The sequence below is a fragment of the Larsenimonas rhizosphaerae genome (assembly GCF_023700005.1).
GTDB lineage: Bacteria > Pseudomonadota > Gammaproteobacteria > Pseudomonadales > Halomonadaceae > Larsenimonas > Larsenimonas rhizosphaerae.
Genome location: NZ_JAMLJK010000001.1, coordinates 2033867 through 2089567, shown reverse-complemented (window position 1 = coordinate 2089567; position 55701 = coordinate 2033867). Strand labels below are relative to the sequence as shown.

The 55701-nt window shown below is 58.2% G+C and carries 58 protein-coding genes and 1 other RNA gene (2 of these 59 only partly in view); 31 read left to right on the top strand and 28 right to left on the bottom strand.

Features of this window, described 5'->3' with window-relative positions:
* The 4 genes in view from NAT21_RS09575 to NAT21_RS09560 are tightly spaced (at most 51 nt apart) and all read left to right on the top strand, a layout consistent with a single transcriptional unit that may run on beyond the window.
* A protein-coding gene (locus NAT21_RS09575) for an ABC transporter permease (RefSeq protein WP_250937742.1) crosses the window boundary here: on the top strand, positions 1–735 show its 3' portion. It extends 81 nt beyond the left edge of the window; 735 of the gene's 816 nt are visible here — the last part of the coding sequence; its start codon lies off the left edge, out of view; it ends in the stop codon at positions 733–735.
* A 40-nt stretch (positions 736–775) separates the two neighbouring features.
* The gene (locus NAT21_RS09570; RefSeq protein WP_250937740.1) at positions 776–1846 is read left to right on the top strand and encodes an ABC transporter substrate-binding protein; all 1071 of its coding nucleotides are present in this window, start codon (positions 776–778) and stop codon (positions 1844–1846) included.
* A 51-nt stretch (positions 1847–1897) separates the two neighbouring features.
* Positions 1898–3268, top strand: coding sequence for a glutamine synthetase family protein (locus NAT21_RS09565; RefSeq protein ID WP_250937737.1), 1371 nt, complete (start codon positions 1898–1900; stop codon positions 3266–3268).
* Between the two features lie 44 nt (positions 3269–3312).
* Complete coding sequence (locus NAT21_RS09560) at positions 3313–4392, top strand: ABC transporter substrate-binding protein (RefSeq protein WP_250937734.1); 1080 nt, start codon at positions 3313–3315, stop codon at positions 4390–4392.
* 65 nt (positions 4393–4457) lie between these two features.
* On the opposite strand, the gene NAT21_RS09555 is transcribed toward NAT21_RS09560, so the two are convergent.
* From NAT21_RS09555 to gatC, 10 genes are all read right to left on the bottom strand, one after another.
* Positions 4458–5741: a TRAP transporter large permease gene (locus NAT21_RS09555; RefSeq protein WP_250937731.1), complete on the bottom strand. Its 1284-nt coding sequence runs from the start codon at positions 5739–5741 to the stop codon at positions 4458–4460.
* Positions 5738–6382 (bottom strand): TRAP transporter small permease, encoded by a 645-nt coding sequence (locus tag NAT21_RS09550; RefSeq protein ID WP_250937728.1) that lies wholly within the window; start codon positions 6380–6382, stop codon positions 5738–5740. Before NAT21_RS09550 ends, NAT21_RS09555 begins: the two co-directional genes overlap by 4 nt.
* 47 nt (positions 6383–6429) lie before the next feature.
* Positions 6430–7428, bottom strand: coding sequence for a TRAP transporter substrate-binding protein (locus NAT21_RS09545; protein ID WP_250937726.1), 999 nt, complete (start codon positions 7426–7428; stop codon positions 6430–6432).
* 130 nt (positions 7429–7558) lie between these two features.
* Entirely contained in the window at positions 7559–8698 is a 1140-nt protein-coding gene (locus NAT21_RS09540; RefSeq protein WP_250937724.1) for a lycopene cyclase family protein, read from the bottom strand.
* The gene (locus NAT21_RS09535) at positions 8695–9618 is read right to left on the bottom strand and encodes a phytoene/squalene synthase family protein (protein ID WP_250937721.1); all 924 of its coding nucleotides are present in this window, start codon (positions 9616–9618) and stop codon (positions 8695–8697) included. Before NAT21_RS09535 ends, NAT21_RS09540 begins: the two co-directional genes overlap by 4 nt.
* Positions 9615–11084, bottom strand: coding sequence for a phytoene desaturase family protein (gene crtI, locus NAT21_RS09530; RefSeq protein WP_250937719.1), 1470 nt, complete (start codon positions 11082–11084; stop codon positions 9615–9617). Before crtI ends, NAT21_RS09535 begins: the two co-directional genes overlap by 4 nt.
* Positions 11081–11983 (bottom strand): polyprenyl synthetase family protein, encoded by a 903-nt coding sequence (locus tag NAT21_RS09525; RefSeq protein ID WP_250937716.1) that lies wholly within the window; start codon positions 11981–11983, stop codon positions 11081–11083. The genes crtI and NAT21_RS09525 overlap by 4 nt, the downstream gene beginning before the upstream one ends.
* A 101-nt stretch (positions 11984–12084) precedes the next feature.
* Positions 12085–13539, bottom strand: coding sequence for an Asp-tRNA(Asn)/Glu-tRNA(Gln) amidotransferase subunit GatB (gene gatB / locus NAT21_RS09520; protein WP_250937715.1), 1455 nt, complete (start codon positions 13537–13539; stop codon positions 12085–12087).
* Between the two features lie 19 nt (positions 13540–13558).
* A complete protein-coding gene (gene gatA / locus NAT21_RS09515) occupies positions 13559–15016 on the bottom strand; it encodes an Asp-tRNA(Asn)/Glu-tRNA(Gln) amidotransferase subunit GatA (protein WP_250937714.1) in 1458 nt (485 codons plus the stop codon).
* Positions 15017–15091: 75 nt separating this feature from the next.
* Positions 15092–15379: an Asp-tRNA(Asn)/Glu-tRNA(Gln) amidotransferase subunit GatC gene (gene gatC / locus NAT21_RS09510; protein ID WP_250937713.1), complete on the bottom strand. Its 288-nt coding sequence runs from the start codon at positions 15377–15379 to the stop codon at positions 15092–15094.
* 194 nt (positions 15380–15573) lie between these two features.
* Here gatC and NAT21_RS09505 point away from each other — a divergent pair, with 194 nt between their 5' ends.
* Genes NAT21_RS09505 through tldD form a run of 7 tightly spaced genes read left to right on the top strand, consistent with a single transcriptional unit; the run spans position 15574 to position 25514 of the window.
* Positions 15574–16611 carry a rod shape-determining protein gene (locus NAT21_RS09505; RefSeq protein ID WP_250937712.1) on the top strand — a complete coding sequence of 346 codons (1038 nt, stop codon included), beginning with the start codon at positions 15574–15576 and terminating at the stop codon, positions 16609–16611.
* 37 nt (positions 16612–16648) lie between these two features.
* Positions 16649–17593 (top strand): rod shape-determining protein MreC, encoded by a 945-nt coding sequence (gene mreC / locus NAT21_RS09500; protein WP_284732759.1) that lies wholly within the window; start codon positions 16649–16651, stop codon positions 17591–17593.
* A complete protein-coding gene (mreD, locus tag NAT21_RS09495; RefSeq protein WP_250937710.1) occupies positions 17583–18056 on the top strand; it encodes a rod shape-determining protein MreD in 474 nt (157 codons plus the stop codon). Before mreC ends, mreD begins: the two co-directional genes overlap by 11 nt.
* A gap of 9 nt (positions 18057–18065) precedes the next feature.
* Positions 18066–18671 (top strand): Maf family protein, encoded by a 606-nt coding sequence (locus NAT21_RS09490; RefSeq protein ID WP_250937709.1) that lies wholly within the window; start codon positions 18066–18068, stop codon positions 18669–18671.
* A 51-nt stretch (positions 18672–18722) separates the two neighbouring features.
* On the top strand, positions 18723–20198 hold the full coding sequence (rng, locus tag NAT21_RS09485) for a ribonuclease G (protein ID WP_250937708.1): 1476 nt from the start codon (positions 18723–18725) through the stop codon (positions 20196–20198).
* 13 nt (positions 20199–20211) lie between these two features.
* Positions 20212–24069, top strand: coding sequence for a YhdP family phospholipid transporter (locus NAT21_RS09480; protein WP_250937707.1), 3858 nt, complete (start codon positions 20212–20214; stop codon positions 24067–24069).
* Positions 24066–25514, top strand: a complete 1449-nt coding sequence (tldD, locus tag NAT21_RS09475; RefSeq protein ID WP_250937706.1) for a metalloprotease TldD — start codon at positions 24066–24068, stop codon at positions 25512–25514. The genes NAT21_RS09480 and tldD overlap by 4 nt, the downstream gene beginning before the upstream one ends.
* 11 nt (positions 25515–25525) lie before the next feature.
* Here tldD and yjgA read toward each other — a convergent pair whose 3' ends face one another.
* Complete coding sequence (yjgA, locus tag NAT21_RS09470) at positions 25526–26032, bottom strand: ribosome biogenesis factor YjgA (protein WP_250937704.1); 507 nt, start codon at positions 26030–26032, stop codon at positions 25526–25528.
* 69 nt (positions 26033–26101) lie between these two features.
* Between yjgA and pmbA the strand changes: the two genes are divergently transcribed.
* Entirely contained in the window at positions 26102–27439 is a 1338-nt protein-coding gene (gene pmbA, locus NAT21_RS09465) for a metalloprotease PmbA (RefSeq protein ID WP_250937703.1), read from the top strand.
* Between the two features lie 70 nt (positions 27440–27509).
* Here the strand turns inward: pmbA and mgtE are convergent, their stop codons facing one another.
* The 11 genes from mgtE to NAT21_RS09410 form a co-directional block, all read right to left on the bottom strand.
* Positions 27510–28865, bottom strand: a complete 1356-nt coding sequence (gene mgtE / locus NAT21_RS09460) for a magnesium transporter (RefSeq protein ID WP_250937702.1) — start codon at positions 28863–28865, stop codon at positions 27510–27512.
* A 31-nt stretch (positions 28866–28896) separates the two neighbouring features.
* Positions 28897–29166: an HPr family phosphocarrier protein gene (locus NAT21_RS09455; RefSeq protein ID WP_250937699.1), complete on the bottom strand. Its 270-nt coding sequence runs from the start codon at positions 29164–29166 to the stop codon at positions 28897–28899.
* Complete coding sequence (gene rapZ, locus NAT21_RS09450; RefSeq protein ID WP_250937698.1) at positions 29153–30046, bottom strand: RNase adapter RapZ; 894 nt, start codon at positions 30044–30046, stop codon at positions 29153–29155. The genes NAT21_RS09455 and rapZ overlap by 14 nt, the downstream gene beginning before the upstream one ends.
* Before the next feature lie 10 nt (positions 30047–30056).
* Entirely contained in the window at positions 30057–30524 is a 468-nt protein-coding gene (gene ptsN, locus NAT21_RS09445; protein WP_250937697.1) for a PTS IIA-like nitrogen regulatory protein PtsN, read from the bottom strand.
* 12 nt (positions 30525–30536) lie between these two features.
* Entirely contained in the window at positions 30537–30839 is a 303-nt protein-coding gene (gene hpf / locus NAT21_RS09440; RefSeq protein ID WP_250937696.1) for a ribosome hibernation-promoting factor, HPF/YfiA family, read from the bottom strand.
* A gap of 81 nt (positions 30840–30920) precedes the next feature.
* Complete coding sequence (locus NAT21_RS09435; protein WP_250937683.1) at positions 30921–32354, bottom strand: RNA polymerase factor sigma-54; 1434 nt, start codon at positions 32352–32354, stop codon at positions 30921–30923.
* 121 nt (positions 32355–32475) lie between these two features.
* Positions 32476–33201: an LPS export ABC transporter ATP-binding protein gene (lptB, locus tag NAT21_RS09430; protein WP_250937681.1), complete on the bottom strand. Its 726-nt coding sequence runs from the start codon at positions 33199–33201 to the stop codon at positions 32476–32478.
* 6 nt (positions 33202–33207) lie between these two features.
* Positions 33208–33744, bottom strand: a complete 537-nt coding sequence (gene lptA, locus NAT21_RS09425; RefSeq protein WP_250937675.1) for a lipopolysaccharide transport periplasmic protein LptA — start codon at positions 33742–33744, stop codon at positions 33208–33210.
* Positions 33745–33768: 24 nt separating this feature from the next.
* On the bottom strand, positions 33769–34344 hold the full coding sequence (gene lptC, locus NAT21_RS09420) for an LPS export ABC transporter periplasmic protein LptC (RefSeq protein ID WP_250937672.1): 576 nt from the start codon (positions 34342–34344) through the stop codon (positions 33769–33771).
* A 2-nt stretch (positions 34345–34346) separates the two neighbouring features.
* Positions 34347–34940, bottom strand: coding sequence for a KdsC family phosphatase (locus NAT21_RS09415; protein ID WP_250937671.1), 594 nt, complete (start codon positions 34938–34940; stop codon positions 34347–34349).
* A 67-nt stretch (positions 34941–35007) separates the two neighbouring features.
* A complete protein-coding gene (locus tag NAT21_RS09410) occupies positions 35008–35988 on the bottom strand; it encodes a KpsF/GutQ family sugar-phosphate isomerase (protein ID WP_250937670.1) in 981 nt (326 codons plus the stop codon).
* A 493-nt stretch (positions 35989–36481) separates the two neighbouring features.
* Between NAT21_RS09410 and NAT21_RS09405 the strand changes: the two genes are divergently transcribed.
* The 11 genes from NAT21_RS09405 (at position 36482) to hisD (ending at position 44792) form a co-directional block, all read left to right on the top strand.
* A complete protein-coding gene (locus NAT21_RS09405; RefSeq protein WP_250937669.1) occupies positions 36482–37357 on the top strand; it encodes a mechanosensitive ion channel family protein in 876 nt (291 codons plus the stop codon).
* Positions 37358–37390: 33 nt separating this feature from the next.
* Positions 37391–37858: a putative molybdenum carrier protein gene (locus tag NAT21_RS09400; protein WP_250937668.1), complete on the top strand. Its 468-nt coding sequence runs from the start codon at positions 37391–37393 to the stop codon at positions 37856–37858.
* 169 nt (positions 37859–38027) lie between these two features.
* The gene (locus tag NAT21_RS09395) at positions 38028–38858 is read left to right on the top strand and encodes an ABC transporter ATP-binding protein (RefSeq protein ID WP_250937667.1); all 831 of its coding nucleotides are present in this window, start codon (positions 38028–38030) and stop codon (positions 38856–38858) included.
* Positions 38855–39631, top strand: coding sequence for a lipid asymmetry maintenance ABC transporter permease subunit MlaE (gene mlaE, locus NAT21_RS09390; RefSeq protein ID WP_250937665.1), 777 nt, complete (start codon positions 38855–38857; stop codon positions 39629–39631). The genes NAT21_RS09395 and mlaE overlap by 4 nt, the downstream gene beginning before the upstream one ends.
* Positions 39631–40095 carry an outer membrane lipid asymmetry maintenance protein MlaD gene (gene mlaD, locus NAT21_RS09385; protein WP_250937663.1) on the top strand — a complete coding sequence of 155 codons (465 nt, stop codon included), beginning with the start codon at positions 39631–39633 and terminating at the stop codon, positions 40093–40095. Before mlaE ends, mlaD begins: the two co-directional genes overlap by 1 nt.
* Positions 40096–40144: 49 nt before the next feature.
* Complete coding sequence (locus tag NAT21_RS09380; RefSeq protein WP_250937661.1) at positions 40145–40798, top strand: MlaC/ttg2D family ABC transporter substrate-binding protein; 654 nt, start codon at positions 40145–40147, stop codon at positions 40796–40798.
* On the top strand, positions 40791–41117 hold the full coding sequence (locus NAT21_RS09375; protein WP_250937658.1) for an STAS domain-containing protein: 327 nt from the start codon (positions 40791–40793) through the stop codon (positions 41115–41117). The genes NAT21_RS09380 and NAT21_RS09375 overlap by 8 nt, the downstream gene beginning before the upstream one ends.
* A gap of 106 nt (positions 41118–41223) precedes the next feature.
* Entirely contained in the window at positions 41224–41469 is a 246-nt protein-coding gene (locus tag NAT21_RS09370) for a BolA family protein (RefSeq protein ID WP_250937652.1), read from the top strand.
* Between the two features lie 30 nt (positions 41470–41499).
* Complete coding sequence (gene murA / locus NAT21_RS09365; protein ID WP_250937650.1) at positions 41500–42759, top strand: UDP-N-acetylglucosamine 1-carboxyvinyltransferase; 1260 nt, start codon at positions 41500–41502, stop codon at positions 42757–42759.
* 42 nt (positions 42760–42801) lie between these two features.
* The gene (gene hisG, locus NAT21_RS09360; RefSeq protein WP_250937649.1) at positions 42802–43467 is read left to right on the top strand and encodes an ATP phosphoribosyltransferase; all 666 of its coding nucleotides are present in this window, start codon (positions 42802–42804) and stop codon (positions 43465–43467) included.
* Positions 43464–44792: a histidinol dehydrogenase gene (gene hisD, locus NAT21_RS09355; protein ID WP_250937648.1), complete on the top strand. Its 1329-nt coding sequence runs from the start codon at positions 43464–43466 to the stop codon at positions 44790–44792. Before hisG ends, hisD begins: the two co-directional genes overlap by 4 nt.
* 67 nt (positions 44793–44859) lie before the next feature.
* Here the strand turns inward: hisD and NAT21_RS09350 are convergent, their stop codons facing one another.
* Entirely contained in the window at positions 44860–46107 is a 1248-nt protein-coding gene (locus NAT21_RS09350) for a S1C family serine protease (protein ID WP_250937646.1), read from the bottom strand.
* 93 nt (positions 46108–46200) lie between these two features.
* Here NAT21_RS09350 and NAT21_RS09345 point away from each other — a divergent pair, with 93 nt between their 5' ends.
* Positions 46201–46959: a Nif3-like dinuclear metal center hexameric protein gene (locus NAT21_RS09345; RefSeq protein WP_284732677.1), complete on the top strand. Its 759-nt coding sequence runs from the start codon at positions 46201–46203 to the stop codon at positions 46957–46959.
* A 47-nt stretch (positions 46960–47006) separates the two neighbouring features.
* Here the strand turns inward: NAT21_RS09345 and NAT21_RS09340 are convergent, their stop codons facing one another.
* Positions 47007–47453 carry a Z-ring associated ZapG family protein gene (locus tag NAT21_RS09340; RefSeq protein WP_250937644.1) on the bottom strand — a complete coding sequence of 149 codons (447 nt, stop codon included), beginning with the start codon at positions 47451–47453 and terminating at the stop codon, positions 47007–47009.
* A 170-nt stretch (positions 47454–47623) separates the two neighbouring features.
* Between NAT21_RS09340 and zapE the strand changes: the two genes are divergently transcribed.
* The 5 genes from zapE to NAT21_RS09315 all read left to right on the top strand — a co-directional run bounded on the left by zapE (position 47624) and on the right by NAT21_RS09315 (position 51080).
* Positions 47624–48778: a cell division protein ZapE gene (gene zapE, locus NAT21_RS09335; RefSeq protein WP_250937641.1), complete on the top strand. Its 1155-nt coding sequence runs from the start codon at positions 47624–47626 to the stop codon at positions 48776–48778.
* A 144-nt stretch (positions 48779–48922) separates the two neighbouring features.
* A complete protein-coding gene (rplM, locus tag NAT21_RS09330) occupies positions 48923–49351 on the top strand; it encodes a 50S ribosomal protein L13 (RefSeq protein WP_250937640.1) in 429 nt (142 codons plus the stop codon).
* 13 nt (positions 49352–49364) lie between these two features.
* Complete coding sequence (gene rpsI, locus NAT21_RS09325) at positions 49365–49754, top strand: 30S ribosomal protein S9 (protein ID WP_250937638.1); 390 nt, start codon at positions 49365–49367, stop codon at positions 49752–49754.
* 149 nt (positions 49755–49903) lie between these two features.
* Positions 49904–50536 carry a glutathione S-transferase N-terminal domain-containing protein gene (locus NAT21_RS09320; protein ID WP_250937637.1) on the top strand — a complete coding sequence of 211 codons (633 nt, stop codon included), beginning with the start codon at positions 49904–49906 and terminating at the stop codon, positions 50534–50536.
* Between the two features lie 43 nt (positions 50537–50579).
* On the top strand, positions 50580–51080 hold the full coding sequence (locus NAT21_RS09315; RefSeq protein WP_250937636.1) for a ClpXP protease specificity-enhancing factor: 501 nt from the start codon (positions 50580–50582) through the stop codon (positions 51078–51080).
* Positions 51081–51171: 91 nt separating this feature from the next.
* Here NAT21_RS09315 and NAT21_RS09310 read toward each other — a convergent pair whose 3' ends face one another.
* The 4 genes from NAT21_RS09310 to NAT21_RS09295 all read right to left on the bottom strand — a co-directional run bounded on the left by NAT21_RS09310 (position 51172) and on the right by NAT21_RS09295 (position 54562).
* A complete protein-coding gene (locus tag NAT21_RS09310; RefSeq protein ID WP_250937634.1) occupies positions 51172–51738 on the bottom strand; it encodes a BON domain-containing protein in 567 nt (188 codons plus the stop codon).
* Between the two features lie 7 nt (positions 51739–51745).
* Complete coding sequence (locus tag NAT21_RS09305; RefSeq protein ID WP_250937631.1) at positions 51746–52339, bottom strand: phosphoheptose isomerase; 594 nt, start codon at positions 52337–52339, stop codon at positions 51746–51748.
* A 104-nt stretch (positions 52340–52443) separates the two neighbouring features.
* Positions 52444–52812 (bottom strand): YraN family protein, encoded by a 369-nt coding sequence (locus tag NAT21_RS09300; protein ID WP_284732676.1) that lies wholly within the window; start codon positions 52810–52812, stop codon positions 52444–52446.
* Positions 52793–54562: a penicillin-binding protein activator gene (locus NAT21_RS09295; RefSeq protein WP_250937626.1), complete on the bottom strand. Its 1770-nt coding sequence runs from the start codon at positions 54560–54562 to the stop codon at positions 52793–52795. The genes NAT21_RS09300 and NAT21_RS09295 overlap by 20 nt, the downstream gene beginning before the upstream one ends.
* A gap of 108 nt (positions 54563–54670) precedes the next feature.
* Here NAT21_RS09295 and rsmI point away from each other — a divergent pair, with 108 nt between their 5' ends.
* Together rsmI and rnpB are read left to right on the top strand one after the other, a co-directional pair.
* Positions 54671–55531 carry a 16S rRNA (cytidine(1402)-2'-O)-methyltransferase gene (gene rsmI / locus NAT21_RS09290; RefSeq protein ID WP_250937623.1) on the top strand — a complete coding sequence of 287 codons (861 nt, stop codon included), beginning with the start codon at positions 54671–54673 and terminating at the stop codon, positions 55529–55531.
* Between the two features lie 77 nt (positions 55532–55608).
* An RNA gene (gene rnpB / locus NAT21_RS09285) (RNase P RNA component class A) lies at positions 55609–55701 on the top strand; it runs 260 nt beyond the window's last position.

Genomic DNA, 55701 nt, shown 5'->3' with positions numbered 1-55701 from the left:
GTCGTTCTGTTTTCCTTCAACTCGATCAATAGCGCGGCCATTTTCGAGTCCTTTTCGCTGCGCTGGTATTACCGGCTTCTGGCCAATGACCAGATCATGAGCGCGCTGTGGCACAGTATCGTGCTGGCCATGAGTTCCTCGGTGATCGCGGTGCTGCTGGGTACCCTTATCGGCTATGGCCTTTATCGGCATCGTCGCCGCGGGCTGGGCTGGTTGATTGTCCTGATCTATCTGCCGATCGTGATGCCCGACATCGTATTCGGCATCGCTGACATGACGTTCTTTGTACGCATCAACGCATTGACCGGCTGGCTGGCGCCGGGCCTTGGTCCGATGATCCTGTCGCATGTGACCTTTGAAATTCCCTTTGTGGCCCTGATCGTCTATTCCCGTTTTGTAGGCCTTGATCCCACCCTGTTCGATGCCGCCAAGGATCTTTATGCCTCACCGGTAAAACGGGCATGGCACTTTATTGTGCCTGCCATCAAGCCTGCGTTGATCTCGGCCTTTTTCCTGTCGTTCACTCTCTCGATCGATGATTTCGTGATCAGCTTTTTTACTTCGGGACCGGAGAGTTCCACGCTGCCGATCTACATCTGGGGTGCCATTCGAAAAGGGGTAACACCGGAAATCAATGCTATCGCTACCCTGATGATTGCCGCTGTTATTGTCGCAGCCATCATCAGTCTGCTGGTGACGCGTCGCCGGCCTCAAACTCCCCCGGAAGGACGCTGAATCAAGGATCCGGGGCTTTAATGATCAGGGAAACCATATAATGACCAAAAAACAGAAAAAGGGGTTGCTGGCCGCCGCTGCCGGTGCACTGCTACTGTCCCAGACGGCTTATGGTGCCGAACAGAAGCTTTATCTGTTCAACTGGACCGAGTACATGGACCCGGCGATCATTACGGCATTTGAAAAGCAGTTCAACGTCGATGTGGTCGAGAGCTATTTTGGCTCACTCGATGAGATGTACGCCAAGCTGCAGGCCGGAGGCACCTCCCAGTACGATGTGGTAGTACCAAGTAACTACTACGTGCCTCGCCTGATCCATGCCGGTCTGGTACAGCCGCTGGACAAGTCACAGTTGCCGAACCTGCCCAATGTCATGGAAAAGTTCAGAAACACCGCCTACGACCCGGGCGAGAAGTACACTGTGCCTTATCAGTGGGGCACGACCGGTATTATCTATAATGAAAAGGTGTTTCCCAACGCTGCTGAAAGCTGGTCTCTGCTGTTTGATCCCGAGGTCAACAAGGGACAGCCCTTTTCGATGATGACCGATGGTCAGGTCATGTTCGGCGCTGCCTGCGCCTACCAGGGCAAGGGGTATGGCTGCAAGGGGCAGGACGCGTGGGTTGATGCAGCCAAACTGGTGCTGAAGACCAAGCATCGCAGTAATTTTACAGGCTTTGTCGACGGTACGCCGGTGCTGCCTCAGGTCGCCAGGGGGGTCACTCAGCTCGGGTTGACCTATAACGGCGATTACCTGCTCGACAAGTCCGAAAACCCGGAAGGCTACAAGCATCTGAACTTCATGCTGCCGAAAGAGGGCTCGGAGCTTTGGGTGGACACCATGATGATTCCGAGCAAGGCACCTCATCCGAAACTGGCACACCAGTTCATCAACTTCATTCTGGATGCCAAAATCGGGGCGCAGCTGTCCAATTATAACTTTTACTCCACTCCCAATCAGGCTGCAGTGCAGTACCTTGAGCCCGAATTGCAGCAACCGCCGGCCCTGCCGACCGACGAGCAGATGAAGCACCTTTTCTTCACGCCCAGTCTGGATGGACAGGAGCTGCAGATGTTCCAGCAGATCTGGAGTGATGTTAAATCCCGGTAACGGTTCCTGCGGGGCCTTCAGGCCCCGCCTTGAAGGCAAGGCAGAAACGGTATGTCAACAGAACAACACAAGACAGACTTGAGCGAATGGTTTGCCCGGCATGGCATTACGGAGGTGGAGTGTCTGGTCAGTGACATGACCGGTGTGCTCAAGGGCAAGATCATGCCGGCAGGCAAGTACCTCAATGGCGGGTTGCCCCGGCTGCCTGACTCCATCTTCATTCAGACGGTAACCGGGGGGTACCCCGATGATGATGAGTTGAGGTACTGGAACGCGGCCGAGCTGGATATGCAATTGATTGCCGATCCCGGGGCTGTCTTTCTGGTCCCGTGGGCCAGTGACCCTACCGCCCAGATCATTCATGACTGCTATTACCTGAACGGTGAGCCTGTCGAGATTGCGCCGCGTCATGTGCTGAAGCGCGTGCTGTCACTGTATCGGGCCCGGGGCTGGAAACCTGTCGTGGCACCGGAGGTCGAGTTTTATCTGGTCAAGACCAATACGGATTCCGATTACCCGCTTGAACCGCCTGTCGGTAGATCCGGTCGCCAGGAAACCGGACGGCAGTCCTACAGCATTGACGCCGTCAATGAATTCGATCCGCTGTTTGAGGACATGTACGACTTCTGCGAAGCGGAAGGACTGGATATCGACACGCTGATCCATGAGGAAGGGGCCGGCCAGATGGAGGTCAACTTTCAGCATGGTGACCCGTTGAAACTGGCCGACCAGGTGGTCATCTTCAAGCGCACCCTGCGCGAAACGGCGCTGCGGCACGGCATGTATGCCACCTTCATGGCCAAGCCGATGGCCAATGAGCCTGGTAGTGCGATGCACCTGCATCAGAGCCTGTGGGATCTGGAAGGGCGCAGAAACCTGTTTTCGGATGAGCATGGCGAGCCCAGCAAGCTGTTTTTGAACCACATCGGCGGCCTGCAGCAGTACCTGCCACATGGGCTTGCCCTGCTGGCACCCAACATCAATTCCTATCGGCGCTTCACGCCTGGCGCAACCAGCGGCTCTGCGCCAACCAATGTGGAGTGGGGCCTCGATAATCGTACAGCCGGGTTGCGTGTTCCCGTGGGGGGGCCAAGCAGCATGCGGGTGGAGAACCGGCTGCCCGGTGCCGATGCCAACCCCTACTTGGCCATGGCGGCATCACTGGCCTGCGGGTATCTGGGGATGATGACCCAGCTGGACCCGCGTCCGCCGCTGAGTGGCTCCGGCTGGGGCAGCAGCTCGGTCGGCCTGCCCAACGACATTGGTCCGGCGCTTGAAATGCTGGAAGCATGCGATGTGCTGTCGGAAGTGCTGGGTGACCGGTTCGTCAAGAACTACCTGGCAGTCAAGCGGGCTGAACATCAGGCGTATTTCCGGGTGATCAGCTCCTGGGAACGTGAACACTTGTTACTCAGGGTCTAGGATCGAGACCAGGATTGCCACAATAAACAGGCAGGGAAACAGTAATGACACGACCAATGATTGCGGCCATGTTCGGCATGGCCGTCATGGGCTCGGCGCTGGGCAGCATGTCGGTTGCCGCCGCAGATGAGTCTACCCTCACCATTTTCAACTGGGCAGATTATCTGCCTCAGGATGTAGTGGATGAGTTCGAGGCAAAACATCACGTTCGGGTAGTGCAGAACTACTACAACTCCAATGCGGAAATGCTGGCCAAGCTTCAGTCGGGTGGTGATCACCAGTACGACCTGGCGTTCCCGTCGGATTACTTCGTTCCGCGGCTGATCAAGGCCGGGCTGGTACAGCCTCTGGATGGAGCAAGGCTGACCAACCGGTCTCATCTGCTGGCTGATTTCAGAAATCCTTCCTACGACCCGGACGAATCCTACAGCGTGCCCTATCAGTGGGGGGCGACTGGTATTGCCTATAATGCCGACGCCTTGCCGGACCTGCCGCCGGACTGGCATGCATTGTTCGATCCGAAAGCCAACCCGACACATCCCTTTGCGCTGCTCAAGGGCGATGGTCAGTTTACCCTCTCTACCGCCTGTGCCTATCTGGACAAGGGATATGACTGTATCGGCCGTGAAGACTGGCTGGCCGCAGCCAAGGTCGTTGGGCCGACCCTGAAGCGCGCCAACTATGTGGGCTTTGTCGGTGCGACTGCCGCACTGGATCAACTGGCGCGGGGGGTTATCGATGTCGGTGTGGTTTACAACGGGGATTTTGCACGCAAACAGGTCGAAGATCCGGAAAGTTTCAGAAATATTCGGTTCTTTATCCCGCGTGAGGGGAGTCAGCGCTGGGTAGATGCCATGGTGATACCGGCGCATGCGCCGCATCCCGAGCTGGCCGCGGCCTTCATGAATTACTTGCTGACCCCGGAAGTGGCCGCTCGCGTCAGTAATGCCAATTTCTACAGTACACCGGTGGCTGATGCCGTGCCGCTGTTAAAGCCTGCGTTGCGTGATTCGGTGGCCACTCCAGACGAGCAGCAACGCAAACGACTGGCCTACACACCGTCACTGGACGGCCAGCAACTTCAATTCGTGCAGCAGCTGTGGACGGAGTTGCGGTCTCGTTGATAAACGGATCAGTGTGAATGAAAAACGCCGGGCAGATGCCCGGCGTTTTTCATTACGATTCCCCGCTAGGGCATGCCCATTAAATTGGGTAATCCGAGCGAAATGAAGGGGACATACGTAATCAGCAACAGGAAGCCGATCAGCAGAATCAACCAGGGGCTGGAAGCCCGAATGACCTGAGTCAGCGGTTGCCCGGTGACGGCAGAGGCCACGAAGAGGTTGAGACCGGTGGGTGGCGTCAACATACCGATTTCCATGTTTACAACCATGATGACCCCCAGATGAACCGGGTCAATGCCGAGTTGCATGGCAATCGGGAACAGGATCGGAGCCAGAATCAGGATGATCGCCGAGGGCTCCATGAAGCTGCCGGCTACCAGCAGGATAACGTTCACAACCAGCAGGAAGGTCACCGGCGAGAAGCCCTGTGCGACAACCCAGGCAGTGATGGCCTGCGGAATCTGCTCGGTGGTCAGTACGTGCGCAAACAACATGGCATTGGCAATGATGAACATCAGCACAATGGTCAGTTTCGCGGCGTCAAGGATCACCCGCGGGCATTCACGCCAGCTGATATCGCGATAGACAACCAGTGCAATGAACGCCGCATATACGGCCGCTACCGCTGCTGCTTCGGTTGGGGTGAACATCCCGGAATAGATGCCGCCCAGAATGATGACGATCAGCATCAGCCCCCAGAAGGACTTGCGTCCCAGCCGCAATGCTTCCCGGAAAGGAACCCTGGGCATGGCCGGCATGTTCTTGATGCGAGCAATGACATAGATGGCCACCATCAACAGCAGACCGAGCATCAGGCCCGGTACCACCCCTGCCATGAACAGTTTGCCTACCGAGGTTTCCGTCGCCGCGCCATACACCACCATGACGATGGAGGGCGGAATCAGAATGCCCAGCGTACCGGCGTTGCAGACAATGCCGGTAGCAAAGGACTTGGTGTAGCCCGAACGCACCATCCCGGCAATAACCACGGATCCCACGGCGGCCACTGTGGCCGGTGACGAGCCGGACAGCGCTGCAAACAGCACGCAGGCCATGACGGAGGCAATCGGCAGACCCCCCCGGAAGTGGCCAACACAGGCATTGGCAAAGTCAATCAGACGCTTGGCCACGCCACCACTGGTCATGAAGGCGCCGGACAGCAGAAAGAAGGGAATGGCCAGCAGGGTATAGTGTTCCGAGGTTTCAAACAGCTTGATGGCCAGAGAGCGAACGGAGTCCTCACTGAACAGCAGGATGGTCAGGGCGCCGGACAGCCCGAGGGAGATGGCGATGGGCATGCCCAGAAACAGCAGGGCAAACAGCGCCACGAACAAGAAGGCGATTGTCATGGGCGATTCTCCTCGGCGGCATCATCCTTGTTCATCAGTTTCATGGCATCGGCGGCCTCGTCTCCCATCTCGAGCCCGATCTGGCGTCCGCGGGCCACATTGATCAGGGCTTCCACCAGGCGAAGCAGCACCAGTCCAAAGCCCACGGGAACAATCAGGGCGATATGCCATTGCATGACATGAAATTCATCCAGATCCTCGGCACCGAGCTGTGCATTGAACAGTGCCATGACCCAGTCGTAGCTGGATATCATGAACAGCAATGCGTACCCCATGGCGATCAGAATAACGAGAATGCCGCACAGTTTACGAAGCGGCATCGGAAAGGTTCGAGTCAGCAGGTCGACGCCGATATGGGCCCCGACACGTACGCCATAGGAAATACCCAGGAAGATAAGCCAGCCAAACATGGCCTTGGTGAGCGCCGAACTCCAGGTCATTTCCTGTGCCATTTCCAGCAGGTAGTCACCAATGGCGAACCAGAAATCCTCCATGGAGGGCATGGCATCTGCTGCGGCATAAAAGACCGCATAGAGGTTATTGGCCATGACATAGGTGAACGTGACCAGCGTCATGGCCGCCAGAAGGAAAGCCACCAGACCTTCCTCCAGATTGTTCCAGAGTCGGACAAGTCCGCGCATCGGCTTACTCCTTGGTATCAAAAAAACCGGGCCGTAGCCCGGTAATTTCAGCTTTGGTTGGACTTGTCAGCGGCATCGATCAGATCCTTGCCGATATCACCTTCAAACTCCTTCCAGACCGGCTTCATGGCTTCGCGCCATTCATTGCGCTGCTCTGGTGTCAGCTGGATGACCGTCGTGGTGCCGGCATCAATGATCTTCTGACGATCGCTGTCATTGATCTGCTTGGCCTCTTCGTTTACTGCCGTGGTGACTTCTTCAACGATGTCATCAAGTTCGGACCGTACATCGTCCGGCAGGCCGTTCCAGAACTTGGCATTGGTAATCAGCATGTAGTCCAGGAGACCATGATTGGATTCGGTGATGTAATCCTGTACCTCATAGAACTTCTGGCTGTAGATATTGGACCAGGGGTTTTCTGCCCCGTTGACCACGCCGGTCTGGAGGCCCTGGTATACTTCCGAGAAACTCATCTTGCGTGGGATGGCCCTGACAGCCTTGAACTGTTCCTCAAGCACATTGGACGACTGGACACGGAACTTCAGGCCGCGGGCATCGCGCGGATCCTGCAGTTTCTTGTTGGCTGACAGCTGTTTCATGCCGTTATGCCAGTAGCCCAGCCCCAGAACGCCCTTGTCCTGCATGGAGGTCAGCAGCTGCTTGCCTTCCGGGCTGTGCTGAAAGCGGTCAACGGCATTAATATCCTTGAACAGGAATGGCAGGTCATAAATCTGCAGCTGCTTGTTGTACTTGTCGAACTTGGCCAGCGAAGGGGCCAGCATCTGTACATCGCCCAGCAGCAGCGCTTCCATTTCCTTGCCATCGCCATACAGGGAGGAGTTGGGATAGACCTCAACCCTCACCTTGTCCCCCAGCCTTTCCTTGACCAGTTTCTGAAACATGAGGGCGCCCTGACCCTTGGGGGTCGAGTCAGCCACTACGTGTGAAAACTTGATCACGATTTGCTCGGCCTGGGCCTGCGTGATCCCGAGAAGCGCGGCGAGACCCGCAGCCAGTGCCAGTGACCTGGAGGCGTTAAGTGCCATGAGCAGTACTCCCTGTAGTGCGTACGAAGACGTGTCTTATTACATATTGTTACGTCGTGCTCACGTAGATTAGAACGGAGGTGCGTCTGGCGAAATAATACTTTGTGTTAGCACTTCATGGTACGAAGGATCATTTGCTCTGAAGGGGAAGATAAAGGTGCGCCGCACTTGATAGAAACGGGCGGGGAGGAAGGGCTGACATGACGCGCCATACATCCGTGAACGTTGGCTGCCCTGCCAGAAACCGGATCACACGCTCGGCCGGTAATCGTGCAAACAGCTGACGATAGAATTCAGGAGCCTGGTCCGGATAGCGCGACAGGGCGGTCATGTAGATACGATCAAGTTCCAGCAGCCAGCGTGGTGTGGTGTGCGCTGTCGGAGCCTTGCCTGCGATCATCGCGGTGCTACAGTCGAGTGCCCAGCGCTGAATGGCGTGAAAGGCGTAGCCGGTTGCCGGCCGCATGGCGCCTCCGGCGGTGCCTGCATGGAGAATGCGACCCTGGTGATGGCCGTCAGCCGGTGCCATGGGCAGTGTCCCGGCTTCCTGACGCAGGCAGTGAACCTTGCCAAAGCGTTGGTCTATGTACTGCATTAGCCGGGCATCAAGTTCGCCGGGTGGAGTGGGGGCACGTCCAAACCGGGTCCACTCTACCAGTGCCGTGTGATCTCCCGTCGGCAGCAGGTACACGAAATCCAGCGCTTCCCCGTCCGGCGGGGGCGCTGCAGCGAAATTCATCAACTCCGCCGTGGCATCCTCTCCAAGCAGGGGGGATTCGATGAGGCGCCCGGCAAAATCCTGCCAGCGCCAGGGGGGTGCCAGCCTGGTTGCTCTGGGGCGGGTGTCGATAACCTGCCGTGCAGCAAGGGTCTGGCCATTATCCAGCGTGATTATCACCTCATCATCGCGCTCTTCAAGCGGGCCGGCCCGGACTCCGGTCCACAGCGTGACGTGCGGTGCGGCGTCAATGGCGGCCCGAGTCGTGTCGTAAAATAGCTGCGCGCTGATCATTTCGTAGCCCAGGGGCGACCTGACTCGGGTGTGGCCCTGTGTCGTGGTCAGTGTCCACTGATGCCAGCGCGCGACAACGCAGTGATCAAAGGGGTGAGGCGCAAGCGGCCAGCCGCACCAGGTGCGGTCCTCCTCATACTCCCTGCGAGGTTCTATGATGATGATGCGCTGCGTTGATGGCTGCTGACAGAGGTGCCATGCCAGACTCAGGCCGGCGCAGCCACCTCCCAGAATCGCGATATCACAGCGGGCGCTCATGATGAGGGCGGATGGGTGCCGGGAAGCCCGGCCAGCGCCGCATGCAGGGTGCTGTCATGCCCAGGGCGACCGGCGGGCCTGATATGCCCATGTCCTGTCAGTCGTCTGGCGGCGAGCCTCACTTTACCTGGCAGTGACACCATGGCACGGCCATCCCAGTAGCGCCCCTGACGCGTACGAAGTTGAAGGCCGATACCGCGATAGACCTCTGCTGCGACGGCGATCGCGCGTCGATTTTTGATCGGGATACGTTGAAAGCCATCGGCACCGCTTTGATAGTAGGTGTCGGCCAGTTCCAGCAGGGCAAGGTTGGCCGCGGCTGCTTTGACGGCCAGCGAGCCAGCCGGATTATCGAGCGCCGCTGGCGGGGCCTGGTCGACCCAGTCGCCAGGCACATAACGTCGGCCCAATCGCGCATCTTCCTGAATATCCCGAGCAATGTTGGTCAATTGCATGGCGATGCCCAGATCGATGGCGTGGGGCCAGGCATCGGAGGGTGCACCGATCAGTGGCGCCATCATGACGCCCACGGTGCCGGCTGCGCCATAGCAGTACCGCAGCAGTTCGGCCTGGTTATCAAGCTGGAGGCTGGTGTCGGCGTCGCGGGTCAATGCCGTAATCAATGCAGCAGCAGCGTCAAGGTTAACCCCTCGGCGAACATGCAGGTCCTTGAGTGCTTTCGTGACAGGGTCATCACCGGCGGCGGCCGGGGTGAAAAGTTCTTCGCGAATGCATTGAAGGCGCTGCCGTGCCCGTACATTTTCTTCGGCGCTGGGCATGTCTTCATCGGCAAGATCATCCAGAATGCGGCAGGCAGCGTAGAGCTGTGCGGCATCATCGGCATCGCCTTTTTCCATGAACCGGCTGGCAAACCAGAATGACTTGCCGTGTCGGGCAAGCAGGGCGCGTGCTTCATTCATGGGGTTTCTTCTTTCAAAAGTCGCTCGACAACCTTGGCACTGGATACCACGCCAGGCAGTCCGGCTCCCGGATGAGTGCCAGCTCCTACCAGATACAATCGGTCGAGCACCTCACTTTTGTTGTGAAACCGGAACCAGGCGGACTGTTGAAACAGGGGCGCGATTGAAAAGCCGGTGCCGTGCTCGCTGAGATAGCGATTTTTGAAATCTTCCGGTGTCATGTGAAACCGCGTGTCAATGTGCTTTTCGACGTCAGGCAATATGGTGGCCGACAGGGCCTTGATGATCGCATCACCCAGCGTGCCGGCACGCTTTGACCAGTCGATATCGCCCTGCAGATTGGGAACAGGTGCCAGAATATAGAAGGAGTCACAGCCTGGCGGAGCAAAGCTGTCGTCCGTGGCGGTGGGTCGATGCACGTAAAGCGAGAAGTCATCCTTCATGACCTTGTGTTCGAAGATGTCTTCCAGCAGTTCCCTGTACTGTTCTCCCAGCCAGATGGTGTGGTGGGCTACATCGTCATAGGTGCGGTTGACGCCCAGGTAAAGAACAAACAACCCCATCGAGTATCTTGCATGATCGAGCTTGAAACGGGCTGCCTTGGGCAGTTCGCGTACCATGTGACGATACAGGTAGGCGGCATCTGCGTTGGCAATGACTCGATCCGCAGTCAGGGTTTCACCGCTGGCCAGCCGGACGCCGGTGGCGCGACGGCCTTCGCAGGTAATGTGATCCACGGTGCACTGGGTACGGATCTGAATGCCTTCTTCGCGCATCAGGCGAGTCAGCCCCTGGACCAGGGCGCCGGTACCACCCTTTGGAAAATGAACACCCCATTTGCGTTCAAGCCACGGAATCAGCGCATAGATGCTGGTGGTTCGAAAGGGGTTGCCGCCGACAAGCAGCGGGGGAATGGAGAAGGCGCGCCTCAGCATCGGGTCCTTGAGGTAATGGCTGACCATTCCCCACACCGACCGATAGCTGCCCAGTCGGAGCAGCGCTGGAACCTGCTTGAGCATGGTGGAGACACGATGAAACGGCTGGTCGGCCAGCTGCTCGAAGCCGACCTTGTAGATCGCTTCCGAACGAGCCAGCAGTTTTTTATAACCGTCGACATCCTCTGGATTGAAACGCGCAATGTCGGCCAGTGTCCTGTCCATGTCACTGCCGTAATCGAAACTACGTCCATCGGAAAAGTGGAAGCGGTACCACACGTCCAGTGGCAGCATGGTGAGATAGTCCGACATTTTCTTGCCGAACAGGCCAAACAGCTCTTCGAACAGAAAGGGCGCGGTAATAACGGTCGGGCCGGCATCAAAGCGATAACCCTGGTCCTCGAAGACCTGAGCCCGTCCGCCCAGCGAATCGTTGCGCTCCAGCAGGGTCACATCGTGCCCCAGTTTGCGGGCGCGAAGGGCGGCGGCGATGCCGCCGAAACCGCCGCCGATAACGATGGTGTGGCTCATTGGGTGTCCCTTGACGTACTCAGACGCTGTCCGAGTCGGTGTGTCTCATGGCGTAGTGGCAGGCCACTGTCGCCAGGCAGTTGGCGAGCCATTGTTTCGGCCTGATCGAGGTAGTGCATGGCCATCTGAACAGCCCTGTCGAGGGCATCATCCGGATGATCAGCAGCCAGTCGGTGGACCAGGTTGTCACTGCCGGGGCGTAGGGCATCCCGCTCGATGTCATCGATGTCGTCGGCAATCTGGTAGGCAATGGCAAAGGCATCCACGGCTTTTGCGGCCCATGGCAGGGCGGCATGATGGCCACCGGTACGCAGGGGAAGTTCAAGCGACAGTCCGATCAACGGGGCCGTCTTGTCACGTGCCATCGACAGGTAGGTTGTCAGCTCGCATCCAGCCGACCCGGCCAGATCCTGTGCCTGGCCGTGTATGGTCCGGGTTACGCCTGCATGAGTGCAGGTGATCAGTTCGGCAAGGATATTCGGGTAGTTCTGCAGCGCTCCTGCGCAGCCGTAGGCGGCAGATATATGCAGGTCACCCACACACAGGGCAACCTCGGCAGAAAAGGCCTTCCAGAGGCTCGGATGACCACGACGGGTTTCATCCCGGTCCTGCACGTCATCGTGGATCAGCGATGCGTTATGCAAGAGCTCGGGAATCAGTGCAAGGGTCAGGGCTGTGGTTGAGGGGATCTCCAGAGCGCGTGCCGTGCTGAAGGCCAGTCGTGCCCGGAGCAATCCGCCAGTGGTCTTGAGGTGATGCCGACAGGCACGAGTGATGATGTCATCACTGGCTGCGTTGTCTCCCAGCAGCGCAGTGTGCAACGCGTTGTGCAGGGTGTCCGACGATAAGCAAGATGGTTCCGGTGTTTCACACCGATAGGCAGACTGCGGCGAAGGCATGTCAACGAGTTCCCGTCCCTGGTATTTATTATCAATACGATGCAAGAGTATAGATGGTCACGGAACAGAATGCCGGGCCCCTGGGGGGCCCGGATGCCGAACTACAACAGGGCGTCCAGCTTGCTCTTGATCAGGGCATTGACCTGTTGCGGGTTGGCCGTGCCGCGAGAGGCCTTCATGGCCTGGCCCACGAAGAAGCCGATCATCTTGCCGCGCTTGTCCGGTTCGGCTTCCCGATACTGGGTTACCTGAACCGGGTTGTCGGTAATGACCTGGTCCACGATGGCTTCGATCGCTGCCGTATCGGTAACCTGCTTCAGACCGCGTGCCTCGATGATCTGGTCGGCGGTTTCCCCCTTGCAGTCCCAGAGGTCAGCGAATACCTGCTTGGCGGCCTTGCCATTGATGGTGTCGTCCTTGATGCGCGCCAGCAGCTCACCCAGCTGTGTCGCACTGACCGGGCTTTCGCTGATGTCCAGACCGGCCTTGTTCAGTCGAGCAGACAGATCGCCCTGAACCCAGTTGGCAGCCAGCTTGGCATCGCCACAGGACTGCATGGCCTGCTCGAAGTAGTCTGCCATCGCCCTTGAGCTGGCCAGCACGCTGGCATCATAGGCAGACAGACCCAGAGCGGTTTCAAACCGCTGCCGCTTTTCCGAAGGCAGTTCGGGCAGCAGGGACCGTTGATGCTCGATATAGGCGTCGTCCAGCATCATTGGTAACAGGTCAGGGCAGGGGAAGTAGCGGTAGTCGTTGGCTTCTTCCTTGGTGCGCATGCTGCGGGTTTCGTTGAGGTCCGGGTCAAAGAGACGCGTTTCCTGCACAACCTTTCCGCCGTCCTCGATCAGATCGATCTGACGTTCCACCTCGCATTCGATGGCCTGTTCGATGAACCTGAACGAGTTGACGTTCTTGATCTCGGCGCGGGTGCCGAATGCTTCCTGGCCCTTGGGGCGTACGGAGACATTGACATCACATCGCATGGAGCCTTCCGCCATGTTGCCGTCGGAAATGCCCATGTAGGTGACAATTGCGTGCAGGGCACGCACATAGGCAGAGGCTTCCCTGGCCGAGCGCATGTCCGGCTCGGATACAATCTCCAGCAGCGGCGTACCGGCCCGATTCAGGTCTATGCCGGTCATGCCATGAAAGCTCTCATGCATGGATTTGCCGGCATCCTCTTCCAGATGGGCGTGGTGGATGCGCACGGCGTTGACGGTGCCATCGTCAAGCGTGATGTCAATCGTCCCCGGTCCGACAATCGGCTGGGCCATCTGGCTGGTCTGATATCCCTTGGGGAGATCGGGGTAAAAATAATTCTTGCGCTCGAAAATCGATACTTCCGGAATCTCGGCGCCAATGGCCAGTCCGAACCTTACGGCCATGGCCACCGCATTTTCGTTAACGACCGGGAGCACTCCCGGCATGCCCAGGTCCACGGCACAGGCCTGGGTGTTAGGCTCGGCGCCATAGGCGGTAGAGGCCCCGGAAAAAATCTTGGACTGCGTGGCCAGCTGAACGTGCACTTCAAGCCCGATTACAGTTTCCCATTGCATGATCGGTTTCTTCTCCTTGTCACTCGTCGGCGGTCAGCGCAGGGCGGCGGGTATGCCAGTCTGTCTGCATCTGGAAGGCATGGGCCACGTTCAGCAGGTGGGCTTCACTGAAATGCGGTGCCAGAATCTGAAGGCCGACCGGGCGGTCACCGGCAAAGCCTGCGGGTACGCTGATACCGGGAATGCCGGCCAGGTTGATGGCAATGGTGTAGATGTCCTGCAGGTACATCTGTACCGGATCGGCCTGGTTGCCAAGCTCGAAGGCCGGGGTAGGCGCAGCAGGTCCCATCAGGACATCAACCTTGTCGAAGGCGTCCAGAAAGTCCTGTCGAATCAGGCGACGTACTTGTTGGGCCTTCTTGTAATAGGCATCAAAGAACCCTTCGGACAGGGTGTGAGTGCCGATCAGGATGCGGCGCTTGACCTCTTCACCAAACCCTTCAACCCGCGACCGCTTGTACAGATCCATCAGATCCGTCGGAGCATCGCAACGATGGCCGAACCGTACACCGTCATAACGTGACAGGTTCGACGAGGCCTCGGCCGGGGCAATGACGTAATAGGTCGGGATGGCCAGGCGGGTATGTGGCAGGCTGACATCGATGACCTGTGCGCCGAGGGCTTCATACACCTTGATGGCATCACGCACGGCGGTTTCGACGCCACCGTCCAGGCCCTCGCCGAAATATTCACGGGGCAGGCCGATCTTCAGGCCCTTCAGGGGTTCGGCCAGCGACTGGGTGTAATCCGGTACCGCGCGGGCAACGCTTGTGGAGTCGCGCGGGTCATGGCCGGCCATGGCATTGAGTAGTAGCGCGCAGTCTTCAGCCGTACGTGCCATGGGGCCACCCTGATCAAGGCTCGAGGCGTAAGCCACCATGCCATAGCGCGAGACACGACCATAGGTCGGTTTCAGGCCGGTAATGCCGCAAAAGGCAGCAGGCTGGCGAATGGAGCCGCCGGTGTCAGTGCCCAGGGCCGCTGGGGTCAGCCCTGCGGCTACGGCGGCGGCAGAACCGCCAGAGGAACCACCGGGCACCAGATCCGTATTCCACGGGTTGCGTACCGGACCGTAGAAGCTGGTTTCATTGGACGAGCCCATGGCAAATTCGTCCATGTTGGTCTTGCCCAGACTGACGGTTCCGGCCAGCTTCAGCTTCTCGACAACGGTGGCGTCATAGGGTGCCTTGAAGCTGTCGAGCATCCTTGACCCGCAGCTGGTGCGAACGCCTTCGGTGCAGAAGATATCCTTGTAGGCCAGTGGTACGCCGGCCAGGATGCCGGCCTGGCCGCTCTGACGAGCAGCGTCGGCAGCATCGGCGGCGGCAAGGGCGTGTTCGCCTGTCACAGTGATGAAACTGTTCAACCGGCGGTCCAGGGATTCGATGCGCGACAGGTAATGCTGTGTCAGTTCGCGGCTTGAATAGTCGCCTCTGGCGAGTCCCTTGGCGATATCGGCAAGCGTCAGGTCATGCATGGGGGGAGCGAACTCCTTGGCGTGTTCGGCAGATCATGAAAAGGGTCAAATAATCCGGCATTGAAGGAATCAGGCTCATTCGACCACGCGGGGTACCAGGTAATAACCGTCGGCTACGGCCGGGGCACTTTCCTGATAGGTATCGCGTCGGTTGGGTTCAATGGCTTCATCGGCCCTGAGCGGCTGGGTCGCATCAAGGGGATGAGCCAGCGGCTTGACGCCATCGGTATCAATACCCGATAGGGCGTCTACCATATCGAGGATACGAGAGAGGTCGCCCACGTAACGTTCGGCATCGGTATTATCGATGCCCAGACGGGCCAGATGCGCGGCGCGAAGGACATCGGCATGTTCAATCGCCATGGAAACTCCTGAAGTGGTTCCGGCGGTTAGCAAGAATAATGCGAAAAAATGTATCTGCCAGTAAGAATGGCTGACTAAAAAAGGTATCATAACTCGTATCAGGAAGGCAGGCGTGCTTGCTTGCCGCATCAGGGTGGCGATGATACCGTTCGCATCTGCACAGGGTTTAGGTCTGGACTAGGTGAAAGACTTACATGTTTAAACGTTTACGCGGACTATTTTCCAGCGATCTTTCCATCGACCTGGGAACGGCTAATACACTGATTTACGTGCGCGGTCGCGGTATCGTGCTCGACGAGCCCTCGGTCGTGGCAATTCGCCAGTCCGGGAATATGCGCAGTGTGGCCGCTGTCGGGCTGGACGCCAAGCGAATGCTTGGGCGTACCCCCGGCAACATTACGGCAATCCGACCGATGAAGGATGGCGTTATTGCCGACTTCACCGTGACCGAACAAATGCTGCAGCACTTCATTCGGAAGGTCCATCAGAGCACCTTTCTGACACCCAGCCCACGCGTACTGGTCTGTGTGCCCTGCATGTCGACGCAGGTAGAGCGCCGCGCGATCAAGGAATCGGCCGAAGGTGCCGGTGCCCGGGAAGTCTTTTTGATCGAGGAGCCCATGGCGGCAGCGATCGGAGCGGGGCTGCCCGTCGAGGAGGCTCAGGGGTCGATGGTGGTCGATATCGGAGGTGGCACAACCGAGATAGCCATCATTTCCCTGTCCGGTGTGGTGTACTCCGAATCCGTGCGTGTGGGTGGTGACCGCTTTGACGAAGCGATTACCTCCTATGTGCGCCGCCATTATGGCAGCCTGATCGGTGAGGCAACTGCCGAGCGGATCAAGGAAGAGATCGGCAGTGCCTGGCCGGAAGGCGAGTTGCTTGAAATCGACGTTCGTGGCCGTAATCTGGCCGAGGGCGTACCGCGAAGCTTTACGCTCAATTCGCACGAAATTCTGGATGCCCTTCAGGAACCGCTGATGTCGATTGTTGCGGCCGTGAAGAGTGCACTGGAACAATCACCGCCGGAACTGGCCTCGGATATTGCGGACCGGGGGCTGGTCCTCACCGGTGGTGGTGCCCTGTTGCGTGATATCGACAAGCTGCTGGCGGAAGAAACCGGTCTGCCGGTCATCATTGCCGAAGACCCACTGACCTGTGTCGCTCGCGGTGGTGGCAAGGCACTGGAAATGATTGATCAGCATGCCTTTGAACTGCTGGCGTCCGACTGAGCCCGTCTTGTGACAGTGCCCCTGTGCTGTCACCGGCCTGCAGGAGCATGGACTTATCAAGCCGCTTTTTCTCGAAGGACCCGTGCCAGGGTACCGCATGATGTTGTGCGCGGTCCTGGCACTGGTACTGATGTTCGCCGATCATCGCTTTCAGTGGATGAGCCAGGTTCGCCAGCAGTCAGCGACGCTGGTAGCGCCTGTTCAATGGTTTGTCAGTCAGCCCTCCCGGGGCCTGACCTGGTTGTCGACCGTTCTCAGCAGCAAAAACGACCTGATTGATGACAATCAGGCGCTGCGCAATCAGTTACTGATTCTCTCCCAGCGCAATCAGCGCATGGCCAGCCTTGTAGAAGAAAACAGCCGGTTGCGTGACCTGCTCAATGCCACGCCACGTGGCCATATTTCCTGGGTTGCCTCCGAGCTCATGATGCTGGACAACGACCCCTTTGTGCAGCAGATGATCGTTGATCGAGGGCATGATGACGGCATCTACGAAGGGCAGCCCGTTGTGGATGCTTCCGGCCTGACCGGTCAGGTCATTGCCGTTTCCCGCTTTACAAGCCGTGTATTGCTGATTACCGATGCCAACAGTGCCGTACCGGTGCAGGATAATCGCACCGGGCTTCGGTTCATTATTCAGGGTAACGGGCAAAACGTGAGTCTGGAGCTGCTGCATGTGCCCAACAATGCAGATGTCAGGGAAGGGGACTTGCTGGTTACCTCCGGACTGGCAAGTCGTTTTCCTGAAGGGTATCCCGTAGCGCGAGTAACCCGGATACAACCTGACGACGGTGGCCCCTTTGCCACGGTGGAAGCCGCACCAGTAGCCCGACTGGAGCGAAGCCGGCATTTTTTGATGCTGTTTGCCCGCGAGGCCCTGAAGGATATCCCCGATGTCAGCGATGAGGCCATTACGGTATCGCGTCACCTTCAGGGGCTCGAGCCCCTGAAGGATCGTCAGGAGGTCAGTGATGCCCCTTAGGCTCTTTACCTGGGCGACCTTGCTGCTGGCACTGGGGCTGCAGGTCATGCCGATGCCGGATGCGTGGTTGATCTGGCGCCCCAACTGGCTCGGCATGATGCTGGCGTACTGGTGTATTGTGACGCCTTCGCGCGTAGGCGTCTTTTACGGCTTTATCTTCGGATTGTTTCTTGATCTGCTGGAAGGGGTCACATTCGGGCATAATGCCTTGTTGCTGTCGCTGATGGCCTATCTTGTTCTATTGCTCTACCAGCGCCTTCGCATTTATTCCCTGTGGCAGCAGGCGGGTCTGCTTATTGTCATATTCGGACTGATCCAGTTGCTGGATCAGTGGCTGCGACTGATGTTCGGCGCCTCGGTGCTGCACATCGAATTTGTATATTCAGCCATCGTGGTCGGTGTGCTCTGGCCCTGGTGGTTTACCCTGATAAATGTCATTCGACGCCAACTGACACTGGTATAAGGACGCGGTGTGACAACCTCTACCCGACTATGGCTGGCATCGGCGTCGCCGCGCCGGCGTGAACTGCTTGCCTCCATCGGCATCATGGCGGAAGGCCAGGGTGTTGATATTGATGAAACACCTCGGCCTGACGAGGCGCCTTTGGCGCTGGTTGCTCGGCTGGCCGAGGAAAAGGCCCGCGCTGGGCATGCCGGCCATCCCGAGCGTGTCGTGCTCGGATCGGATACCGTGGTAGTGGTGGATAACACCATTCTGGGCAAGCCCGCTGATCGTGATGATTTCATTGCCACCATGCAGCGGCTTTCGGGCCGGCGGCATCAGGTGATGACCGGTGTCTGCGTCATCGGCCCGGCCGGGGTGCTGACCGATACCGTGGTGACCGAGGTACAGTTTCGTACCCTGACCCCTGATGAGCCTGCTGCCTACTGGGAAACCGGCGAGCCGCAGGACAAGGCGGGAGGGTACGCTGTTCAGGGGTTGGGCGCGGTGTTCGTGACCCGGCTGGAGGGCAGCTATTCAGCAGTGGTAGGTCTGCCGCTGGCGGAAAGTGCTGCTCTGCTGGCTCGGCAGGGAATTAACGCGTGGCAGGCAGCGGCAACGGATGCCGATCGCTGACCCGTGGCTGGTTCGCCGGGAAGGCCGGTCCAACGAACAGGAGATGGCTGCATGAGTGGCGAGGTGCTGATCAATCTGACCCCGATGGAGACCCGGGTGGCTGTAGTCGAAAACGGCGTCCTTCAGGAAGCCTTTGTCGAGCGCAGCCGTCGCCTCGGAATTGTCGGCAATATCTACAAGGGCAAGGTGGTGCGTGTGCTGCCGGGCATGCAGGCCGCCTTTATTGATATCGGGCTTGAGCGGGCCGCCTTCATTCATGCCCATGAAGTCATGCCGGCCAATACGCCCGCCAGTGAACAGCTATCCATCAATCAACTGCTTCAGGAAGGGCGGTCTCTGGTGGTCCAGGTCACCAAGGATCCGATCGGCACCAAGGGCGCACGACTGACCACGCATCTGTCGGTGCCATCGCGTTATCTGGTGTATATGCCGGACTCGGCACACATTGGCGTGTCTCAGCGTATCGAGGATGCCGAAGAGCGGGAGCGGCTCAGGGCCATTGTCGAGCAGGAGCAGGCGCAGACAAGCCATGAGGGCAGCCATCCCCCCGGGTTCATCATTCGTACTGCCGCTGAAGGCGCCTCCAGCGACGAGCTTTGCAACGATATCCGGTTCCTTCACCGGCTCTGGAACAAGATTGATGCACGGCGTGCGCGCCCGGCGTCGCCTGCCGTCAGTCTGATCTATGGTGACCTGCCGCTTTTCATGCGCATTTTACGTGATGTGATGCGTGATGATATCGAGCGGGTACGTATCGATTCGCGGGAAAATCATGCCCGGTTGATGGAGTTTGCCCGGGAGTTCATGCCCGACATGCTCGACAAGGTCGAATATTATCCGGGCGAGCGCCCCATCTTCGATCTGTTCTCTGTCGAAGATGAGCTTCAGCGAGCGCTTGAGCGCAAGGTTCAACTGAAATCCGGTGGCTATCTGGTGGTGGATCAGACCGAAGCCATGACCACCATTGATATCAATACCGGTGCCTTTGTCGGTCATCGCAATCTTGAAGAAACCATTTTCAAGACCAACCTTGAAGCAGCCACCGCCATTGCTCGCCAACTTCGGTTGCGCAACCTCGGTGGCATTATCATCATCGATTTCATCGACATGGAAGACGCCGAGCATCGCCGCCAGGTCATGCGCGTGCTTGAACGGGCGATGGAGCGTGACCGTGCCAAGACCAAGCTGACCGGCGTAACCGAGCTTGGACTGGTTCAGCTGACGCGCAAGCGTACCCGGGAAAGCCTCGAGCAGGTGCTGTGCGAGTCCTGCCCCGTGTGCCATAACCGAGGCACTCTGAAAACGGCGGAAACGGTATGCTATGAAATCTTCCGTGAAATCCTGCGGGAAGAGCGGGCCTACGGGCCGGATACCTATATGGTGCTGGCAGCACAGAATGTAGTGGACCGTTTACTGGATGAGGAATCGACGGCCGTTGCTGACCTTGAGTCCTTTATAGGCAAGCCGATACGGTTTCAGGTGGAGCACCATTACACCCAGGAGCAGTACGACATCGTACTGATGTAAAGGGATGAGACTTGTGCGTGCATTGCTTCGCCTGGCAGTCATGACCGGGGCAGCACTTCTGGTGGTGGTGGCCATCGCATTGAGCGCCCTGCGCATGGGGGTGCTGTCATTGCCGTCCGTGCAACCGATGGTCCTCAACATGATGGGAATTCCTGATGACGCCGGATTGGCGGCCAGCGATGTGTCGCTGCGTTTTGTCGGGTTTGATCCGCGCCTGAAGTTTGATCACCTCCGCCTTGATATGCCTGAAAGAAAGGGCACCGCCGGCAGCGCGCCACGGCCGATGCTCAGTATCGACAGCTTTTCGGCCCGCATTGACGGGCTGGCATCGTTGCGTGCCGGCGCCCTTGTCATGAGCCGGCTCGATATCAGCCGTCCGGTCGTGCATTTCTACCAGAATGGCCAGGGTCAGTGGCCCTGGGATCAGTCTTCTTCCTCTTCTTCACGCCAGGGCATGACGCTTGAACGGCTCGATGCCTGGGCGGCGCTGTTGTCTCGCCAGCGATTTCATATCTCTGATGCCGAGGCTGTACTTCACGGCCAGCAAGACACCCTGCGCATTAGCCTGCCCCGGGTAGCGCTGTTTGATAATGGCGATGACTATCAACTGGAAGCCTGGGGGCATGTAGGTCAGGGGCATGCTCGCGGGTTGCAGATAGTTGCCGTACTGCCCCAGACCGGTTCATCCCTTGATGCGCGCCTGCAGCTGGATGTGGCTGCACATCAGGCGCTTTCCCTCTGGAGCGTAGTCGCGCCGCCCGGGGCTGTGACACCTGCGGCTGACGAGGGGCAGGCGACGGTACATGCCAGGTGGCAACAGGGTCAGTTGACCGATGTATCGGGCCGGCTTTCGGTACCCGAACTGGATCTGGCGTCTGGGGATGTGCATGTCATCAAGGGGATTGGTGCCCGCTTTTGGCTTGAGCGACGTGAGGATGGCTGGGTCGGGCTGGTGAATAACCTGTCGGCTCTGGCGCCGGGACAGAATGCGTCGGTGCTTCCCGAGCGATTGAGCCTGACCGCCTCGTCCACACTGGATGCCTTCACGCTGCATGTTCCCGCGCTGGCTCTGGGCCCACTTCAGGCGTGGTGGCCGGCCTTGCCGTTGCCCACCATGGTGACGAAGGCGTTGACTGCCATGTCGCCTCGTGGAGAGGTGACAGGTGCAGCTCTGGGCTGGAAGGATGGCTGGACGCTTCAGCTGGCCGGCAAGGGTATTGAAACATCGCCCTGGGAGCATGCCCCTGCCGGTGGGCCGCTGGATATCTGGGTCGACGGTACCTCGCGTGAAGGCGTGATCAAGGCAACGGGGCGCGATGCCGTTCTGAAAATGCCCCGCGTGCTGGCAACCCCCTGGGATCTGGACAGCGTTACCGGCGGCTTTTACTGGACGCATGATGCGTCAGGCTGGGTATTTGGAAGCTCTACGCTGGACGCCACGCGCCGCGGTGCCAGCGCTACCGGTAGCCTTCGCATCGCTCTGCCGGTCGACGGGGACGAGACGATGGCCGTGCGGCTATCAATGAAGAATGTCAATGCCAAAAGGCCGAAGGAGTGGTTGCCGCTCAACGCATTAAGCCCTGAAATCAGTACCTGGCTTGGTACCAATATTATCTCGGGCCATATTCCCGACGGCTCGCTGGCCCTGAATCTGGTGTTCAATGGCCCAGGCCCTGACAAGGATCGGGTGCGGCTGGACATGGACGTTAAGGAGGGGGCCATGCGCTATGTCGACGGCTGGCCGGCGCTGACCGATATCGATGGTCATGTTTCCCTGCGGGACGACACGTTCGACGCACGTATTGATCATGCCAGCCAGAATGGCATGGTGACCCATGAGGGGCGGGTCAGCTATCAAAACGACGTGCTGGAGGCCTCGGCGCCGGTCAGTGGCAATGCTTCCCGTGCGCTGGCCTTCCTTCAACAGGCCCCGCTGGATGCCTCACTGTCCCAGAGCCTGGCGCAATGGCGTGTCAGTGGGCCACTGACAGGCATGGTCAATGTTCGCGTGCCCATGACCGAGAAGGGCCAGGCCGATATTCGTGCCAGTGGTCGAATCGACAAGGGGCGCGCTCTGTTTTTGCCGGCCGATATCACCACGACCGACATCGCCGGTACGTTCGATTATCGCCATCATGGGAATACGGATGACCTGACTGGCGACTTTACCGGTCGCGTCTTCGAGGACGTTGTCAGAACGCGCGTCGATCTGGCCAGAAATCTGGTGACCTTTGATGGTCGGGCACATGCTCAGGGAGTCACAGGCTGGCTGGGTATCGATGGGTTGACCAACAGCATTCATGGGGCATTTGACTATCATGCGGCACTGCATCTGAAGGATTCCGGGCCGGTGCTGACCCTTGAGTCGCCCATGAAGGGGTTGGCCGTCAATCTGCCGGAGCCTTTCGCCAAGCTCGTGGATCGCTCGGCACCGTTATCACTTGAAATGAACTTTGGGCAGGGAACCGGTGAGCTGACCTTTGAAGATCGGGTGCGTGCCCGGTGGCGCCACAGTGATGCGCAGGGTCAGATCTGGCTTCAGCGCTGGCCGAACACTCCGGACTGGCCTGACAGCGATCACTGGTACGTGCATTGGGATACCGACCGGCTGGCGCCGCGGGAATGGATTGATCCGCTGGCGGAGCTTTCCCTGACACCCCGTGCAGCCGCTTCTGCCCAGGCGGGAGAAGACGCCTTTGGCAGCAGTGTGCGGCCGATCAATCAGTTGCTGGCGCGTGTGGGACTCAATGCGGGCTGTCTGGATATTGCCGGCCACTGTCAGGGGCCGCTGACATTGTATGCGGAACCCCATGACGGTCAGTGGCAGGTTCGCTTGCGTTCCGCGCTGGCCTCTGGCCTTCTGCGATGGGCCCCTCAGGCCCTTCCCACGCCCATCGATGTTCATCTTGATCGGCTGGATCTGTCCCGTCTGATACGAATCAACGATACCTCCATGACGGAAACGGCCACGCGGCCCGCCGATGTGGTATATCCGCTGCTGGCAGCCGGTGAACGGGTGCAGATGCCCTTTGACGTTAACCCTTTTCCGTCCGGAATGGGCAGCCTGCCGCCGGGCCAGATCTCCATCGATCGCATCAATTATGAAGGTCACCAGCTTGGGCCGCTGAACAGCACCTGGCAGTCGAGTGCGCGTTCTCTGCAGTTGTCACCCCTGACGCTTTCGGTGCCGGGCAGCCGGTTCAAGGGGGAGCTGATCTGGGAAAAGGCTGGTGAGCGTAGCCTCACGCGGCTCAATGGTCATCTCAAGAGTGGTGATCTGGCCGATACCGTGGCACTTGTTACGCCCAAGCCGAGTGTTCACACCCAGTCGGCCGACTCGGCGCTGCGTCTGGCCTGGCCTGGTGCCCCGTGGCAGGTGGCGCTCGAGCGCATCAATGGTCATCTTGATTTCTCGACCGGCAGTGGTCGGCTGCTGTTTGTGGATTCGAATCTGGCGAAGCTGGTCGGCGCTGTCAATCTGGATAATCTGGTACGGCGACTGATGTTCAATTTTTCCGATCTGACTCAGGAAGGGGTGGCCTTCAAGAGTATCAAGGGGGCCGCAAGTCTTTATGAAGGGCGCCTTGTCACGGATGGCCCGGTCAGGATCGACGGTACCTCAACCCCGTTTGCCATTGACGGGCAGGTGGACTTCATTCAGCAGATGCTGGATGCCCGATTAAGCGTGACGGTGCCTGTTTCCCAGAACCTGCCACTGGCGGCACTGGCTGTAGGCGCGCCGCAGGTCGGTGGCGTGTTATGGTTGTTCCACGAAATTTTCGAGGGGTGGCTTAATGACGTCTCTCAAATTCACTACCGTGTGAAGGGCCCCTGGGGCGCTCCGCACCTGCGGCTGGAAAATGCTCAATGAACCACGATACGTTTTCACAGGCTACCGCACTGTTGCTTGACCCGTACGGCCTGTCACTGGAGGCGCTGGATACCGGGCTTTCCCATGCCATGGGGCCCGGGGTCGATTTTGCCGATGTTTATCTGCAGCGAAGCTGGCGTGAGTCCTGGTCTCTGGAGGATGGGGAGGTCAAGGAAGCCGGATTCAATATCGACGGCGGGATGGGCATTCGTGCCCAGGCCGGTGAGAAGACCGGGTTTGCCTATTCAGATCAAATCAGTACCGATGCCTTCATGGATACGGGGCGAACGGCCAGCAGCATTGTTCGTCAGGGGCAGAGCCTGGGGGTGAAGGCAGAAGCCCGGACGATGGCTCCTGCCCGCTACGCCGGTGGGAATCCGCTCGACGGGATGGCTCCCGAGGTCAAGGTGGCGTTGCTGCGTGAGGCAGACCGCATTGCCCGAAGTCTCGACAGCGCTGTTCGACAGGTCAGTGTGTCCCTGTCGGCGGTATATGATGTGGTGATGATTCGTGCCAGTGATGGCACGCTGGCGGCCGATCTGCGCCCGCTGGTTCGCTTCAACGTTTCAGTGATCGCTACCCGTGATGGCCGCCGCGAGCGCGGCAGCGCCGGCGGTGGTGGCCGGTACGGGCTTGACCGGTTCGTGCAGAACAACGTGGCCGAACGTTACGCACGTGAGGCGGTTCGTCAGGCGCTGGTCAATCTTGATGCCCGTGATGCACCTGCCGGGCAGTTACCAGTGGTGCTGGGCAGTGGCTGGCCTGGCGTGCTGTTGCACGAGGCGGTAGGGCACGGACTGGAAGGTGATTTCAACCGCAAGGGCAGTTCTGCCTTTGCCGGTCGGATGGGAGAGCAGGTGGCTGCCCGTGGCGTTACCATCGTCGACGATGCCACGCTGAGTGATTTGCGTGGCTCACTCTCGGTGGACGATGAAGGCACGCCGGGTGCATGTACCCCGTTGATTGAAGATGGCATTCTCACCGGCTACATGCAGGACAAGCTCAATGCTCGCCTGATGGGCCATGCTCCAACCGGTAATGGGCGGCGTGAATCCTACGCGCACCTGCCGATGCCGCGCATGACCAATACCTATATGCTTGACGGCCAGCATGATCCCGAAGAGATCATCAAAAGCGTCAGGCATGGTCTTTATGCCGTCAGTTTCGGCGGTGGTCAGGTTGATATCACGTCGGGCAAGTTCGTTTTTTCTGCCAGCGAAGCCTACATGATCGAGGATGGCAAGGTGAGTTATCCCGTCAAGGGGGCGACGCTTATCGGTAACGGGCCGGAAAGCATGAGCCGCATCTCGATGATTGGCAACGACATGGCGCTGGATACCGGTGTAGGTGTCTGCGGGAAGGAAGGGCAGTCACTGCCGGTTGGTGTGGGCCAGCCCACGTTGAAGCTCGATGAGATCACCGTGGGCGGCACCCAGGCCGGTTAGGCTCGGGACAATCAGTTCAGTTCGGCATCGCGCAGCAGGCGAAACAGTTTACGGGCACTGGCCGTTGATCGGCCGGCTTCCTTCTCGCGCTGCGCGTTGCGGGTCAGCTGTCGCAACTGCTGCACATCAATGTTCGGGTGCTGCTCGATAAAGACAGTAATGGCCGGTGCGCCTTCTGCTATCAGCCGGTCCCGCCATTCTTCCAGCCGGTGAAAGCCCCGGTCACGTGCCAGCCGCTGGCGGTCGAATTCAGCGAAACAGGCTTCGATGGCAGGCAGGTCCTCGTTGCGCATGACCTTGCCGATGTACTGCATGTGGCGCCGTCGTGCTTCGCGCGACGAGATGCGGTCCATTTCTTCAATGGCGGCCAGCATGTCATCGGACAGGGGAACCAGCCGCTGCTGGTCCCGGGGCAGGTCAAGAATACGCTGACCCAGAGCCTGCATGGCCTCCATGGCATGCTTGCGTTGGGTCTTGCTTTGATATTCGTCGTGATCGGGAGAAAATTTGCTCGACATGATGCATCCAGTCAATCAGGGTGCCGCCAGTATAACAGGCGATATGCACCAGGTATCAGGAGTTCGTTCATGAGTCAGGCATTCGATATCGCCGCGCAGCAGGACGCAATTACCCGCCAGGCGGAGCTTGCCCTGGCGCACGCCAGACAGTGTGGCGCCACGGCCTGCGAACTGAGTGCCGCCATCAGCCAGGGCACGGATATCAATGTGCGCATGGGGCAGGTGGATACGCTGGAACTGGCACGTGATCAGGGATTTGGCATTACCGTCTATGTCGGGCAGCGCAAGGGGAATGCCTCTACCAGCGATGCCAGCGAGCGCTCGATTAGAGAAACGGTTGAGAAGGCGGTGGATATTGCTCGCTTTACCGGCGAGGACTCCATGGCCGGGCTGGCAGACCCTGATCTGATGGCCACCTCCCTGCCGAATCTGGACGTACACCACCCCTGGGCATTGAGCGTGGAGGAAGCCATCGACATGGCGACACGTTGCGAGCAGGCCGGGCTTGATGTCGAAGGCATCTCCAACTCGGAAGGGGCCAGCCTCGCCACCGGCGAGGGTGTCAGCCTGTATGCCAACAGTCACGGGTTTCTCGGGGTGCAGCGAGGGAGTCGGCACAGCCTGTCCTGCGTGCTGATTGCACGTGACGACAATGGCATGCAGCGTGACTACGATTTCAGCTCCAGTCGGCACCCGTTTCTGTTGCGCGCTCCGGAAGATATTGGCCATCGGGCAGCGGAACGGGTGCTGAGCCGGCTTGGTGCCAAACGCGCGCCGTCCGGTACTTTCCCGGTTGTGTTTGCTCCCGAGGTTGCCAGCGGTCTGGTCGGGCATTTTTTGAACAGTATTGCCGGAGGGGCACTCTATCGCGAGGCGTCCTTTTTGTGTGATGCACTCGGCGATCGCCTGTTTCCGGACTGGTTCAGCCTTGGAGAGCGACCGCAGTTACCGGGTGAATCGTCAAGCGCTGCCTTTGATGGCGATGGTGTGTTTACACGGGATAATGATTTCATCAGGGATGGCCACCTGGCAAGCTACATGCTGTCTGCCTACAGTGCACGCCGACTGAATTTGGTCACGACTGGCAATGCCGGCGGCGCTCGCAATGTACGCATCGATGCGCCGCTGACTGAATATTCATCACTGATCAGTGGCATCGATAAAGGCGTAATCGTGACTGAACTGATGGGGCAGGGCATCAATACGGTGACCGGTGATTACTCTCGGGGGGCATCCGGGTTTCTGGTCGAGAACGGGCAGATTACAGGCCCGATCGAGGAGTTCACCATTGCAGGTAACCTGCGTGGCATGTTCAGTGCGCTGACGGCTCTTGGAGATGATGTCGATACCCGTGGCAGCATTCATACCGGCAGTTGGCTGATCGATGGAATGACCGTCGCAGGCTGAAGGGTGAGATACGTGCCTCCCACTGCAAGAGGGCCTGCATTCGCAGGCCCTCTTGCAGTGGGAGGCACGACTATAGATAGATGACGCTTGCAAGCCCAAGGAAGGAAAGAAAGCCGACAACATCGGTGACCGTGGTCAGAATCACACTGCCAGACAACGCCGGGTCAATCGACAAGCGCTTGAGCAGCACCGGCAGGAGAGTGCCGGTCAGGGAAGCCACGACCAGGTTGATCACGATGGCCAGTGCAATAACACCTCCCAGCATCCAGTCATCAAACCAGACAATGGCCAGCGCGGCCACCACCGCTGCCCACAGCACGCCGTTGAGCATACCGGCGATCATCTCGCGTCCCAGCAGCCAGCGTACATTGTTGGTCTTTACATGACCCAGTGCGATACCGCGGATGAGGACTGTCAGTGTCTGAGACCCGGCGATGCCACCCATGCTGGCCACGATCGGCATCAAAACAGCCAGTGCTGTAATCTTCTGGATGGTGCCCTCGAACATGCCGATGACCGAGGAGGCAAGAAAGGCCGTCAGCAGATTGATGCCGAGCCATATGGCCCGCCGGCGCGTGGTGCGCAGGGCCGGCGCGAAGGTATCGTCTTCCTCGTCAAGGCCGGCCATGCTCATGACGGTGTGTTCGGCGCTGTCTCGGATGACATCGACCACGTCGTCGATGGTAATTCGACCGACCAGCTGGCCACGTTCATTCAGTACCGGAGCTGAAATCAGGTCATGGCGCTCGAAGAGCTGGGCGACGTCATTTTGTGAGGCCAGGGCATCCAGTCGAATGAAGTCCGTATCCATGATTTCACGCACGGACATGGATGGGTCGCATACCAGCAGCTTGTTGATGGACAGGCGTCCGATCAGTTCGTCACGACGGGTTACGACCCACAGCACATCGGTAGACTGGGGGAGTTCTTCGTGGCGACGAATGTAGCGCAGTACCACGTCAAGCGTGATGTTGGGACGTATGGTGATGGTATCGGTATCCATCAACCCGCCCGCCGTGTCCTCCGGATAGGACAGGACGGTCTCTACCCGTTCACGCTCCTGGGCCTCCATCGAATCCAGCACCTGCTGGATGGACGACGTGGGCAGGCGCTGCAGTAGATCGGCAAGGTCATCAGTGTCCAGGTTTTCCGTCGCCGTCAGCAGCTCGGCGGCGTCCATCCTATCGAGAAACTCGTCTTGGACTTCCTCGCTAAGATACAGCAGTACCTCGCCCTGGGTTTCCGGGCCCACCTGTGTCCAGAGCTCCTCGCGCTCACGTGGCGGGCTGGATTCCAGCGCATGTGCAACTTCGGCCGGAACCATGGTGTTGTTCAGCAGGCGCCATATCTGGTCCGTCGCCTGACGGTCAATGGCACGGTGCAGCCTGTCCATGTGGTCTTCAGTATCGACCGGGTCATTGCTCATGACAGATCCTTGTCATTCATGGACGAGATGTTCAGGCATCTTCGTCAAAGCGGGCATCAAACAGGGCCACAATCGCGTCGAGCGCCGCCTGTTCATCATCGCCGTCCACTTCAATGGTCAGCGGGGTACCACAGGGGGCGGCCAGCATCAGGAGAGCCATCACGTTATTGGCCGTGGCGCTGTGCTGGCCACGGTACACGATAATGGAACTCTGATAGGGCTGGCAGCACTGAACAAGGCGGGTTGCTGCGCGGGCGTGCAGGCCACGCTTGTTCGTCAGCGTCAGTTCACGGCGAAGCATTCGGAGTCTCGTTCAAAACTTTCTGGACGCTTAACTCCCGATGGCGGAGCCTGAGGGAGGGATACTGACCGGCAAACTGACTGGCCAGACGCTCTGCCAGGTAGACTGAGCGGTGCTGGCCGCCTGTGCAGCCAATGGCAACGGTAAAATAACTTCGATTGCTTGCCGTATAGGAGGGAAGCCAGCGTTCCAGCCATTTGACGATGTCGTTATACATGTCGGTAACATCGTCATAGTCTTCGAGAAACGCAGCAACCTCCTGTTCCTGACCGGTATGGCTGCGCAGGGCGGGTATCCAGTAGGGATTAGGCAGGCAGCGCACGTCAAATACCGTATCGGCATCCAGTGGTACCCCGTGCTTGAATCCGAAGGACTCGATGGTCAGCGTCATCTGGCGGCTGGTGTGGTCTGCTACCTGCGTGGCAATCTGGCTACGCAGTTCGTGCACTGACTGACTGGTCGTGTCGATAATCAGGTCGGCGGCGTTGCGAATGGCAGCCAGATAGGTCTGTTCGGATTCGATGGCCTCGGCCAGTGTCATCTGGCTGCCGCGGGTCAGCGGGTGTCGACGGCGGGTGGCAGCATAGCGCTCCAGCAGGGCCTTTGTGTCCGTGGTCAGGTAAACCACCTGGCTGTCTACTCGTTTGGACAGATCCGCTAGAAGCGCGGGGAAGCGCTCCAGCGCTTCCGGAAGGTTGCGTGCATCAATGCTGACGGCAATGCGTCGCTGTCCAACGCTGCCTGCATCCAGCTCATCGATCAACGGTGCCAGCAGGGTGGCCGGCAGGTTGTCGATGGCATAAAAGCCCAGGTCCTCGAGCGCTTGCAGGGCAATGGACTTTCCTGAGCCGGAACGTCCACTGATAATGACCAGCTGCATGATGAGTACCCTATTGGTGTTGTTGCTGTATGAGATCGGTCAGGGTGTCATGGAGTTCGCGTTGACTGGTTGCATGGCGAAGACGACTGCGGTTTTCGCTGTCGTTGAGCAGCTCGGCAATCTGGCCCAGAAGCGTCAGGTGCGTATCCTCGGCTTCTTCAGGCACGAGCAGCACAAACACCAGGTCCACGGGCTCGTTGTCGATGGCATCAAAGTCGATGGGGTCTGCCAGCCGGATAAAACTGGCCAGTGGCGACTTGCAGTGCGGGTTGCGGGCATGGGGTATGGCTACCCCGTTGCCCACACCGGTACTGCCCAGCCGCTCGCGACCGATCAGGCGTGAAAAGACCTCCTGATCATCCAGACTGGGAATATTCTGAGCGATAAAGGTGCTGAAAAATTCCAGCACCCTTTTTTTGCTTCCGCCCTGAACATCAAACAGCGTGCGTTCGGGCGGAAGGAGTTGATCAAGCTTCATAGTACCAGGATCTCAACGAGCGCCCTGGGCGCGTGCCTGTGCCTTTTCCTTGTGCTTGACCAGCTGGCGGTCCAGCTTGTCGGCCAGCGCATCAATGGCGGCATACATGTCTTCGTGGGAAGCGTCGCCGTGCAGGTCGGCGCCGCTGGCGTGCAGGGTGCAGGCAGCAAGCTTGCGTTCCTTTTCGACGGAAAGGGTCACCTGGACATTGGTGATGTTGTCGTAATGGCGTTCCAGTCGAGAAAGTTTCTGGTTGATGTATTCTCTGAGTGCGTCTGTCAGTTCGACGTGATGACCAGTGATATTGACCTGCATGGCGTACTCCTTTTCCCACGGATGAATACTGGATTGTAACCTTTTTTACTGTCAGGCAAAGCCTTGTCTTTCCGGCGTCATTCAGGCCATTTTCCGACGTTCGCTGGAAGATGGTATACCCAGCGCTTCACGGTACTTGGCGACAGTGCGACGTGCCACCTTGATGCCCTGGTCATCGAGCAATTCAACCAGCCGGGCATCGGACAGGGGGCGCCTTGTGGGCTCTTCACTGACGTATTTGCGAATCCTGGCGCGAATGGCGGCGCCGGAGTGGGCGTCTCCTTCCCCACTTCCCCCTACCTGACTTGAAAAGAATAGCTTGAGTTCGACCACTCCGCGGGGAGTATGGATGAATTTTTGTGTCGTCACCCGCGAGATGGTGGATTCGTGCATGTCGACAGCGCCTGCAATGTCGGACAGGGTCAGCGGTTTCAGGCCTTCTTCCCCCATGTCGATATACCGATGCTGGCGGGCCATGATCTCGCGACCCACGCGAAGAAGGGTGTCATTGCGACTGGCGATGCTCTTGATGAACCAGCGCGCTTCTTGGAGGTGCTGCTTGAAAAAGGTATTGTCATCACTTTTATCGGCACGACGTACCAGGCTGCTATAGTCCGGATTCAGCCGAAGACGCGGCAGCGCATCTTCATTGAGCTCGACCTGCCAGCCATGGCGTGTGCTGTGGCGTAGAATCAGGTCAGGAATAACGTACTGGTGGCTGGTACTGTCGAACTGACGGCCGGGATGTGGATCCAGTGCCTTGATCAGGCATGTGATTCGTTCAAGACTCTCATCATCGATGCCCAGCCGGCGTTTCAGAAGCTTTGTATCACCGTTGCCCAGGGCTTCAAGGAACTGGCGAATCAACCGGCGTGCCTGAGCCAGCAGGGGAGTGTCCTGAGGAAGTTGATCAAGCTGAAGCAACAGGCACTCGCGCAGGTCTCTGGCAAACAGACCGGCCGGTTCACACTGTTGGAGCATGATGGCAGTACGTTCCACGTCGGCAACGCTCAGGGACTCGAACCCCTGGGCGCGCAGGCCCTCCGTGATGTCCTCGAGAGGCTGGGCAATCAGGCCATTGGGGTCCAGTGCATCAATCAATCGTTCGGCAATGGCGCGTTGCTGGTCATCCAGGTCCAGCATCATGACCTGCCATTCAACATGCTGCTGAAGGGTATCCTCCGAGGTGTTGCGCTCGATATCGGACTCGCCGGCAGGCGCGACGCTGCTGCTCAGACTGCCAAGGGAAGCATCCTGAAAACTGTCTTCCCAGCTGCTGTCCTGAGACAGTTCGTCGGGAATGCTTTCCTGCCAGTCATCATCATTGTCGGCTGGGCTGGCGCACTCATCGAACAGGTCTTCCTGCTCAAGCATGGGGTTGCTGTCCAGTGCCTGCTGTATTTCCTGACGCAAGTCCAGCGTCGAGAGTTGCAGCAGGTGAATGGCCTGCTGCAGTTGCGGCGTCATGGTGAGGTGAGCGCCGACCCTGAGCTGCAAGGATGGTTTCATCGTCATACGATCCCGGTCGTCACAAGTCCGTGATTACGCTATCGAGACCTGGCGGGACGTGCAAGTCAAAAAACACTATTTGAAGCAATTTTCATGCCAGGGTATGAGATCCTTGGCCTGACTGACATCACAATCTGAATTCATGCCCAAGGTAGACGTCGCGGACATGCTGGTTGGCCAGGATGGATGGCGTATCGCCTTCTGCGATGATCTGACCGCTGCCCACGATGTAGGCGTTGTCACAGATATCCAGCGTTTCGCGTACGTTATGATCGGTGATCAGCACCCCAATGCCGCGCGCCTTCAGCTGGCGAATGATGCTTTTGATGTCACCGACCGAGATCGGGTCCACGCCGGCAAAGGGTTCATCCAGCAGGATGAAATCCGGCTCGGTGGCCAGCGCGCGGGCAATTTCGACGCGTCGACGTTCTCCGCCCGATAGTGCCATGCCCTGGTTATCCCTGATGTGCGTGACATTGAATTCCTGCAGTAGTTCTTCAAGCCTTGCACGCCGGCCTGCCTTGTCAAGATCGCGTCGGGTTTCGAGAATGGCCATGATATTGTCGGCAACGCTCAGCTTGCGAAAGATGGAGGCTTCCTGCGGGAGGTAACCAATGCCTTCGCGGGCCCGTTGGTGCATGGGCAGGCGGGACAGGTCACGGTCATCAATGATGATCGTGCCGGCATCTGCCTGCACCAGCCCTACAATCATGTAAAACGAGGTGGTCTTGCCGGCACCGTTTGGACCAAGCAGGCCGACAATCTCGCCCTGACGAATCGTGAGGCTGATGTCATGGACGACACGACGGCCCTTGAAGCTTTTGGCCAGGTGGGCCACTGACAGTGTTTTCATGGCGAATTACTGGCTCTGACTGTTTTGCGGGTTCAGTGTCATTTCCACGCGCTGGTCGCTGCTGTCCGAACTGCTTGGCTTGCCGCCTCGCGCATTGACCTGACGGCGATCGAGGAAGTACTCGACGTAGGCGCCATTGAAGGTGTCCGGACTCTGGATCAGTTTGGCATTGCCTATCAATTCCACGCGACGGGTGTCGGCGTGATAAATGACCTTGTCACCCCATCCCTGCACCTTGCTGTCCTGCGGATTGGGTTTCTGTTCCAGGTAGGCGCGCTCACCCTGACCGATGGCGGTAACCCGGGAGACATTGCCATTGTTGCCACGCTGTATGTCAACGCGGTTGGCCTTGAGCAGCATGGTACCCTGCGTCATGTCGACGTTGCCGGTATACACCGCCGTGCCGGCCTTGTCGTCAAGGTTCAGCTTGTCGGCACTGATGTGGATGGGCTTGCTGGCGTCAGAGGGGAGAGCCAGCGCCTGGTGAGCCAGTAGCGCCAGGGTCAGGCCACCGGCCAGCCGAAGGGGAGTGCGCAATATCATGAATAGTCCTTGTCAGTAATGCTGTTACCGGGAGGGCGGGTAATTGCCCTTGACGTCGCCTTCCAGTACGGCCCTGTCCTGATCAATCCAGGCGTCAAACCGGTTCGATGTCGTGGTCTGGTTTTCCTGGGTAAACGTTGAGGTTACATCGCTCCAGGCGTGCTGGTCCTGCTGTGTGTAGTGCAGGGTGTCGGTGGAAAGCGTCCAGTCATTGTCAGGCTGTCGCAGGCGTGCATGACCGGAGAGGGTGATGTGCTCACCGTTGCCTTCCACCTGGCCGGTATCACCGCGGCCGTGCCAGACGTCGCCACCGGAGGCTGTCCAGGTCAGTTCCGGCGTTTCTGCATGCGTCATGTCATCATTCGGCGTGTGAGTTATCCGTGGCGAGGCCAGGGTCTGGTAGATTTCCCCCTGATCATTATAGCGAGTATAGGTAGCCCCTTCTGCATAGTAGTCGGGGGCTTCCTGCTGGCTGCCGAGCGAGGTGTCGGTGTCGTTTGCCCGGTCGCGCTGTTCGATCCAGGCCATGACGCCGCCGGCAATCAGCAGGATCAGGATAAACCAGAGCCGTGGGGAGATCCGTGAGAGCAGGGAGCGCATGATTATTCCCCCATGTACTGGCTGGAGGTCGTGCCGGGTGGTATTGAGGCGGCGTCCTCCACGTGATAATGGGTCAGTACCTCGTTCCAGCGTCCCTGGGCGTTGATGATGAATTCGCAGAGCTCCCTGACAGCTCCCTGGCCACCGCTTCGGGTGGTTACCATATCCGCTGCCTGCTGGATGTAGTCCGGTGCATTGGGCACGCTTGCGCCCAGGCCTGCACGATGGATGGCTTCCAGGTCCGGCAGGTCATCACCGCAGTACCCTGTCTCTGTAATGTCGATGCCCAATTGGCGAGTCAACTCCTGCAGGGCAGCCCACTTGTCGTCCCGGCCCATGATCAGATGATCGATGCCCAGCTCGTTGCAGCGCCGCTCAACCATGGGCGAGCGACGGCCGGTAATGATGGCCACCTGAATACCGAGTCGCTGCAGGGCCTTGATCCCCACGCCGTCATGAACGTGAAACGCCTTGATTTCCTGGTGATCACTTGTATAGAGGAGCCTGCCGTCGCTGAGTACACCATCCACATCCAGTGCCAGAAGACGAAGCCTGGCCGCCTTGCTGCAGGCGGGTGTATCGAGCCAATGTGACATATCAATTCCGTATACCGTGCCGTGCCCGATGGGCACAGCGTGAAATAAGCGTGCGGCGTCCTTCCTTCTAGACAACACCATGGGTCAGGAGGTCGTGCATATGCAATACGCCCACGGGACGATGAGCCTCATCCACGACGGCCAACGCGGTGATGCGGCAGGTTTCCATCAGATTGAGTGCCCGCGCGGCCAGCAAATCAGGCGAGGTCGTGTGTCCTCCCCGGGTCATGACATCGTCGATGCTCAGGGCACGAAGGTTGTCATGATGATCAATGGTGCGTCGCAGATCGCCGTCAGTATAGACCCCGCACAATGTGCCATGTTCATCCACGACACAGGTAAATCCCAGCCCCTTTCTGGAAATCTCTTCCAGCGCATCACTCAGGCTGGCACCCAGCGTGACGCTTGGAAGCCGTTCTCCCTGATGCATGACGTCGCTGACCTTGAGCAGCAGCCGCTTGCCCAGGCTGCCACCCGGGTGGGAGAGGGCGAAATCCTCGACACTGAATCCCCGAGCCTCCAGCAGTGCAATGGCCAACGCATCTCCCATCGCCAGTGCGGCAGTGGTTGATGAGGTGGGCGCCAGATTGAGCGGACACGCTTCCTTTTCGATGCTGATGGTCAGGTGGATATCTGCGTGGCGGGCCAGCGAGGAATCGTTTCTGCCTGTCATGGCGATCATGGTCAGGCCCCGTCGCTTCAGTACCGGCAGCAACGCCGTTACTTCGGCCGTTTCGCCTGAATTGGATAGTGCCAGTAGCAGATCGCTGGCGGTCAGCATTCCCAGATCGCCATGGCTGGCTTCACCCGGGTGCATGAAAAAGGCCGGCGTGCCGGTACTGGCAAGTGTGGCTGCAATCTTGTGCGCGACATGACCTGACTTGCCCATGCCGGTGACGACGATTCGGCCCTTGCACTCAAGCATCAGCGCACAGGCTGAAGCAAAGTGATGATCCAGGGTGTCGATGAGTCCGTTGATGGCGTCCCGTTCAGTAGCCAGCGTGCGCCGGCCACTGTCTATAAAGGGTAAAGCATCGGTATCTGACATGAAAAATCCAGCGGCATGGTACGAGAAGTGGCCTCATCAGGCCGAGTAAACCAGGGCACTTATTAAACGGGTGCGGCCCCCGTTGTGCAACCATTGCACGTTTTTAGCATATGAGGTCAACAGTGTGCGCGTGGCTGGTGCACTGTCAGGCTGTCAGTCCGACCCGCTTTCGGCCTTCTTGCATCGCCGCGCAATCCCGGTTTAATCAGGTATCGTTGATGTATCATGTTGCCGAGCCCGTCTGGTACTGATGCCGTATGTGCCTGCGGGATGGAGGTGACTGCTTTCTCTTCCCGGGTTGCTACTATCCTTTGTCTTTTACGCGGTGCAGGCCTTGATGATGTCTTCAGGCTGGCAGCCATCGCAGGCTATTGGATGTTGCAACGGATGCACTCTCGGTGAAGAGGTGAAGACCGTGACAGGGGGCAGCGTATTTCATCGTTGTGCCAGGGCGTGTACGGGAACCGGCCGGTATGACTTGGGGAGTATGAAAATGAGATTTGTTGAACCACTTTATCAGCAGGCTCGAAGCATGTGGCTTGGTTTCATTGATATGCTTCCCCTGCTGGTGGTCGCGCTGGTTGCCCTTTTGATTACCTGGTGCGTGTCAGCCATTCTGACTGTTGTTATCCGAGGGTCCTTGAAGAATGCCAGAATTCGTCGCTCACTACGTGACCTGTTTATCAGCCTGAGCAAGGTGACGGTATGGATAATAGGGTCGCTGGTGGCGGTAACCATAATCTTTCCAAGCCTTACACCGGGCAAGATGCTGACTGCTCTCGGGCTGGGGTCGGTTGCAGTGGGGCTCGCCTTCAAGGATATCTTTGAAAACTTTTTTGCCGGTGTTCTTATCATGCTGCGCAAGCCGATGCGCATTAATGACTTCGTGGAATGCGAAGGCGTTAGCGGACGTGTTGAGCAGATTACGGTGCGGGAAACCTATCTTCGTAAAACCGATGGTCAGCTGGTGCTGCTCCCCAACAGCTTTCTTTTCAAGAATCCTGTCTATGTCGTGACGGATCTGGCCGTTCGCCGTTTCGATCTGGTAGTGGGTGTGGCCTACAGTGAAGATGTCGACAGGGCGCGTCAGGTAATTACCAGCGCCCTTGAAAAGGTCGAGGACATCGATCAGCAGCGCGGTATCGAAGTTTATGCACGTGAGTTCAATTCATCATCGCTTGATTTTACCGTGCGGTGGTGGGCGGAGTCGGAGCCGATTCATATGCATAAAAGCAGAGACAGGGTCGTGACGGCTATCAAGTATGCGCTGGACGAGGCGGGCGTCGAGATTCCGTTCCCGTACCGAACGCTTACGTTCAAGGACCCACTGTCACTGACCAGTCAGCGGGATGACACGCCCTGGAGATGATGACCGTAGACACCTTTTTCATCAGGTGCTGACATGCTTTCAAAGGTGATAAGCGGTGGGCAGACAAGGGCCGATCGAGCGGCGCTCGATGCGGGTCTTGATGCAGGGTTCCCGATCGGAGGGAGTTGCCCGGTAGGGCGAGTGGCAGAGGACGGGCCGCTTGCCGACATATACCCCCTGACTGAGATAGGCGGAGGCTACCGACAGCGCACGAAGCACAATGTCATCGATGCAGATGGAACTGTTGTTTTCTATGCCTCGTACGTACGTGGTGGCACGGAAGCAACGGTTTTATTCTGCATTCGTCAGGGCAGGCCATACAAGCTGATCGATATACATTTGATCATGCCTGATCAGGCTGCAGCGCTGTTGATCGATTTCATCAATGACTTCAATGTGGAAGTATTGAATGTGGCTGGTCCGGGTGCAGGTAACTGTCCGGAAATGTATACCCATGTGAAGCAGACAATGAGCCTTTTCATTCGTCAGGCCATCGGATGATGATGGCGCGCATATCCGCAATGACCGCGAGCGTCCCAGCCGATGCCTACCTGCCTGGACCAGGGCAGGCATAAGCTACCGTAATGCTCGGTGTGTCGTAGGGGCTGGCCCTGTAGTGCAGGGTTAGGATACGATGTTCGATAATTATCCTTTGTAATAGTGGGAGTCCATGAACGACTCGAATCTGGTAGAGGTGGCTGACCTGAGCTTTTCGCGAAGCGGTCGCCAAATCTTTTCCGGGGTCAATTTGTCGATCCCGCGTGGGAAGATCACCGCCATCATGGGCCCAAGCGGTACGGGCAAGACTACGCTGCTGAAGCTGATGGGCGGACAGCTGACGCCGGACGCAGGCACGGTACATATTGCCGAGCGCAATGTGCACCGATTGTCTCGCCCGGAGCTTTTTCGCATGCGCCGACGCATGGGAATGCTGTTTCAAAGCGGCGCGCTTTTCTCTGATCTGTCCGTCTTTGAAAACGTGGCCTTTCCCCTGCGTGTGCATACCGATCTTCCTGAATCCATGATCCGCGACCTGACCCTGATCAAGCTGCAGGCAGTAGGGTTGCGGGGTGCCAATCATCTGATGCCGTCGGAGCTTTCCGGCGGGATGACGCGACGGGTTGCACTGGCGCGTGCCATCGCGCTGGATCCGGATTTGATCATGTATGACGAGCCGTTTGTCGGCCAGGATCCAATTTCCATGGGAGTGCTGGTCAAGCTGATTCGTCAGTTGAATCAGGCGTTCGACATGACAGCGGTGGTGGTTTCTCATGACATCAAGGAAACACTGACCATTGCGGACTATGTGTACGTTATTTCCGATGGTCGTGTGATGGCCAAGGGCACACCAGACGAGCTTGCCACCGAGCAAGACCCGCGAGTCAGCCAGTTTGTTCATGGTGAACCTGACGGGCCGGTGCCGTTTCATTATCCGACCCACACCAGCTTTCGCAATGACATGCTCAAGGGCAGTGATACCGGTAAAAGGGGCAGGTCATGATGCATCAATTATCACGACTTGGCGGAGTGACGCTTAAAACGCTGGAATCGCTGGGTCGTTCGGTTATTTTCCTGGTGATGGGGTTACGTCTTCCCGTGCGTGGCGGGTTGAAGCTGCTGTTGGCGCAGATCCATTTCATCGGCGTGCTGTCCCTCCCGATTGTGGTTGTGTCCGGTACCTTTATCGGCATGGTGCTGGCACTGCAGGGGTATGTGGTGCTGGTCGGGTTCAGTGCCGAGGAGGCACTGGGGCAGATGGTGGCAATGTCGCTTCTGCGTGAACTGGCCCCTGTCGTGACAGCGCTGTTGTTTGCCGGGCGTGCCGGATCGGCGCTCACGGCCGAGATTGGCCTGATGAAGGCGACCGAGCAGTTGACCAGCATGGAAATGATTGGTGTGGATCCGCTGAAACGCGTTATTGCTCCCAGGCTCTGGGCCGGGTTCATATCGCTGCCGGTATTGACGGTGTTTTTCAGTGTGGTAGGCATCCTTGGCGGCTACCTGGTGGGCGTGGACTGGCTGGGTGTGTATTCCGGTTCGTTCTGGAGCACCATGCAAAGCAGTGTCATGTTCACGGACGATATTCTCAACGGCATGTTGAAAAGTGTGGTGTTTGCTCTGGTGGTTACCTGGATTGCGGTCTTTCAGGGCTATGATCTCGAGCCGACGTCCGAAGGCATATCGCGGGCCACAACGCGCACCGTGGTCTATGGTTCTCTTGCAGTGCTGGGTCTGGACTTTATCCTTACTGCCTTGATGTTTGGAGATATTTAATGAAGCGCAGTAAATGGCTTGAATGTGGTGTGGGTGTGTTTGTCGTGGCAGGCTTTCTGGGGCTGGTATTTCTGGGGCTGCAGGTCAGCGGGCTGTCCCTGTCGCGGGCCAATGATACCTACACCCTGTATGCAAACTTCAGCAATATCGGCGGTTTGAAGGAGCGCTCTCGCGTGACCATGGCGGGCGTTACGGTAGGCCATGTCACCGATATCTCGCTTGACCCCAAGTGGTATGACGCCCGCGTGACTCTGGCGGTGGATGATGATCTGAAGGACAAGCTGTCCGAGGATACAACGGCGGCCATTCTGACTTCCGGGCTTCTTGGCGAGCAGTACATCGGTCTGACAATGGGCGGTTCGCCGGACATGCTGCAGGATGGTGGAACGATCAAGGATACCCAGCAGGCGCTGGTGCTGGAAGAACTTATCCAGCAACTGGTGTCGAACTTCAGCAAGAGTTGACGTGTAAAACGTATTTTCGGCATGTGCCGGACGACAAGGAGATCAGAAGATGCAACGGACAATACTGACCCGGATCATGACGTGGTGTGTGGTGTGCATGACGGCATTGATGGCCATCAATGCACAGGCCGCACAGGATAGCCCTGAAACCCTGATTCGCGACAATGCCAAGGCATTGATGAGCAAGCTTGAGGGACGTCAGCAGTATTATCGCCAGCACGAGGATGAGTTGAAGCAACTGGTTGACAGTACCGTCAGCCCGATCGTTGATTTCAACTATGTCGGTGCAAGCGTGATGGGCAAGTACTTCCGCGCAGCCACCCCGGAGCAGCGCTCGAAGTTTGCCGGTGTCTTCAAGAAGACCCTGCTTGATACCTATGCCAAGGGGCTGGTGACGTTCAATTACAAGACGCTTGAGGTGCCGGAAAATCAGGATACCCAGCGTTATGAAAACCAGGCCAACGTCGACATGAAAGTCGTGGCCGAAAGTGGCGAAGTCTATCCGGTGTCCTATACGCTCAAGCAGCGTAGCGGCGAATGGCGGGTCGTCAACGTGGTTGTCAACGGCATCAATCTGGGGCTGACTTTCCGCAATCAGTTCGATCAGGCCATGCGTGACAACAACCGGGATATCGATGCGGTTATTGCCGGCTGGGCCCCGGAAGTGGATCTCGAGAAGGGAGATCAGAAGGCCAATGGCTGAGTCGCTCTTTTCAAGGGATGGCATCGAGCTGACAGCCGGTGATGGCCGGCTGTATATTGCCGGCGCGCCGGATTTTGATCATGCCGCTGACCTGCGCAATGAGGGGGTCGAATATCTGAAGACGCTCGAACAGGGTAGTCGGTTGACGCTGGACGCCGAAGGCGTGACCAATGCCAGCAGTGCGACCCTTTCAGTGCTGCTTGAGTGGCTGCGAACGGCCAATGCCGCGTCACTGGAAGTGGCGGGAGTCATGCTGTCGCCCACCCTGCGAGGGCTGGCAACCGTTACAGCGCTGGATGAGGTCTTTGACAGCGTATAACTCATACGTACTGATCATTGTTTCATCAGATGGCCCGGGTGCATCGCACTCGGGCCATCTTTTCATTTATGATATGCCCATTCATTAAACCAGTACGGGAGCAATCATGCAGCCACAGGAAGTCAAGGCGCTGTTGGAATCACGGATCGATGACTGTGACTTTCATATTCAGGGCGAAGGGTGCAATTTTCAGGTAGAAGCCGTTGGTGCTCCCTTTGAAGGATTGTCACGCCTCAAGAGTCAGCAGCTGATTTACGCCGCACTGGCTGATGAAATCGCCAGTGGCGCTCTCCATGCCATTACGATTCGAACCTATACCCCTCAGCAGTGGGAAGAGGCCGGCAAGGCCTGAACCCTGACGAAACAAGGGCGTTTTTTACGCATGGATAAATTGATTATCAATGGTGGCGTGCCGCTGGAGGGCGAAGTGTGGACCTCCGGAGCCAAGAACTCGGCCTTGCCGATTCTTGCCGCCACACTGTTGACCGCAGAACATATAACCATCGGTAACCTGCCACATCTGCAGGATATTACCACGACGCTTGAGCTCCTCGGGCGAATGGGCATTGAGCCTGTCATGGGCGAAAAGATGTCCATCCAGCTGGGTGGTCGTGTCCGCGACTGTCACGCGCCCTATGATCTGGTCAAGAAGATGCGCGCTTCCATTCTGGTGCTCGGTCCCTTGCTGGCTCATTACGGTGAAGCTGACGTATCACTGCCTGGTGGCTGTGCCATTGGTTCTCGGCCGGTTGACCTTCATATCCGTGGCCTGCAGGCCATGGGCGCAGATATTCGGGTCGAGAAGGGCTATATTCGTGCCCGTACCGATGGCCGGTTGAAAGGTGCCCATATCATCATGGATACCGTGACGGTGACCGGAACGGAAAACCTTTTGATGGCGGCGTCACTGGCAGATGGGCAAACCGTGCTCGAAAATGCTGCCCGAGAGCCGGAAGTGGTGGATCTGGCCGAGTGCCTGATTGCCATGGGAGCCCGAATCTCCGGTCATGGTACCAGTACCATCACGATTGAAGGTCAGCCGGCACTGCATGGCTGTCATTATGACGTCATGCCAGACCGTATCGAGACCGGCACCTTTCTGGTCGCGGCGGCGGCGTCACGCGGCCGGGTCAAGGTACGTGATACTCGGGCAGATATCCTCGAATCCGTACTGGCCAAGCTTGAAGAGGCCGGGGCAGTAATCGAGACCGGCGAGGGCTGGATTACCCTGGACATGCAGGGACGTCGGCCAAAGGCAGTGAATATTCGCACGGCGCCGTATCCTGCCTTTCCGACCGACATGCAGGCTCAGTTCGTGGCCCTGAATGCGGTGGCCGAAGGGGTCGGGCATGTGACTGAAACCATTTTTGAAAATCGGTTCATGCACGTGCAGGAACTGGTTCGCATGGGGGCGGATATTGCGCTGGAAGGCAATACCGCGATTGTCACCGGGGTAGAGTCTCTCTCCGGGGCGCCGGTCATGGCGACGGATCTCCGGGCTTCTGCCAGTCTGGTGATTGCAGCCATGCTGGCCGAAGGCGAAACCGTGGTTGACCGGATCTATCATATTGATCGCGGTTACGAATGCATTGAAGAAAAACTGCAATTACTGGGTGCACGTATTCGACGTGTGCCTCGCTGACACGACTGATGGGCGATGAAGTGATATCGCGATAGTGAGGTTATGAGCACACCGTTGACGATCGCGCTCTCCAAGGGGCGCATTCTGGAAGAAACCCTGCCACTGCTGGCCAGTGCAGGTATCGAGCCGGTCGAGGATATCAGTCGGAGCCGAAAGCTTCTGTTTGAAACTCATCACCCGGATGTGCGTCTGGTGGTGATTCGCGCGACAGATGTGCCGACCTACGTCCAGCTGGGCGCGGCGGATCTGGGTGTGGCAGGCAGGGATGTGCTTATGGAGCATGGTGGTGACGGTCTGTACGAGCCTCTCGATCTGGATATTGCACGCTGTCGGCTGATGACGGCGGGTGTTGTCGGCAATACGCCCAGCCGGGCGCGCCGGCGCGTCGCGACCAAGTTTGTCAATGTGGCGCGTCGTTACTACGCCTCTCAAGGAATCCAGGCGGAAGTCATCAAACTGTATGGCGCGATGGAGCTGGCGCCATTGATGAATCTGGCCGATGAAATCGTCGATATCGTGGATACCGGCAATACGCTGCGTGCCAATGGCATGGCGCCTCGTGAATTGATTGCCGACATCAGTACGCGTCTGGTAGTCAACAAGGCTTCAATGACCATGCAGCACGAACGCCTGAAGCCCTTGATCGACCGGTTGCGTGACGCCGTTCAGGCCCGTAGTGAAGCCCGGTTGCAGGAGGTGGAGTCATGAGTACGACACAGGCTGCCGTTCTGGCCCGCCTTGATGCCCGGGATGATGATTTTTCAATAGCACTTGATGCGCTGCTTGACTGGGAAGGCGTTTCCGATGCGGAGGTTCAGACCCGCGTCAGTGACATCATCCAGGCCGTGCGGCGTCAGGGTGATGCAGCGCTGGTCGAGCTGACCAACCGCTTTGACCGGGTAGATGTGGCGGACATGACGTCATTGACCCTTGATCAGGCGCGCCTGGCTCAGGCCTATGAGGCGATTGATTCGGCGCAGCGTAATGCGCTGGATCAGGCGGCAGAGCGCATCCGTAGCTATCACGAGCGGCAGAAGCCATCATCGTGGCAGTACGAGGAGGCCGACGGCACCATGCTCGGTCAGAAGGTAACGCCGCTTGACCGCGTCGGGGTATATGTCCCGGGTGGCAAGGCGGCCTATCCCTCATCGGTATTGATGAATGTAGTGCCTGCCCATGTGGCTGGAGTGGCCGATATCATTATGGTGGTGCCGACTCCGGATGGTGTCATCAATGAGCTGGTGCTGGCGGCCGCCTTCGTGGCCGGCGTGCAGCAGGTGTTTACCATCGGGGGGGCTCAGGCGGTAGCTGCACTGGCCTACGGTACAGAAACGGTTCCGCGGGTCGACAAGATTGTCGGGCCGGGCAATATTTATGTAGCGACAGCCAAACGCGCAGTATTTGGCCAGGTCGGCATTGACATGATTGCCGGGCCTTCCGAAATACTGGTTGTATCCGATGGCAGTACCTCTGCGGACTGGCTTGCCATGGATCTGTTTTCCCAGGCAGAGCATGATGAAGATGCCCAGGCCATTCTGGTCAGCTGGGACGCCGCTCATCTGGATGAGGTTCAGGCCAGCATCGAGCGCCTGTTGCCGACCATGGAGCGAGAATCCATCATTCGCGCCTCACTGGCAGGTCGGGGAGCTCTGGTTCGGGTTGATGGTCCGGAGCAGGCCGTTGAATTGATCAATCGCATTGCGCCGGAGCACCTGGAGTTGTCGGTTGCCTCTCCGGAATCGTGGGTTGATCAGGTGCGGCATGCCGGTGCCATCTTCATGGGATCCTACACGGCCGAGGTGCTGGGAGATTATTGCGCCGGGCCGAACCATGTCCTGCCTACCTCGGGTACCGCACGGTTTTCGTCGCCGCTGGGCGTATATGACTTCCAGAAACGATCTTCCCTGATTCACTGCTCCGCCGAGGGGGCCGATCGGCTGGGCCGGATCGCTTCGGTGCTTGCGCGTGGCGAATCCCTGACAGCTCATGCCCGGGCTGCGGAAAATCGTTTGAACCCGGATGGTGACCGGTAATCCAGCCGTGATATTACCGCAATAAAAAAGCGACCTTCGGGTCGCTTTTTTATTGCCTGTTATCGATTCAGGAGCTGCTCTTGCCTTTTGGCAGCTCTGTCTTTTGAATCGCGGGCTGGTTGACGGGGCGTTCTGCTACCTTGATTGATACTTTCATTTCCTTGCCATCACGATAGAGCGTCAGGGGGATTCTGCGGCCCGGGTCGACGTTGGCGATATCCACAAGGGCTGCCTGGGCATCCAGCAGCGCCTTGCCATCTATCGATAGCAGGATATCCCCCTGCCTGACGCCAGCCTTGTCTGCGGGGCCGCCTGCGATCAGGCGTGACACGATAATGGCACGCGGGGCATGCAGATTGAACGAGTTGGCCAGCGCCGGGGATATTTCCTGTGCTTCGATACCCAGCCAGCCCCGTATGACACGACCCTGAGTGACCAGGTCATCCAGAATGCGCTGCGCCGCGTTGATCGGAATGGCAAAGCCGATGCCCTGCGAGCCGCCGGTGCGGGAAAAGATGGCTGTATTGATGCCGATGACTGCGCCATCGGTATTGATCAAGGCGCCGCCTGAATTCCCCGGATTGATGGCTGCATCGGTCTGAATGAAGTCCTCGTAGGCATTCAGGCCCAGGTGGTTGCGCCCCAGTGCGCTGACAATGCCCATGGTCACTGTCTGGCCAACGCCATAGGGATTACCGATGGCAAGAGCGATGTCTCCGACGCGTGTATCATGAGCGACCGCCAGAGTGGCAACCGGCAGGTCATTCATGTCGATCTTGAGTACGGCCAGATCCGTATCCGGGTCGGCTCCGATCAGGTGCGCGATGGTTTCACGGCCGTCGCGCAGCGCGACCTGAATTTCATCCGCACCCTGAATGACATGATTGTTGGTCAGTACATACCCCTGGTCGCTGACAATAACGCCTGAGCCCAGACTTGAAAGCATGCGCTGACGCGCTGGCGTGCCCTTGCTGAAAAATCGCTCGATGATCGGTGTATCCATGGCACTGGCATCTGATTTTTCAACAATGCGTGACGAGTAGATATTGACGACCGAGGGCGCGGCGCGTTCGACGGCCGTGGAATAGCCACTGTGTCCGCTGGTACGTTCCAGGGGCGTGCCGGTCTGGGTGTCCGGCGCAGCCCGCTCGGAAGGCGGTGGGACGTCCGGGTCGGGCTCGGGCACGGTTGATGGCGATACGGTTGTTCTGGGTGCAGGGGAGGAAGTGCTTCCGGGCATATAGTTCAGAATTACCAGCGCAAGCAGGATGCCACTGATAATTGGCCAGAACAGTGCGGCAAGGTACTGACGCATTTAAATAGTGTTCCTTGTGTCGCAGGCTCGTCGGGCATTCGTCGGCCCGCTACAATGCAGCGAGTGTAACATCTTTGATTATCAGGAGGGATCATGGCCGAGCGTCAACAGGTGCTTGAAATGCTCGATGGCGTGCTGGAACCCTGGCGTTTTCGGGACTACACCATCAACGGGCTTCAGGTGGAAGGCGCCGAGCACATTGCGCGTGTCATGGGGGGAGTGACGGCCAGTGAGGCACTGATCGATGAAGCCATTGCCTGGCAGGCTGACACGCTGCTGGTGCATCATGGGTATTTCTGGAAAAACGAGCCCGCTCAGGTCACTGGCATGAAGAGGCGGCGTCTGGCCAAACTGCTGGCGCACGATATCAATGTGCTGGCTTATCACCTGCCTCTCGACGCACATCCCGAGCTCGGCAATAACATCCAGCTGGCTCATCAGCTGGGATGGACCATGGATCGGGTGCTGGATGGGCCTGTGGGGCAGGGGATTTTATACGCGGGGCGTACTGCAGTACCGATGACTCATGAGGCACTGGCGGATGCAATGACACGGGAACTCGGGCGGGCGCCGCTGGTACTTGCCGGCCATGACCGACCGATTTCTCGTATTGCCTGGTGTACCGGCGGGGCGCAGGACATGATTCAGGAGGCGCTCGCTGCTGGTGTGGATGCCTTTGTCTCCGGAGAAGTATCCGAGCGCACAACGCACATTGCTCGTGAAGAGGGCATCAGTTACTTCGCGGCGGGGCATCACGCGACCGAGCGAGGTGGCGTTCAGGCATTGGGGAGCTGGCTGGCAGAAAATGCGGGTATCGCGTTTCGATTTGCCGATATCGATAACCCGGTATGACAGGCAGGGTCAGCGCCAGGTGGCGCTGACGTGTACTGCAGCCCGCTTCAGTAGCGTGGAGGCTGGGGGTCTTCCTCAGCCGGCCCGCGGCGGATGCCGTAATTTTCCGACAGGGTGCCGCGTGCGCTTTCAGCATAATCCCGGGGGATGTGAAGCGAGGATTCCTCTTCACGTTCCGCTGTTTCGTCCTGTGGGCGCAGCCGACGCTTGACCTGCTCATCGTTGCACAGGCGTTCGGCATCTGCAGCAAACTGCTGTTGAAGCTCCTGGCCGGTACGTTGAAGCTGAGCCACCAGGTCAGCAGTCTGGCTGAAGTGGCCGTTGAGCGTCTCACGAACCTGATTCAGTTCGCGTTCGGTATCCTTCAGCTTCTGCTGTGCCTGCCGATTACGCCGTGCATTGGCATTCATCAGATGATATCCGAGTGCCCCGATCCCCATGCCGACCAACAGGCAGGCCAGTCCCAGAATCCAGTCGATGTTGCCTTCGTTCACACCATCTCTCCTTGCTGCCGAACATTGGTACACTGCTGTAAAGCGCACCACTTTATCGAGCCATTAAAGAGCTTAAGCACAATCCAGTCAAACGGGGATGCCACCCTGACGATCGGTTTGGCTATACTGAGTGGCCTTTATTCACTCCCAACGTTGATTGATACCCCTTCATGAGTTCAAAACCGACCCCATTGCAGAAGTACAAGCAGGACCTGGAGCGCGACGACTTTCAGTACGATGAGGCCCAGGAGCGTGCGGTCAAGCACCTTCAGCGTCTCTATGATGAGCTGATCGCTACGCCTGCGCCGACACCGCGTACCACGGAATCCGAAGGAAGTGGCCTCAAGGGAAGGATGGCCGGGCTGTTCGGGCGCAAGGCCGCCGTGCCTCAGGCCCCCGAGGTGCCCGGTATCAAGGGGCTTTACTTCTGGGGAGGGGTGGGTCGTGGAAAGACGTATCTTGTGGATACCTTTCACGACAGCCTGCCGTTCGAGCGCAAGATGCGGACCCATTTCCACCGCTTCATGCAGCGCGTTCATCGAGAGCTCGAGCAGCACAAGGGCGAAAAAAACCCTCTGACCCAAATTGCTGCCACCTTTGCCAGCGAAGCGCGGGTTATCTGTTTCGACGAGTTCTTTGTCAAGGACATTACCGATGCCATGATTCTGGCCAATCTGCTGGAGGCCTTGTTTGCACAGGGGGTCGTGCTGGTGGCGACGTCGAACATTGTGCCGAATGATCTCTACAAGGACGGCTTGCAACGTGCTCGTTTCATCCCGGCCATTGATCTGCTTAATCGCCACTGTGAGGTCGTCAACGTCGATTCAGGCGTTGATTACCGTTTGCGAACACTCGAGCAGGTGCAGATTTTTCACTCGCCGGATGACAGTGCTGCACAGAAGGCGCTTGAGGATAGCTTTTCCCGAATCGCCGGGGGCGAGGCAAGACGCAACCAGGCCATCGACATCAACCATCGTACGCTGACGGCGGAACGTCTTCATGAAGGTACAGTGTGGTTCACGTTTGCCGAGTTGTGTGATGGGCCGCGTAGCCAGAACGACTATATCGAACTGTCACGCGAGTATCACACGGTCTTCCTGTCTCATGTACCGGTCATGGATCGCGGGTCGGACAATCAGATGCGACGGTTCATCAATCTTGTCGATGAGTTCTACGACCGGGGGGTGAAGCTGTTGATGAGTGCCGAAGCTGTACCCGAAAGGCTTTATGAAGGTGGTGCACTGGCCTTTGAATTTGACCGTACCCTGTCCCGGCTTCAGGAAATGCAGTCCAGAGACTATCTGGCGCTTCCCCACAAGCCCTGATTTGGTATATAGGGCTTATCAGCGCGCATTGAGGTATGTATAATGCGCGCTCGCTCATAGTTACCCCGGCAGAATGTGAGGGTAACCAAGAAAAATAGGGATTGGTCAACGCCTTGCGGCCTGACCCGAAAGAGGTAATTTTTCATGAAGACGTTCAGCGCTAAACCGCAGTCCGTCCAGCGCGACTGGTATGTCGTCGACGCTACGGACAAGACTCTGGGCCGTCTTGCCACAGAAATCGCACGTCGTCTGCGAGGCAAGCACAAGCCGGAATATACTCCTCATGTCGATACTGGTGACTACATTGTCGTCATCAATGCCGAAAAGGTCCGTGTTACGGGCAACAAGGCAACCGACAAGAATTATTACCGCCACACCGGTTATCCCGGTGGTCTGCGCTCCATGACCTTCGAACAGATGATCGATCATGCGCCTCAGCGTGTTATCGAGTTCGCCGTCAAGGGCATGCTGCCCAAGGGTCCGCTTGGCCGCGTGATGCACTCCAAGCTCAAGGTTTATGCTGGTGCCGAGCATCCGCATGCTGCGCAGCAGCCCCAAGCTCTGAACATCTGAAGGAAGGTCTGATATGTCTCAACAATATTACGGTACAGGTCGCCGCAAGACATCTACCGCCCGCGTCTTCGTCAAGCCTGGTACAGGCAAGATCACGGTCAACAACCGTGAACTGAACGAATACTTCGGTCGTGTTACGGCGCAGATGGTTGTTCGTCAGCCGCTCGAGCTGACTGAAACCAATGGCCAGTTCGACATCAATGTCACTGTTCAGGGTGGTGGTGGTTCCTCACAGGCCGGCGCCATTCGTCACGGTATTACCCGTGCACTGCTCGATTACAACGAAGAATTCCGCAAGGCGCTTCGTGACGCGGGTTATGTTACGCGTGATGCACGTAAGGTTGAACGTAAGAAGGTCGGTCTGCGCAAGGCGCGTCGTCGTCCTCAGTTCTCCAAGCGTTAAGCAGTACTGTTGTACGGAAAGCGCCTGGGCCAATGGCCTGGGCGTTTTTGTGTCTTGCCGATGCAATCGGGGCGGGCATCGGTTCAACTCGCCCACGCAGGGCATCGCTCGTGGTATCATTGGGCTTGAATTGAAGCGAGGATTGTTACATGGGTGTCGTAGCCAAGCGCTCGTCGATGACGTTTTATACCGGCCATGATGATCATTACAGCCATCGTGTGCGTATTGTGTTGGCCGAAAAAGGGGTGTCCGTTGATATCCTGGAAGTATCCGAGACCAACCCGCCGGCAGAGCTTGCAGATCTGAATCCGTACAACAGCGTACCAACGCTACTGGACCGTGATCTGGTGCTTTATGAATCGCAGGTCATGATGGAGTATCTGGATGAGCGTTTCCCGCATCCGCCGCTGTTACCGGTATATCCGGTTGCGCGGGCGCAAACGCGTCTCTGGATGCACCGGATCGAGCGTGAATGGTGCCCGAAGGTGAAGCTGCTGCTTTCCGGTGAAGGTACCAAGAAGGAGCAGGAAGCCGCGCGCAAGGAGCTTCGTGAAAGCCTCGTCGGTGTCAGCCCGATCTTTGAAGACCTGCCGTATTTCATGAGCGAGGAATTCTCGCTGGCAGATTGCTGCATTGCGCCGATTCTCTGGCGTCTGCCAAGTCTTGGTATCGAGTTGCCCGAGCGTCAGGTCAAGCCGTTGATGGACTACATGGAACGGCTCTTTGCGAGGGAGTCCTTCAAGGCTTCCCTGCTTGAAGCCGAGCGCGAAATCAGGGTCTAAATGGAAGGGAGGCGTGGCTGCTTCCCTGTTGCAGGAGGAAAACATGTCTTCCAGTAGTCGTCCTTATCTGGCACGCGCGCTCTATGAGTGGCTGCTTGATAACGAATTGACGCCGTATATGGTGGTGGATGCCGAGATATACGGTGTCATTGTGCCGCGTCAGTTTGTCCAGAATGGACAAATTGTTCTTAATGCCGCGCCTGGTGCCGTGCGTGATCTGGTAATGGAAAATGCCATGATTGCCTTCAGTGCCCGATTCGGTGGTCAGCCGATGCGCATCGAGATTCCGATTGAAGCGCTGGTGGCCCTGTACGCACGTGAAAACGGCGTGGGTATGGTCTTTGGTCACGAGCCCGTGATTCCCGAGGGCGAGGAGGATGAGGGTGACGACAAGGCATCTTCTTCGGCCGGGCCGTCCCTGCGTAGCGTTGAAGCGTCCGAGGAATCAGCATCCGATGCGGGCTCCGAAGATGGTGCTGGCGGAGATGATGACAAGGCGTCACGCCCTTCATCGAAGCGACCTTCGCTGCGAGTGATCAAATAGCGCATGTGACCCACTGCATGTGTCGCACTAAAAAGGCAAGCCCTCGGGCTTGCCTTTTTTTATGGCCTTTCAAGACGTCGTCGAACGTACATCAGTCGATGTAGTGGAAGACCTTGACAACGCGTTTCACGCCATCGATCGGAGTAGCCGTTGCGGTAATGGTGTCTGCCTGGCGATGGCTGACATGTCCCATTAGATAAACGCTGCCGTTCTCGGTAATAACATGCACGCTGTCACCGTCGATGCGGTTATTCGTCCACAGCTTTGAGGTGATGCGCGTGGTAATCCAGCTGTCCTTGATGCGCTGCGTTCGTGACGTGTTTTCGCCCACGGTAAGTTCATTGCGTACGCCGCTGACGCCACGATGGCGTTTGGCGGCCTCGCCTGCCAGATCCTTCAGGTCCTGAGAGGGAACCTGTCCTGTCAGTAGTACATAGCCGTTATAGGCATCCACATTCACATGGCTTTCACCATAGCGGCTGTCGCCCTGCAGGTAGAGGTTCAGCAGGGCATGCTGCAATTGCTTATCGCCCTGAATCTCGGTCTGAGTGCGTGTGGTGTAGTCATTGGGATTGGCGTTGGTGCTGAATACGCTGCAGCCGGTCAGCCCCAGAGAGGCGACCAGAAGAGCGGCGGTAAGGTATCCGGTTTTTTTCATGGCGTTGTTACTCGTTGCTGCCAAAAAGCTGGTGATCGATAAGGTCGCACAGGCAGTGGATGGCAAGCAAATGCACTTCCTGGATGCGTGCCGTGGAGGTGGCAGGTACGCGAATTTCGCAGTCTTCATGGCCGAGCAGGGAGGCCATGTTGCCACCATCCCGTCCGGTCAGGGCGACGACATTCATTTCACGATCATGTGCAGCCTGGATGGCCTGTATGATGTTGGCTGAATTACCGCTGGTCGAGATTGCCAGCAGGATGTCGCCGGGCTGGCCCAGCGCGCGAATCTGCTTGGAGAATACCTCGTTGTAGCTGTAATCGTTGGCAATCGAAGTAAGTGTTGAGGTGTCGGTCGTCAAGGCCAGTGCTGGAAGGCTGGGACGCTCGCGCTCAAAGCGATTCAGCAACTCGGACGAGAAGTGCTGACTGTCGCCGGCACTGCCGCCGTTGCCACAGGCCAGAATCTTGCCATCATTGATCAGCGTCTGAACCATCATGGCGCTGGCAGCTTCAATAAAGGGTGGAAGTACTTCGCTGGCATAGGTTTTGGCGTCAATGCTGGCATTGAAGTGGTCAAGAATGCGGGATTGAAGGTCCATGGCGGTCTCGGTCGCTTTCGGGTGACAGGGGTGTAAAAACCGGGTCTGATAACAAGGGTATTGCGGCGATGATGCCAGTCCAGCCCTGGCGATGCCAGTGTGGCTCAAAAGGCGTCAAAGGCGTGGCGTATCCACTGGATGTCGGGCGCGGCTTCATCACCGTCCAGAGCCACGACATCAAAGCGCGATGCCGGTTGCGGGAATTTCTGCAGGTAGCGAGTGGCGGCCCGGATCAGGCGCTGCTGCTTTGCCGGCGTGATGCTTTCAAGCGCTGATCCGTGGGCGCTTGACTTGCGGTACCGCACCTCGACAAACACGAGGGTATCACCCTCGCGCATGATCAGGTCCAGTTCCCCACCGGGAAAGGTCAGGTTGCGTGCAACAAGCTGCAGGCCCCGGGCCTGCAGCCAGCGCGCGGCCAGGGTTTCCATTCGGCCGCCACGAGCACGGGTGTTAGAGGCTTTCGTCCACATTGACGCTGCTCGATGAGGTCAGGGTAGGCAGCGAAGGAATGCCGTTCTTGAACTGCGCCCAGGGCAGTATGCGCTGAAAGCGATGCTGTGGGCCCAGGTGCAGTGTGCCGGTTGCGCCCCGCATTTCGCTGGCAGGTACCTGCTGAATCAGCGGCAGGCGTCGGCCAAGTTCCAGTGCATCAACGCCCATGGCCTTGAGTTTGAGCAGCGATGGCGAATCGCCCTGCGCCAGTTGGCGGTAGTCATCGGCAAAGGGCAATGCCTCCTTGCCGCCTGCTGCAGGGTCGGGGATCTGCCAGGGAATATCACAGAACAGCACGCCATTCATGTCATGGTCGAGGTGAGGTTGTGGGGTGCCCTGGTAGAGGTGGGATGTGCCGTAGACCGGCAGATTGTTGGCGTAGTAATAGTTCAGTGTGGGCGGAATCTGGCGAGCATAGCCTGGCAGTGCCAGCAGAAAGAGGGCGTCGGGAGTTCTTCCGCTGCGCAGGGCCTTGCTGACGGCGGAGGCAACAGATCCTTTCGGGTCATAGCTTACGCTGCTGGCCAGCTGGCCCCCTTCCTGCTGCCACCGCTGCTGGAAGGCCTCCATGACACGCTGCCCCCAGTCATTGTCAGGGACCATGACAGCCGGGTTGCGGTGACCGTCCACCCAGGCGCGGTGTGCGGCTTCACGCGCTTCATCCTCGGCAGACAGGCCGTATTCGTAAAGATTGTCGGCCTTGTTGGTGTCACTGGTGCCGTAATTCAGGGCCAGGGTGGTAACGGGTACATTACCCATCTGCTCAAGCGAGGTGACCTTGTCCTTGTCCAGGGGCCCGATGACCAGCTGGGCACCCTCCATCATGGCTTGTGCGTAAAGGCGTTTGATGTCCTGGCCACTGGAATCATGAAAGGTGATCTGAGGCATCTGTTCGCCGGCAGACGCGGCCGTTGAGTTACGTGTCCTGATGCCTTCGCGAATCGAGTCTGCAATGGTCTTGAGCGGGCCGGATTCCGGCAGGAATACGGCGATGCGGCTGATCTGACGGCCTTTGGCATCACCCAGCGCGGCCAGATCACTGGGCAGGCGTCTGGATGCAGGGTGCGATGGGCGTGACTGTTGCCAGCGTGATACTGCATCGAACAATTGCTGCAGGTCGCCGCCCTGGTCTCTGGCGACCTGGGCCAGGCTGATCCAGCCTGCAGACCAGCCGCCAGTGTCGGAAAGGGTGTTCAGTTGCGTTTCATCCAGCCGTGCTACCTGACGCCAGATGGCATCATTCAGGCTGGTATCATCGGTTTCATTCTGCAGTGTAATCAGCGTGATGGCGGCCTTGAGGGGCTGATTCAGCAGGCCAAGTGCTTCGCCCTTGCGCTGTGCCAGTGTCTGACGATTGCTGTCGGAGGTGGGGATGGATTCTACCGACTCGATGGCCGTCAGGGCTGATTTTCCATCGTGCTGGGTAATGGCCGTCTGGCTGGTCAGTAGTGCCCACTGCACACGACCATCGGCCGGTAGCAGGGTGTCGTTCATGTTTTTCAGCAGATCCAGCGCCTGCGCCGTCCTGTCCTGCCGTGCTAGGATACCGGCGGCCTGAAGCCGGGTAGTGGCCGCTTCAGCGCCCTGTTGCTGCCGTGCCTGGGTAATCAGTGCCTGAGCCGATGGCTCGCCGCCACCAAAGGGGCGAGAAATCGATGAGCCCGCACACCCGCCCAGTGTAAGGGTGATGGCCGCTATGGCAGCGGCGGATCGCCATGAGGTACGCATGTAGTCTTGCCTCTTTAATCAACCTTGATCGGGGCGTCTGGCGCCTTCTCCATGTGTCCGCCTGGAGGCGGTACTGAGACAGTGATCTGTACAGAATGTGGACAGCGAATGACTCAAAATCACGAAGGGGCATTGTACGTGGTTGCCACACCGATTGGTAACCTCGAAGACATTTCCGCGCGTGCCCTGCGGCTATTGGGCGAGGCTGACCTGATTGCTGCGGAAGATACCCGTCACAGTGCGCGGCTGCTGGATCATTTCGGTATTCGCGGGCCTTTGATGTCACTCCATGAGCACAATGAGGCGTCGCGGATCGATACGATGGTCGCGCGTATCGAGCAGGGGCAGAACATTGCACTGATCAGCGATGCCGGTACGCCGCTTATTTCCGACCCGGGATATCGTCTGGTGCAGGCACTCCGTGAACGTGGCAGTCGCGTGGTGCCGGTCCCCGGTCCCTGCGCCCTGGTCACGGCGTTGAGTGCAGCCGGACTGCCTTCGCAGCCATTCACCTTCCGCGGGTTTGTTTCGGCGAAGGCGCAGGCTCGCCTGGAAGAGCTTGAGCGCAGCGTGCGAAGCGTGGGAACTCAGATCTTTTATGAATCTCCCCATCGGATTCGTGCCTTTCTCGAGGCGCTTGAATCGCTCGTGCCCGAGCGTCGTGTCGTCCTGGCGCGTGAACTGACCAAGACCTTCGAAACCTTTCTGGATGGCACGCCGCCTGAACTGCTGGCTCGCATCGAGGAAGATCCCAATCAGGCGCGGGGCGAGTTTGTGGTGCTGGTGGAAGGAGCGCCGGCGCTGGAAGGCCAGCAGGAGCATGTTGATATTGAAGCCGAGGCGCTGCTCGAGGCCCTGCAAACCGAAGGTGTGGGGGTCAAACAATCGGCGGCCATTGCGGCCAGGTTGCTGGGTGGACGCAAAAAGCAGTGGTATCAACGACTTCTGGGTAAAGGTAACGGCGTGTAGAAAAAGTGCATCCAGATGTCACTGATCAAAAACAGCAGTTGAGGGGGGGCAGGGGCACTGGTATTCTTCTCCGCTTGGGAGTCGGCCGGACAGTCGCCGCTGAAGCATGTCTTCGGGGGAGGAAAGTCCGGGCTCCACAGGGCAGAGTGCCAGGTAACGCCTGGGCGGCG

Coding starts and splice junctions, on each gene's coding strand:
- NAT21_RS09570 (WP_250937740.1), top strand. CDS start 776: ATGACCAAAAAACAGAAAAAGGGGTTGCTGGCCGCCGCTGCCGGTGCA.
- NAT21_RS09565 (WP_250937737.1), top strand. CDS start 1,898: ATGTCAACAGAACAACACAAGACAGACTTGAGCGAATGGTTTGCCCGG.
- NAT21_RS09560 (WP_250937734.1), top strand. CDS start 3,313: ATGACACGACCAATGATTGCGGCCATGTTCGGCATGGCCGTCATGGGC.
- NAT21_RS09555 (WP_250937731.1), bottom strand. CDS start 5,741: ATGACAATCGCCTTCTTGTTCGTGGCGCTGTTTGCCCTGCTGTTTCTG.
- NAT21_RS09550 (WP_250937728.1), bottom strand. CDS start 6,382: ATGCGCGGACTTGTCCGACTCTGGAACAATCTGGAGGAAGGTCTGGTG.
- NAT21_RS09545 (WP_250937726.1), bottom strand. CDS start 7,428: ATGGCACTTAACGCCTCCAGGTCACTGGCACTGGCTGCGGGTCTCGCC.
- NAT21_RS09540 (WP_250937724.1), bottom strand. CDS start 8,698: ATGAGCGCCCGCTGTGATATCGCGATTCTGGGAGGTGGCTGCGCCGGC.
- NAT21_RS09535 (WP_250937721.1), bottom strand. CDS start 9,618: ATGAATGAAGCACGCGCCCTGCTTGCCCGACACGGCAAGTCATTCTGG.
- crtI (WP_250937719.1), bottom strand. CDS start 11,084: ATGAGCCACACCATCGTTATCGGCGGCGGTTTCGGCGGCATCGCCGCC.
- NAT21_RS09525 (WP_250937716.1), bottom strand. CDS start 11,983: ATGCCTTCGCCGCAGTCTGCCTATCGGTGTGAAACACCGGAACCATCT.
- gatB (WP_250937715.1), bottom strand. CDS start 13,539: ATGCAATGGGAAACTGTAATCGGGCTTGAAGTGCACGTTCAGCTGGCC.
- gatA (WP_250937714.1), bottom strand. CDS start 15,016: ATGCATGACCTGACGCTTGCCGATATCGCCAAGGGACTCGCCAGAGGC.
- gatC (WP_250937713.1), bottom strand. CDS start 15,379: ATGGCGATTGAACATGCCGATGTCCTTCGCGCCGCGCATCTGGCCCGT.
- NAT21_RS09505 (WP_250937712.1), top strand. CDS start 15,574: ATGTTTAAACGTTTACGCGGACTATTTTCCAGCGATCTTTCCATCGAC.
- mreD (WP_250937710.1), top strand. CDS start 17,583: ATGCCCCTTAGGCTCTTTACCTGGGCGACCTTGCTGCTGGCACTGGGG.
- rng (WP_250937708.1), top strand. CDS start 18,723: ATGAGTGGCGAGGTGCTGATCAATCTGACCCCGATGGAGACCCGGGTG.
- tldD (WP_250937706.1), top strand. CDS start 24,066: ATGAACCACGATACGTTTTCACAGGCTACCGCACTGTTGCTTGACCCG.
- yjgA (WP_250937704.1), bottom strand. CDS start 26,032: ATGTCGAGCAAATTTTCTCCCGATCACGACGAATATCAAAGCAAGACC.
- pmbA (WP_250937703.1), top strand. CDS start 26,102: ATGAGTCAGGCATTCGATATCGCCGCGCAGCAGGACGCAATTACCCGC.
- mgtE (WP_250937702.1), bottom strand. CDS start 28,865: ATGAGCAATGACCCGGTCGATACTGAAGACCACATGGACAGGCTGCAC.
- NAT21_RS09455 (WP_250937699.1), bottom strand. CDS start 29,166: ATGCTTCGCCGTGAACTGACGCTGACGAACAAGCGTGGCCTGCACGCC.
- rapZ (WP_250937698.1), bottom strand. CDS start 30,046: ATGCAGCTGGTCATTATCAGTGGACGTTCCGGCTCAGGAAAGTCCATT.
- ptsN (WP_250937697.1), bottom strand. CDS start 30,524: ATGAAGCTTGATCAACTCCTTCCGCCCGAACGCACGCTGTTTGATGTT.
- hpf (WP_250937696.1), bottom strand. CDS start 30,839: ATGCAGGTCAATATCACTGGTCATCACGTCGAACTGACAGACGCACTC.
- NAT21_RS09435 (WP_250937683.1), bottom strand. CDS start 32,354: ATGACGATGAAACCATCCTTGCAGCTCAGGGTCGGCGCTCACCTCACC.
- lptB (WP_250937681.1), bottom strand. CDS start 33,201: ATGAAAACACTGTCAGTGGCCCACCTGGCCAAAAGCTTCAAGGGCCGT.
- lptA (WP_250937675.1), bottom strand. CDS start 33,744: ATGATATTGCGCACTCCCCTTCGGCTGGCCGGTGGCCTGACCCTGGCG.
- lptC (WP_250937672.1), bottom strand. CDS start 34,344: ATGCGCTCCCTGCTCTCACGGATCTCCCCACGGCTCTGGTTTATCCTG.
- NAT21_RS09415 (WP_250937671.1), bottom strand. CDS start 34,940: ATGTCACATTGGCTCGATACACCCGCCTGCAGCAAGGCGGCCAGGCTT.
- NAT21_RS09410 (WP_250937670.1), bottom strand. CDS start 35,988: ATGTCAGATACCGATGCTTTACCCTTTATAGACAGTGGCCGGCGCACG.
- NAT21_RS09405 (WP_250937669.1), top strand. CDS start 36,482: ATGAGATTTGTTGAACCACTTTATCAGCAGGCTCGAAGCATGTGGCTT.
- NAT21_RS09400 (WP_250937668.1), top strand. CDS start 37,391: ATGCTTTCAAAGGTGATAAGCGGTGGGCAGACAAGGGCCGATCGAGCG.
- NAT21_RS09395 (WP_250937667.1), top strand. CDS start 38,028: ATGAACGACTCGAATCTGGTAGAGGTGGCTGACCTGAGCTTTTCGCGA.
- mlaE (WP_250937665.1), top strand. CDS start 38,855: ATGATGCATCAATTATCACGACTTGGCGGAGTGACGCTTAAAACGCTG.
- mlaD (WP_250937663.1), top strand. CDS start 39,631: ATGAAGCGCAGTAAATGGCTTGAATGTGGTGTGGGTGTGTTTGTCGTG.
- NAT21_RS09380 (WP_250937661.1), top strand. CDS start 40,145: ATGCAACGGACAATACTGACCCGGATCATGACGTGGTGTGTGGTGTGC.
- NAT21_RS09375 (WP_250937658.1), top strand. CDS start 40,791: ATGGCTGAGTCGCTCTTTTCAAGGGATGGCATCGAGCTGACAGCCGGT.
- NAT21_RS09370 (WP_250937652.1), top strand. CDS start 41,224: ATGCAGCCACAGGAAGTCAAGGCGCTGTTGGAATCACGGATCGATGAC.
- murA (WP_250937650.1), top strand. CDS start 41,500: ATGGATAAATTGATTATCAATGGTGGCGTGCCGCTGGAGGGCGAAGTG.
- hisG (WP_250937649.1), top strand. CDS start 42,802: ATGAGCACACCGTTGACGATCGCGCTCTCCAAGGGGCGCATTCTGGAA.
- hisD (WP_250937648.1), top strand. CDS start 43,464: ATGAGTACGACACAGGCTGCCGTTCTGGCCCGCCTTGATGCCCGGGAT.
- NAT21_RS09350 (WP_250937646.1), bottom strand. CDS start 46,107: ATGCGTCAGTACCTTGCCGCACTGTTCTGGCCAATTATCAGTGGCATC.
- NAT21_RS09345 (WP_284732677.1), top strand. CDS start 46,201: ATGGCCGAGCGTCAACAGGTGCTTGAAATGCTCGATGGCGTGCTGGAA.
- zapE (WP_250937641.1), top strand. CDS start 47,624: ATGAGTTCAAAACCGACCCCATTGCAGAAGTACAAGCAGGACCTGGAG.
- rplM (WP_250937640.1), top strand. CDS start 48,923: ATGAAGACGTTCAGCGCTAAACCGCAGTCCGTCCAGCGCGACTGGTAT.
- rpsI (WP_250937638.1), top strand. CDS start 49,365: ATGTCTCAACAATATTACGGTACAGGTCGCCGCAAGACATCTACCGCC.
- NAT21_RS09320 (WP_250937637.1), top strand. CDS start 49,904: ATGGGTGTCGTAGCCAAGCGCTCGTCGATGACGTTTTATACCGGCCAT.
- NAT21_RS09315 (WP_250937636.1), top strand. CDS start 50,580: ATGTCTTCCAGTAGTCGTCCTTATCTGGCACGCGCGCTCTATGAGTGG.
- NAT21_RS09310 (WP_250937634.1), bottom strand. CDS start 51,738: ATGAAAAAAACCGGATACCTTACCGCCGCTCTTCTGGTCGCCTCTCTG.
- NAT21_RS09305 (WP_250937631.1), bottom strand. CDS start 52,339: ATGGACCTTCAATCCCGCATTCTTGACCACTTCAATGCCAGCATTGAC.
- NAT21_RS09300 (WP_284732676.1), bottom strand. CDS start 52,812: ATGTGGACGAAAGCCTCTAACACCCGTGCTCGTGGCGGCCGAATGGAA.
- NAT21_RS09295 (WP_250937626.1), bottom strand. CDS start 54,562: ATGCGTACCTCATGGCGATCCGCCGCTGCCATAGCGGCCATCACCCTT.
- rsmI (WP_250937623.1), top strand. CDS start 54,671: ATGACTCAAAATCACGAAGGGGCATTGTACGTGGTTGCCACACCGATT.